This is a genomic window from Streptomyces sp. NPDC058307, assembly GCF_042880295.1.
GTDB lineage: Bacteria > Actinomycetota > Actinomycetes > Streptomycetales > Streptomycetaceae > Streptomyces.
Map to the genome: position 1 here is coordinate 10,672 of NZ_JBHVYZ010000024.1, position 56,829 is coordinate 67,500.

At 70.0% G+C, this 56,829-nt stretch carries 54 protein-coding genes and 2 pseudogenes (1 of these 56 only partly in view); 37 read left to right on the forward strand and 19 right to left on the reverse strand.

Going from position 1 to position 56,829, the window contains the following annotated elements; all coding sequences use genetic code 11:
• Positions 1–1,126 (reverse strand): PucR family transcriptional regulator ligand-binding domain-containing protein (locus tag ACFVYN_RS18880; RefSeq protein WP_389999663.1); only part of this gene is annotated, 1,126 nt, incomplete at its 3' end.
• 93 nt (positions 1,127–1,219) lie between these two features.
• On the opposite strand from ACFVYN_RS18880, the gene ACFVYN_RS18885 reads away from it, so the two are divergent.
• The gene (locus ACFVYN_RS18885) at positions 1,220–1,669 is read left to right on the forward strand and encodes a nucleoside deaminase (protein WP_389999666.1); all 450 of its coding nucleotides are present in this window, start codon (positions 1,220–1,222) and stop codon (positions 1,667–1,669) included.
• Positions 1,662–2,636, forward strand: a complete 975-nt coding sequence (locus tag ACFVYN_RS18890; protein WP_389999668.1) for an isopenicillin N synthase family dioxygenase — start codon at positions 1,662–1,664, stop codon at positions 2,634–2,636. The genes ACFVYN_RS18885 and ACFVYN_RS18890 overlap by 8 nt, the downstream gene beginning before the upstream one ends.
• Here the strand turns inward: ACFVYN_RS18890 and ACFVYN_RS18895 are convergent.
• The gene (locus tag ACFVYN_RS18895; RefSeq protein WP_389999671.1) at positions 2,623–4,020 is read right to left on the reverse strand and encodes a purine-cytosine permease family protein; all 1,398 of its coding nucleotides are present in this window, start codon (positions 4,018–4,020) and stop codon (positions 2,623–2,625) included. The two genes, ACFVYN_RS18890 and ACFVYN_RS18895, sit on opposite strands and share 14 nt — an antisense overlap.
• Positions 4,021–4,101: 81 nt before the next feature.
• Complete coding sequence (locus tag ACFVYN_RS18900) at positions 4,102–4,494, reverse strand: PLD nuclease N-terminal domain-containing protein (RefSeq protein WP_389999673.1); 393 nt, start codon at positions 4,492–4,494, stop codon at positions 4,102–4,104.
• A gap of 87 nt (positions 4,495–4,581) precedes the next feature.
• Between ACFVYN_RS18900 and ACFVYN_RS18905 the strand changes: the two genes are divergently transcribed.
• The 4 genes from ACFVYN_RS18905 (at position 4,582) to ACFVYN_RS18920 (ending at position 8,046) form a co-directional block, all read left to right on the forward strand.
• Entirely contained in the window at positions 4,582–6,039 is a 1,458-nt protein-coding gene (locus ACFVYN_RS18905; protein WP_389999676.1) for a menaquinone biosynthesis decarboxylase, read from the forward strand.
• Complete coding sequence (locus ACFVYN_RS18910; RefSeq protein ID WP_389999679.1) at positions 6,036–6,506, forward strand: hypothetical protein; 471 nt, start codon at positions 6,036–6,038, stop codon at positions 6,504–6,506. Before ACFVYN_RS18905 ends, ACFVYN_RS18910 begins: the two co-directional genes overlap by 4 nt.
• Entirely contained in the window at positions 6,503–7,426 is a 924-nt protein-coding gene (gene mqnP, locus ACFVYN_RS18915; RefSeq protein ID WP_389999681.1) for a menaquinone biosynthesis prenyltransferase MqnP, read from the forward strand. The genes ACFVYN_RS18910 and mqnP overlap by 4 nt, the downstream gene beginning before the upstream one ends.
• Before the next feature lie 101 nt (positions 7,427–7,527).
• Entirely contained in the window at positions 7,528–8,046 is a 519-nt protein-coding gene (locus ACFVYN_RS18920; protein WP_069762903.1) for a Uma2 family endonuclease, read from the forward strand.
• Here the strand turns inward: ACFVYN_RS18920 and ACFVYN_RS18925 are convergent.
• Positions 8,037–8,639, reverse strand: coding sequence for a rhomboid family intramembrane serine protease (locus tag ACFVYN_RS18925; RefSeq protein ID WP_389999684.1), 603 nt, complete (start codon positions 8,637–8,639; stop codon positions 8,037–8,039). The two genes, ACFVYN_RS18920 and ACFVYN_RS18925, sit on opposite strands and share 10 nt — an antisense overlap.
• Before the next feature lie 81 nt (positions 8,640–8,720).
• Between ACFVYN_RS18925 and ACFVYN_RS18930 the strand changes: the two genes are divergently transcribed.
• The 6 genes from ACFVYN_RS18930 (at position 8,721) to ACFVYN_RS18955 (ending at position 13,272) form a co-directional block, all read left to right on the forward strand.
• On the forward strand, positions 8,721–9,404 hold the full coding sequence (locus tag ACFVYN_RS18930) for a UbiX family flavin prenyltransferase (RefSeq protein ID WP_389999686.1): 684 nt from the start codon (positions 8,721–8,723) through the stop codon (positions 9,402–9,404).
• 90 nt (positions 9,405–9,494) lie between these two features.
• A complete protein-coding gene (locus tag ACFVYN_RS18935; RefSeq protein ID WP_007383915.1) occupies positions 9,495–9,950 on the forward strand; it encodes an Lrp/AsnC family transcriptional regulator in 456 nt (151 codons plus the stop codon).
• Between the two features lie 49 nt (positions 9,951–9,999).
• Positions 10,000–11,163: an aminofutalosine synthase MqnE gene (gene mqnE, locus ACFVYN_RS18940; protein WP_389999689.1), complete on the forward strand. Its 1,164-nt coding sequence runs from the start codon at positions 10,000–10,002 to the stop codon at positions 11,161–11,163.
• Between the two features lie 287 nt (positions 11,164–11,450).
• On the forward strand, positions 11,451–12,101 hold the full coding sequence (locus ACFVYN_RS18945; RefSeq protein ID WP_389999692.1) for a UdgX family uracil-DNA binding protein: 651 nt from the start codon (positions 11,451–11,453) through the stop codon (positions 12,099–12,101).
• Positions 12,102–12,209: 108 nt separating this feature from the next.
• Complete coding sequence (locus ACFVYN_RS18950) at positions 12,210–12,548, forward strand: DUF4229 domain-containing protein (RefSeq protein WP_389999695.1); 339 nt, start codon at positions 12,210–12,212, stop codon at positions 12,546–12,548.
• Positions 12,549–12,594: 46 nt separating this feature from the next.
• Positions 12,595–13,272 (forward strand): TetR/AcrR family transcriptional regulator, encoded by a 678-nt coding sequence (locus ACFVYN_RS18955; RefSeq protein ID WP_389999698.1) that lies wholly within the window; start codon positions 12,595–12,597, stop codon positions 13,270–13,272.
• Here the strand turns inward: ACFVYN_RS18955 and ACFVYN_RS18960 are convergent.
• Positions 13,257–14,198, reverse strand: a complete 942-nt coding sequence (locus ACFVYN_RS18960; protein WP_389999700.1) for a MaoC family dehydratase — start codon at positions 14,196–14,198, stop codon at positions 13,257–13,259. The genes ACFVYN_RS18955 and ACFVYN_RS18960 overlap by 16 nt on opposite strands.
• Positions 14,198–15,541: a 3-oxoacyl-ACP reductase gene (locus tag ACFVYN_RS18965; RefSeq protein ID WP_389999702.1), complete on the reverse strand. Its 1,344-nt coding sequence runs from the start codon at positions 15,539–15,541 to the stop codon at positions 14,198–14,200. Before ACFVYN_RS18965 ends, ACFVYN_RS18960 begins: the two co-directional genes overlap by 1 nt.
• 86 nt (positions 15,542–15,627) lie before the next feature.
• Here ACFVYN_RS18965 and ACFVYN_RS18970 point away from each other — a divergent pair, with 86 nt between their 5' ends.
• Together ACFVYN_RS18970 and ACFVYN_RS18975 are read left to right on the forward strand one after the other, a co-directional pair.
• Positions 15,628–16,914 (forward strand): acetyl-CoA C-acetyltransferase, encoded by a 1,287-nt coding sequence (locus tag ACFVYN_RS18970; protein ID WP_389999705.1) that lies wholly within the window; start codon positions 15,628–15,630, stop codon positions 16,912–16,914.
• Positions 16,915–17,135: 221 nt separating this feature from the next.
• Positions 17,136–19,052 (forward strand): AMP-dependent synthetase/ligase, encoded by a 1,917-nt coding sequence (locus ACFVYN_RS18975; RefSeq protein WP_389999708.1) that lies wholly within the window; start codon positions 17,136–17,138, stop codon positions 19,050–19,052.
• A 5-nt stretch (positions 19,053–19,057) separates the two neighbouring features.
• On the opposite strand, the gene ACFVYN_RS18980 is transcribed toward ACFVYN_RS18975, so the two are convergent.
• The 3 genes and pseudogenes from ACFVYN_RS18980 to ACFVYN_RS18990 form a co-directional block, all read right to left on the reverse strand.
• Entirely contained in the window at positions 19,058–20,659 is a 1,602-nt protein-coding gene (locus ACFVYN_RS18980; RefSeq protein ID WP_389999710.1) for a peptide-N4-asparagine amidase, read from the reverse strand.
• 41 nt (positions 20,660–20,700) lie between these two features.
• Positions 20,701–20,970, reverse strand: coding sequence for a DUF397 domain-containing protein (locus ACFVYN_RS18985; RefSeq protein WP_389999712.1), 270 nt, complete (start codon positions 20,968–20,970; stop codon positions 20,701–20,703).
• Positions 20,967–21,820: pseudogene (locus ACFVYN_RS18990) on the reverse strand (helix-turn-helix domain-containing protein). Before ACFVYN_RS18990 ends, ACFVYN_RS18985 begins: the two are co-directional and overlap by 4 nt.
• Positions 21,821–21,937: 117 nt before the next feature.
• Between ACFVYN_RS18990 and ACFVYN_RS18995 the strand changes: the two are divergent.
• The gene (locus ACFVYN_RS18995; RefSeq protein ID WP_389999715.1) at positions 21,938–22,354 is read left to right on the forward strand and encodes an ATP-binding protein; all 417 of its coding nucleotides are present in this window, start codon (positions 21,938–21,940) and stop codon (positions 22,352–22,354) included.
• Between the two features lie 584 nt (positions 22,355–22,938).
• On the forward strand, positions 22,939–23,493 hold the full coding sequence (locus ACFVYN_RS19000) for a hypothetical protein (protein ID WP_389999718.1): 555 nt from the start codon (positions 22,939–22,941) through the stop codon (positions 23,491–23,493).
• Positions 23,494–23,700: 207 nt separating this feature from the next.
• Here ACFVYN_RS19000 and murJ read toward each other — a convergent pair whose 3' ends face one another.
• The gene (gene murJ, locus ACFVYN_RS19005; RefSeq protein ID WP_389999721.1) at positions 23,701–25,287 is read right to left on the reverse strand and encodes a murein biosynthesis integral membrane protein MurJ; all 1,587 of its coding nucleotides are present in this window, start codon (positions 25,285–25,287) and stop codon (positions 23,701–23,703) included.
• A gap of 421 nt (positions 25,288–25,708) precedes the next feature.
• Between murJ and kstD the strand changes: the two genes are divergently transcribed.
• Positions 25,709–27,442, forward strand: a complete 1,734-nt coding sequence (kstD, locus tag ACFVYN_RS19010) for a 3-oxosteroid 1-dehydrogenase (protein WP_389999724.1) — start codon at positions 25,709–25,711, stop codon at positions 27,440–27,442.
• A gap of 148 nt (positions 27,443–27,590) precedes the next feature.
• Positions 27,591–30,863 carry a S8 family serine peptidase gene (locus ACFVYN_RS19015; RefSeq protein ID WP_389999727.1) on the forward strand — a complete coding sequence of 1,091 codons (3,273 nt, stop codon included), beginning with the start codon at positions 27,591–27,593 and terminating at the stop codon, positions 30,861–30,863.
• A 3-nt stretch (positions 30,864–30,866) separates the two neighbouring features.
• On the opposite strand, the gene ACFVYN_RS19020 is transcribed toward ACFVYN_RS19015, so the two are convergent.
• From ACFVYN_RS19020 to ACFVYN_RS19030, 3 genes and pseudogenes are all read right to left on the reverse strand, one after another.
• Positions 30,867–31,505, reverse strand: a complete 639-nt coding sequence (locus ACFVYN_RS19020; protein WP_389999730.1) for a class I SAM-dependent DNA methyltransferase — start codon at positions 31,503–31,505, stop codon at positions 30,867–30,869.
• Between the two features lie 31 nt (positions 31,506–31,536).
• Positions 31,537–31,851, reverse strand: a complete 315-nt coding sequence (locus tag ACFVYN_RS19025) for an AzlD domain-containing protein (protein ID WP_389999732.1) — start codon at positions 31,849–31,851, stop codon at positions 31,537–31,539.
• A pseudogene (locus ACFVYN_RS19030) lies at positions 31,848–32,446 on the reverse strand (AzlC family ABC transporter permease). Before ACFVYN_RS19030 ends, ACFVYN_RS19025 begins: the two are co-directional and overlap by 4 nt.
• Before the next feature lie 68 nt (positions 32,447–32,514).
• On the opposite strand from ACFVYN_RS19030, the gene ACFVYN_RS19035 reads away from it, so the two are divergent.
• Complete coding sequence (locus ACFVYN_RS19035; RefSeq protein WP_389999735.1) at positions 32,515–33,081, forward strand: helix-turn-helix domain-containing protein; 567 nt, start codon at positions 32,515–32,517, stop codon at positions 33,079–33,081.
• A gap of 106 nt (positions 33,082–33,187) precedes the next feature.
• On the opposite strand, the gene ACFVYN_RS19040 is transcribed toward ACFVYN_RS19035, so the two are convergent.
• A complete protein-coding gene (locus tag ACFVYN_RS19040) occupies positions 33,188–33,391 on the reverse strand; it encodes a cold-shock protein (protein ID WP_003998944.1) in 204 nt (67 codons plus the stop codon).
• A 285-nt stretch (positions 33,392–33,676) separates the two neighbouring features.
• On the opposite strand from ACFVYN_RS19040, the gene ACFVYN_RS19045 reads away from it, so the two are divergent.
• From ACFVYN_RS19045 to ACFVYN_RS19070, 6 genes are all read left to right on the forward strand, one after another.
• Positions 33,677–34,525, forward strand: a complete 849-nt coding sequence (locus ACFVYN_RS19045) for a menaquinone biosynthetic enzyme MqnA/MqnD family protein (RefSeq protein WP_389999738.1) — start codon at positions 33,677–33,679, stop codon at positions 34,523–34,525.
• A 38-nt stretch (positions 34,526–34,563) separates the two neighbouring features.
• The gene (locus tag ACFVYN_RS19050; RefSeq protein WP_389999741.1) at positions 34,564–36,369 is read left to right on the forward strand and encodes a serine/threonine-protein kinase; all 1,806 of its coding nucleotides are present in this window, start codon (positions 34,564–34,566) and stop codon (positions 36,367–36,369) included.
• Positions 36,366–37,112 carry a prepilin peptidase gene (locus tag ACFVYN_RS19055; RefSeq protein WP_389999743.1) on the forward strand — a complete coding sequence of 249 codons (747 nt, stop codon included), beginning with the start codon at positions 36,366–36,368 and terminating at the stop codon, positions 37,110–37,112. The genes ACFVYN_RS19050 and ACFVYN_RS19055 overlap by 4 nt, the downstream gene beginning before the upstream one ends.
• A 92-nt stretch (positions 37,113–37,204) precedes the next feature.
• Positions 37,205–38,404 (forward strand): cyclic dehypoxanthinyl futalosine synthase, encoded by a 1,200-nt coding sequence (gene mqnC / locus ACFVYN_RS19060; protein ID WP_389999746.1) that lies wholly within the window; start codon positions 37,205–37,207, stop codon positions 38,402–38,404.
• Between the two features lie 7 nt (positions 38,405–38,411).
• Positions 38,412–38,969 (forward strand): hypothetical protein, encoded by a 558-nt coding sequence (locus tag ACFVYN_RS19065; protein WP_389999749.1) that lies wholly within the window; start codon positions 38,412–38,414, stop codon positions 38,967–38,969.
• A 69-nt stretch (positions 38,970–39,038) separates the two neighbouring features.
• Positions 39,039–39,521 (forward strand): hypothetical protein, encoded by a 483-nt coding sequence (locus ACFVYN_RS19070; protein WP_389999752.1) that lies wholly within the window; start codon positions 39,039–39,041, stop codon positions 39,519–39,521.
• Here the strand turns inward: ACFVYN_RS19070 and ACFVYN_RS19075 are convergent.
• Entirely contained in the window at positions 39,482–40,516 is a 1,035-nt protein-coding gene (locus ACFVYN_RS19075) for a chitinase (protein WP_389999755.1), read from the reverse strand. The genes ACFVYN_RS19070 and ACFVYN_RS19075 overlap by 40 nt on opposite strands.
• A 276-nt stretch (positions 40,517–40,792) precedes the next feature.
• On the opposite strand from ACFVYN_RS19075, the gene ACFVYN_RS19080 reads away from it, so the two are divergent.
• The 4 genes from ACFVYN_RS19080 to ACFVYN_RS19095 are packed head-to-tail and all read left to right on the forward strand — an operon-like array spanning position 40,793 to position 45,484.
• The gene (locus tag ACFVYN_RS19080) at positions 40,793–41,113 is read left to right on the forward strand and encodes a hypothetical protein (protein WP_389999757.1); all 321 of its coding nucleotides are present in this window, start codon (positions 40,793–40,795) and stop codon (positions 41,111–41,113) included.
• Between the two features lie 17 nt (positions 41,114–41,130).
• Positions 41,131–43,434, forward strand: a complete 2,304-nt coding sequence (locus tag ACFVYN_RS19085) for a bifunctional polysaccharide deacetylase/glycosyltransferase family 2 protein (protein ID WP_389999760.1) — start codon at positions 41,131–41,133, stop codon at positions 43,432–43,434.
• Positions 43,434–44,765, forward strand: coding sequence for an acyltransferase (locus tag ACFVYN_RS19090; RefSeq protein WP_389999763.1), 1,332 nt, complete (start codon positions 43,434–43,436; stop codon positions 44,763–44,765). The genes ACFVYN_RS19085 and ACFVYN_RS19090 overlap by 1 nt, the downstream gene beginning before the upstream one ends.
• 23 nt (positions 44,766–44,788) lie before the next feature.
• Positions 44,789–45,484: a demethylmenaquinone methyltransferase gene (locus ACFVYN_RS19095; RefSeq protein WP_389999766.1), complete on the forward strand. Its 696-nt coding sequence runs from the start codon at positions 44,789–44,791 to the stop codon at positions 45,482–45,484.
• A 45-nt stretch (positions 45,485–45,529) separates the two neighbouring features.
• On the opposite strand, the gene ACFVYN_RS19100 is transcribed toward ACFVYN_RS19095, so the two are convergent.
• Positions 45,530–45,847, reverse strand: coding sequence for a PASTA domain-containing protein (locus ACFVYN_RS19100; protein WP_389999885.1), 318 nt, complete (start codon positions 45,845–45,847; stop codon positions 45,530–45,532).
• A gap of 110 nt (positions 45,848–45,957) precedes the next feature.
• Complete coding sequence (locus tag ACFVYN_RS19105; RefSeq protein WP_389999769.1) at positions 45,958–46,482, reverse strand: GNAT family N-acetyltransferase; 525 nt, start codon at positions 46,480–46,482, stop codon at positions 45,958–45,960.
• A gap of 122 nt (positions 46,483–46,604) precedes the next feature.
• Between ACFVYN_RS19105 and ACFVYN_RS19110 the strand changes: the two genes are divergently transcribed.
• Positions 46,605–47,891, forward strand: a complete 1,287-nt coding sequence (locus tag ACFVYN_RS19110) for a geranylgeranyl reductase family protein (protein WP_351990383.1) — start codon at positions 46,605–46,607, stop codon at positions 47,889–47,891.
• Positions 47,892–47,996: 105 nt separating this feature from the next.
• Here the strand turns inward: ACFVYN_RS19110 and def are convergent, their stop codons facing one another.
• Together def and ACFVYN_RS19120 are read right to left on the reverse strand one after the other, a co-directional pair.
• Positions 47,997–48,632: a peptide deformylase gene (gene def / locus ACFVYN_RS19115; protein WP_389999888.1), complete on the reverse strand. Its 636-nt coding sequence runs from the start codon at positions 48,630–48,632 to the stop codon at positions 47,997–47,999.
• Between the two features lie 46 nt (positions 48,633–48,678).
• Positions 48,679–49,485, reverse strand: coding sequence for a C40 family peptidase (locus tag ACFVYN_RS19120; RefSeq protein ID WP_389999772.1), 807 nt, complete (start codon positions 49,483–49,485; stop codon positions 48,679–48,681).
• Between the two features lie 734 nt (positions 49,486–50,219).
• Between ACFVYN_RS19120 and ACFVYN_RS19125 the strand changes: the two genes are divergently transcribed.
• The 7 genes in view from ACFVYN_RS19125 to ACFVYN_RS19155 are tightly spaced (at most 14 nt apart) and all read left to right on the forward strand, a layout consistent with a single transcriptional unit that may run on beyond the window.
• Complete coding sequence (locus tag ACFVYN_RS19125) at positions 50,220–50,579, forward strand: NADH-quinone oxidoreductase subunit A (RefSeq protein WP_007383963.1); 360 nt, start codon at positions 50,220–50,222, stop codon at positions 50,577–50,579.
• A 14-nt stretch (positions 50,580–50,593) separates the two neighbouring features.
• A complete protein-coding gene (locus ACFVYN_RS19130) occupies positions 50,594–51,148 on the forward strand; it encodes an NADH-quinone oxidoreductase subunit B family protein (RefSeq protein WP_007383964.1) in 555 nt (184 codons plus the stop codon).
• Entirely contained in the window at positions 51,145–51,909 is a 765-nt protein-coding gene (locus ACFVYN_RS19135) for an NADH-quinone oxidoreductase subunit C (protein WP_389999775.1), read from the forward strand. Before ACFVYN_RS19130 ends, ACFVYN_RS19135 begins: the two co-directional genes overlap by 4 nt.
• On the forward strand, positions 51,906–53,228 hold the full coding sequence (locus ACFVYN_RS19140) for an NADH-quinone oxidoreductase subunit D (protein WP_389999778.1): 1,323 nt from the start codon (positions 51,906–51,908) through the stop codon (positions 53,226–53,228). The genes ACFVYN_RS19135 and ACFVYN_RS19140 overlap by 4 nt, the downstream gene beginning before the upstream one ends.
• Positions 53,225–54,127 (forward strand): NADH-quinone oxidoreductase subunit NuoE, encoded by a 903-nt coding sequence (nuoE, locus tag ACFVYN_RS19145; RefSeq protein WP_389999781.1) that lies wholly within the window; start codon positions 53,225–53,227, stop codon positions 54,125–54,127. Before ACFVYN_RS19140 ends, nuoE begins: the two co-directional genes overlap by 4 nt.
• On the forward strand, positions 54,127–55,476 hold the full coding sequence (nuoF, locus tag ACFVYN_RS19150) for an NADH-quinone oxidoreductase subunit NuoF (RefSeq protein WP_389999784.1): 1,350 nt from the start codon (positions 54,127–54,129) through the stop codon (positions 55,474–55,476). Before nuoE ends, nuoF begins: the two co-directional genes overlap by 1 nt.
• On the forward strand, positions 55,473–56,829 hold the 5' portion of the coding sequence (locus ACFVYN_RS19155; RefSeq protein ID WP_389999787.1) for an NADH-quinone oxidoreductase subunit G. Its footprint extends 1,172 nt past the window's final position; 1,357 of the gene's 2,529 nt are visible here — the first part of the coding sequence; the start codon lies at positions 55,473–55,475; its stop codon lies off the right edge, out of view. The genes nuoF and ACFVYN_RS19155 overlap by 4 nt, the downstream gene beginning before the upstream one ends.

Consider the following 56,829-nt stretch of genomic DNA (forward strand, 5'->3'; position numbering starts at 1 on the left):
GGTCCAGGCGTTGGTACAGCGACTGGCGGCCGATGTGGAGCAGGGACGCCGTGCGGGTCGGGGAGCAGCCGTTGCGCAGGTGGACCTCCAGGGTGCGGACCAGGTCGCTCGGGTGGGCCGCCTCCCAGGCCAGCAACGGGCCCAGCGCGTGCTGGACCAGGGCCGCCAGGCGCTCGCGGTTGGCGTCCACCCCGCCCCGCGTCAGCTCCCGCTCCAGCGCGAGCGCCCGGGACGAGGTCACCAACGGGCCCTCGGGGGCGCCCGGTTCGGCCGCGGGGACGGTCAGCGCCAGTTCCAGTGTCGTACGGGCCGTCCGCAGCGTGTCGCTCCAGCGCAGCCAGCCGCCGCCCCCGGCGACCGCGTGACCCACTGCCACGGTGAGGCCCGGAGCGGCCGCCGTGCGAAAGGCCTCCTGCACCGCCTTCACCGGGTCACCGGTGCGCGCCTCCGGCAGGGACAGCAGCGCCAGGACGTCCCCCGGGAACGCGGCCCGCATCACCCCCGCCCCGCCCAGCAGCCGTACCGCGCGGTCGACGGTGCCCACCTCCGGGGTGCCGTGCAGCGACACCCCGACCAGCCTGGCCCCCGGGCCCGGATGGAACCCGGCGAGCGCCGCCCGCGCCTCCACCTCCGGCTGGTTCAGCGCCGCCCGGTCGGCCAGGTCGGCGAGCAGGGCCGCCGTATGGTCGTCGCCCCAGGGCCGTACGACCGCACGGCCCGACAGTCCGCGGGCCACGATCGCCCGGTTGGCGGCCTCCGTGATCCGGACGAAGGGCACCACCCGGTGCAACGCCAGCAGCGGCAGCTCACGGCGGCGGGCCTCGTCGACCACCTCGGCGGGCATGACCGGCAGGGACCGCCCGACCTCCACGGCCAGCCCGGCGACGCCCCGGGACGCCAGCTCGCGGACGTAACGGCGGCGGACCTCGTCGTCGGCGTCCATCAGCCCGAAACCGTTGGTGAGCAGCAGCTCGCCGCCGTCCAGGAAGTTCGCGCCCTCGTAGACCTCACTGGAGTGCACCCAGCGCACCGGGCGGTCCAGCGCCAGGTGTCCGGCCAGCAGCTCGGGCTCGGCGGCGCGGACCGGATCGAGGGCGAGGATCTCTCGAAGAGTGAGTGCGGGCATGCGCGCCTCCCGACAGTTCGTCCGGCTGTGGGCTGCCGGGAGAGTACTTTCCGCACGTTGCCCTCGTGTTTCGGCCACAGGAGAGTGAGAGACATGGATCAGGCACAGGCACAGCAGTGGCTCGCCACCGCCGTCGAGGAGGCCCGCGCCGGGCTCGCCGAGGGCGGCATCCCCATCGGGGCCGCGCTCTACGACGCCGACGGCACCCTCCTCGGGCGCGGCCACAACCGGCGCGTCCAGGACGACGACCCCTCCATGCACGCGGAGACGGCCGCCTTCCGGGCGGCGGGACGGCAGCGGTCGTACCGCGGTACGACGATGGTGACCACCCTCTCGCCCTGCTGGTACTGCTCCGGGCTGGTCCGCCAGTTCGGGATCGGGCGGGTCGTCGTCGGGGAGGCCACCACCTTCCACGGCGGCCACGACTGGCTCGCCGAGCACGGTGTGGAGATCGTGCTCATCGACGATCCCGAGTGCGTCCGGCTGATGCGCGACTTCATCGAGAAGAACCCGGCACTGTGGAATGAGGACATCGGTGACTGACACCTCCCAGCCCCGCATCCCGACCGTCGACCTGCGGCCCTGGCTCTCCGGGGACCCCGGCGCCCGCGCCGCCACCGCCCGCACCCTGGACGAGGCCCTGCAGACCGCCGGGTTCTTCCTGGTGACCGGGCACGGTGTCGATCCGGCCCTGCGTTCCGGGATCCGGGAGGCCGCGCGGGCCTTCTTCCGGATGCCCGCGGACGTCAAGCAGCCGTACTCCGCGAAGGTCGGCGGCCGCGGCTGGCTCGGTCCCGGCGCCGAGGCCAACGGCTACTCGGAGGGCACGAAGACCCCGCCCGACCTCAAGGAATCGCTGACCTTCGCCACCCACGAGCCCTTCGAGGACCCGGTCGTCAACGCGGAGTGGTACGCGCCGAACGTCTGGCCCGCCGAGGTACCGGAGCTCCGGACCCTGTGCGAGGAGTACCTGGAGAGGATGGCCGAGCTGGAGAAGCAGCTGCTCTCCCTCCTCGGGGAGGCGCTCGGTCTCGGAGCCGACTTCTTCTCCCGGCACATGGACCATCCGACGTACGGCTTCAACATCAACTGGTATCCGGGCACGGAGGTGATCGGGGAACCGCAGCCCGGCCAGTTCCGCATCGGCCCGCACACCGACTTCGGCACGGTCACGATCCTCGACCGGCAGGCCGGCAAGGGCGGGCTGCAGGTCTTCACGGACGAGGGCGGCTGGGAGGACGCGCCCTTCGATCCGGAAGCCTTCACGATCAACATCGGGGACCTGATGGCCCGTTGGACGGGGGACCGCTGGCGGTCCGGACGGCACCGGGTGCTGCCGCCGCCGGCGGACGCACCCGCCGAGGAGCTGATGTCCCTGGTCTACTTCGGCGAGTGCACCCCGGGCACGACCGTCGAGTCCGTCCCGGCACCGGTGGGACGGGTGGCGCACGAACCCGTCGACTCCCACGTGTACCTGAGGGCCAAGCTGGACTCGATCACGGTCGACTGAGGAGAGGGAGGCGCCGCAGCGCCGCGTACAGCAGCGCGCTCACCGCGAAGCCGACCACGGGGGTGATGTCCCCGAACGACGGCCAGTGCTCCGGCACGTACCCGACGTAGTCCTCCTGGTTGGAGAAGAGGGGGACGGACACCGCTATGCCGATCAGGAGGGCTGCGAGCCCCGGCCAGTTGGTGAAGGAGCGGTCCGTCAGGCGGGCCGCCAGCTGCTCGTGAGGCACCCGCGTCCGCAGCCACCGCTCCACCAGGACCACGCCCAGCCAGGGCGCCACCCAGTACGCGATCACCAGCAGGAACGCCTCGTAGGCCGCCCCCGCGTCGGAGAGCGAGGCCCACGCCGCCGCCGTACCGGCGACCCCGGACACCACGACCAGCACGCTCCGGCTCAGCCAGGCGGGCATGTTCAGGCCGAAGGAGGCGATGGAGATCGCGCCGGAGTACACGTTCAGGGCGTTCGCCGAGATCCCGCCCAGGATGATCGCGAGGAGCACCAGGTCGCCGAGCCAGCCCGGGAGATGGCCGGTGAAGGCCGCCGTCGGGGTCGCGTCCTTGGGGGCCACGATGGTCGCCGAGGCCGCGCCGATCACCGCGACCACGGTGACCGACAGGAACAGGCCGAGCGCCGGGTACAGGACCGTCCTGGCCTTGTTCGCCGTGCGGGGGAGATAGCGCGAGTAGTCCGTGGCGTACGGGTTCCAGCCCGCCGCGTACCCCCAGGCCGCGCTGAACGCGAGCAGGAAGCCGCCGATGCCGCCGCCCGTGCCGCCCCCGCCGAGGTCGGCGTCCTTGAAGGTCCACACCCCGGCGAGCAGGAAGATCACCGCGAGGGCGGGGAAGGCGTACTTCTCGAAGACGTGGACGAAGTTGTGGCCGATGAAGCCGATCAGGATCTCGGCGGCCACCACCAGCAGGAGGGACGGCAGCGGCCGCAGCCCGGTCAGGGTGTTGAGCGCGAAGGCCGCGCTCACGCTGTTCACCGCGAACCAGCCGACGCCCGCCACCAGGCCGTTGGCAGCGGCGGGCAGGATGTTGCCGCGATGGCCGAAGGAGAGGCGGCCGATCACCATCTGCGGCACCCCGAACCGGGGCCCGTCCAGGGACAGCACGCCCTGGGTGAGCGCGCCGAGCGCGGTGCCGAGCACGATGGCGGCCGTGGCCTGCCAGAAGCCCAGGCCGAAGAAGAGGACCGCGATCACCCCGATGAAGACGGTGGCGAACTCGATGTTGGGGGAGGCCCAGGTCCACAGCAGCTGGAGCGGGCTGCCGTGGCGTTCGGACTCGGGGATGGGTTCCGAGCCCGCCGCTTCGACGGCGATGACCTTGTCACCGTATGCGGGAGCGAGGGTGCCGGCGGAGTCGGCGGGAGCTGTCGTCATGCGAGGTAAGTGTCCGGTCCGTACCGGCCTGCGCCCAGGGGCGTATTGCCCGTTTCGGGGAGCCCGCCGACGTACACCTTGTCAGGAGGCGCCCTTGGGGCCCTCGCCCTGTTCCCGGCGCTTGAGCTCCTCCTCGCGGCGGCGCAGGTCCGCCTCCCAGTCCTTCAGGAGGGCCTCGTCCTTCTTGTGGTCGGCCTTGAGGGAGTTCAGGAACTCGGGGTTGTCGTCCGGAGCGACGTACTCCGTGCGGTGGTTGCGGTGCCACTCGGAGGGGGTGCGGCCGTTCGCCGGCGGGGTGCGCAGCTTGCCCGCGGCGAGCCAGGCGATCGGGCCGACGATCCAGAACAGCAGGATGATGAAGACCCAGGCGATCTTGGGAAGGTGCTTCGCCTCGTCCTCGGGGGTGTTGAGGCAGTCGATGAACGCGTAGATCGTCAGCGCCAGCGGAATCAGGTACATCAGCAGCCGGAACATGTGCGTTGGCCCCCCAGGGAACGTGGTGTGGAGCCTGTGACGGGCCCCTGACGGGGTCAGGGTAGCGGCTCGGGGATACTTGACCCCATGGCTTACGACGATCTTCGCTCCCTGCTCAGGGCACTGGACCGCGAGGGAGACCTCAAGCGGATCAAGGCCGAGGTCGACCCCTACCTGGAGGTCGGGGAGATCGTCGACCGGGTGCAGAAGGCCGGCGGCCCCGCGCTGCTCTTCGAGAACGTGCGCGGATCCGCCATGCCGCTCGCCATGAACGTCTTCGGGACCGACCGGCGCCTGTTGAAGGCACTCGGCCTGAAGTCGTACGGCGAGATCTCCGAGAAGATCGGCGGGCTGCTGCGTCCCGAGCTGCCGCACGGGTTCGTGGGCGTGCGCGAGGCGTTCGGGAAGCTCGGCGCGATGGCGCACGTCCCGCCGAAGAAGGTGAAGTCCGACAACGCCCCGGTCCAGGAAGTCGTCCTCACCGGCGACGACGTCGATCTCGACCAGCTCCCCGCCCTGTTCACCTGGCCGCAGGACGGCGGGTCCTTCTTCAACCTCGGGCTCACCCACACCAAGGACCCGGAGTCCGGGATCCGCAACCTCGGTCTGTACCGCCTGCAGCGCCACGACAAGCGCACGATCGGCATGCACTGGCAGATCCACAAGGACAGCCGCAACCACTACCAGGTCGCGGCCCGGCGGGGCGAACGCCTCCCGGTGGCCATCGCCTTCGGCTGCCCGCCCGCCGTCACCTACGCCTCCACGGCCCCCCTCCCCGGAGACATCGACGAGTACCTCTTCGCCGGGTTCATCGCGGGCAAGCGGATCGAGATGGTGGACTGCAAGACGGTCCCGCTGCAGGTCCCGGCGCAGGCCGAAGTGGTCATCGAGGGCTGGCTGGAGCCGGGCGAGATGCTGCCGGAGGGGCCCTTCGGGGACCACACCGGGTTCTACACCCCGCAGGAGCCGTTCCCGGCGCTGAAGATCGACTGCGTGACGATGCGCAAGCGGCCGCTGCTCCAGTCGATCGTCGTGGGCCGCCCCCCGACGGAGGACGGACCGCTGGGCCGGGCGACGGAGCGTTTCTTCCTCCCCCTGCTGAAGATCATCGTCCCGGACATCGTGGACTATCACCTGCCCGAGGCGGGCGGCTTCCACAACTGCGCGATCGTGTCGATCGACAAGAAGTACCCGAAGCACGCGCAGAAGGTGATGCACGCGGTCTGGGGGGCACACATGATGTCCCTGACCAAGCTGATCGTGGTCGTCGACGCGGACTGCGACGTGCACGATCTGCACGAGGTCGCCTGGCGGGCGCTGGGCAACACCGACTACGCCCGTGACCTCTCGGTCGTCGAGGGACCCGTCGATCACCTCGACCATGCCTCCTACCAGCAGTTCTGGGGCGGCAAGGCGGGCATCGACGCGACGAGGAAGTGGCCCGAGGAGGGCTACACACGGGACGGCGGGTGGCCCGAGATGGTCCTGTCCGACCCCGAGACGGCGGCGAAGGTCGACCGCCGGTGGAAGGAGTACGGCCTTTGAGCCCCATCCCCGTGGGCGGTCCTGCCCTGTTCATCGGTACCGACACCGACTACGTGGCGCTCATGCGGCCCGAGCTGGACCCGGCCGACCCGGGCGTCCGGCTGGCCGCCGAGCAGGCGGGCGTCACACCGGAGGAACTCGCCGGCCCCGGTGACACCTGGGCGGTCCTCTTCGAGCACGGCGGCGAGGGCGACGGCTTCGAGCTGCCCGGTGTGCGCGACGCCGAACCCGCCGACTTCGCCGAGCGGCTGCGCGCGGGGCTCGCCGCGGCGGACGGCCCGTTCACGGTCGACGGCGGAGCGGCGCTGCGGCTGGACGCCCGTCCGGTCGGCGCGGACGGCTACGCCTTCACGGCGCACGTCACTCCGCCCGCCGACGTCGCGACACCGCTGACCGTGGAGACGGGCCCGCTGCCCGCCGCCGCACTCCTGACCGACCTCGACGCCTTCCTCGGGAGCCTCGCATGATGACCACCGCCGACGGGGTCGTGGGCCCGGGCCCGGCACCGCAGCCGACCGGGAAGGTGAAGGGTTTCCTGCGGCTGGTGATGATCGAGCACTCGGTCTTCGCGCTGCCCTTCGCCTACATCGCCGCGCTGACCGCGATGTTCGAGTGGGACAAGAACATCCACTGGGGGCGGCTGCTCCTGGTGACGATCTGCATGGTCGGCCTGCGCACCTTCGCGATGGCGGTCAACCGGATCATCGACCGGGAGATCGACGCGCGGAACCCCCGGACGGCACAGCGCGAGCTGGTCACCGGGGCGATGTCGGTGAAGCACGCCTGGACCGGTGCGCTGGTCGCGGTCGTGGTCTTCCTCGGTTCGGCGGCGCTGCTGAACCCGCTCTGCCTGGCCCTCGCCCCCGTCGCGGTGATCCCGATGGTCGTCTATCCGTACGGCAAGCGGTTCACGAACTTCCCGCAGGCCATCCTCGGTCTCGCCCAGGCGATGGGACCGGTGGGCGGATGGCTCGCCATCACCGGGGAGTGGTCCTGGGACGCGGTCGTCCTTGGCCTCGCCGTCGGCATCTGGATCGGCGGGTTCGACCTCATCTACGCCTGCCAGGACGTCGAGACGGACCGCGAGATCGGCGTCATGTCGGTGCCGGCGCGCTTCGGCATCCCGGCGGCGATCCGGGGCGCCCGGGTCTGTCACTTCCTGACGACATCGCTCCTCATCTGGTACGCCGTCGCCACGGAGGCGGGCGGGTTCTTCTGGGTGGGGCTGATGATCGTGGCGGGTGCGTTCGTGTACGAGCACTCGATCGTGCGGCCGCATGACCTGTCCCGGCTGAACCGGGCGTTCTTCAGCGTCAACGGGTTCATCGGGATCGCCCTGTTCGTGTGCGCGCTGCTGGATCTGCTGGTTCGTGGCCTGACCGTGTAAGTACGGTGCGCCTACCATCGAGGGCAGGACCTCAGGAGGCCACCGTGACTGTCATCTCGGACCTTGACCGCCTGCGCTCGCAGCTCAGCAAGCTGGAGGACATGTTCCCCGGCTATCTGACGGAGATTGTCGAGGGCAGCATCGTGATGAACCCGGTCAGGCCGTTCCACGGGAAGACGATCCTCAGGGTGTCAGCCGGCCTTGAGGAGCAACTGTCACCGGAGTGGGCCCTGGTGAGCGATGTGGCGTTCCCCTTCGACGACGCCAACGAGTTCTGCCCGGACATCGCCGTCATCCCAGCAGAGGCGGAGGCCGAGAACCGTAGCTCTTACCCCGCTGATCTGATCGAGTTCGTAGCTGAGGTGGTGTCGCCGGAGAGCGTGCGTCGTGACTACGAGATCAAGCCGCGCTGGTACGCCTCCCGAGGGATCGCCAACTACGTGATCCTCGATCCGCTGCAGGGCCATGCCGTCGCGATGTGGAACCCAGGACCCGACGGGTACCGAGGCCGCGACACCCTCCCGTACGGCCCCGACCTGGCCGTCGACTCCCCGCTCGGCAAGCTGACGATCCCCACCTCCCGACTCCCCGTCGACCCGAAGGCCCGGCCTCAGACCTGAGCGACACTCCGACCGGGCCGCCGCCGGAAGACGAACGCGGCGCCGACGCCCGCCAGCAGGCCCAGCAGGTGCCCCTGCCAGCTGACGCCTGTCTGCGTCGGCGCCAGGCCCACCAGGATCGACGTGCCCCAGACCGCCGCCACCAGGAGGCCGGCCAGCACGCCCAGCGGGCGGCGCTCCACGAACCCGCTCACCAGCAGGTAGCCGAACAGGCCGAAGATCAGGCCCGAGGCGCCCGCCGTGTTGGTGTGCGCCGGGGCTATGAGCCACACACCCAGTCCGTCGGCCACGATGATGACGAGGGACAGCGCGGCGAACCGGCGCAGGCCGCCCAGCGCCGCGAGGAAGCCCATGACCAGCAGTGGGACGCTGTTCGCGGCCACGTGGGCGAAGCCGAAGTGGATGAACGCGGCCGGGACGACGTCGACCAGCTCGGACGGCGTGCGGGGCGTGATGCCGAGGCCGTCCAGGGCGTGGCCGCTCGCCATGTCCACCACTTCGAGCAGCCACAGCAGCGCGACCCAGCCCACCATCAGCTTGGCCGCCGCCTTCGCACGGTCACCGCGCGACCACTCGAGTTCTCCACCAGCCATGGCAACTCCCCTCCCGTTCAGAAGAACGCCCGACCCCCCTTGGCCGGTTCCCACCCTGTGACGCCGGATAGGCTCGGGGGTGTGAACCCAGTCAAGCCAGGAGAGACGCGGCGTACGCCTTGGATCGTAGGGGTGTCCGGCGCCTCCGGCACCCCGTATGCCGCGTCCGTACTGCGCGCGCTGCTCGCCGCCGGTGAAAGCGTCGACCTGGTGGTCTCGCGTGCCTCCCGGCTCACCCTCCTCGACGAGACGGGGATCTCCTTCCGGGACGCACACTGGCGCGAGGACCTGCGGGAATGGCTGGGCCGTGGGGCCGACGGCAAGCCCGGCACCTTCGAGGCGGACCTCGACGCCGTGCGGTACTGGAACGCCGGGGACCTGGCCGCGGGGCCGTCCTCGGGGTCGTATCCGAGCAAGGGGATGCTGATCGTCCCCGCCTCCACCGCCTGCGTCGCCGGCGTCGCCCTCGGCCTCTCCAAGGACCTGCTGCAGCGGGCCGCGAGCGTGACGCTGAAGGAGCGGCGGCCGCTGGTCGTGGCCGTACGGGAGACTCCCCTGAACGGCCAGACGCTCCGGCATCTCGTCGCGCTCGACGACGCCGGCGCGAGCGTGGTCCCTGCCTCGCCGGGGTTCTACGCGGGCGCCACCCACATCCAGGACCTGGTGGACTTCGTCGCCGGGCGGGTGCTGGACGCGGCGGGCGTCGGGCACGACCTGTACCGGCGCTGGCAGGGCGAACTGGGCGGCGGCCCGTCGAGTCAGTAAGGCGAGCGGTCGGCAAGGCAAGCGGTCAGTACGGCACGTGGCAGTACCTCTCATCACTTCAGGCACTTTTCAGCGGAAGGCTTCGATCCCATGGACGCGGTGGACAGGCAGCTCATCCAGGCCCTGAGGGAGAACGGCCGGGCCTCCTACGCGGAGCTGGGGCGCCTCGTCGGTCTGTCGGGACCCAGCGTCACCGACCGCATCAACCGGCTGGAGGCGGCCGGTGTCATCACCGGGTACCGCGCCACCGTCGACTCCGCCTCGCTCGGCCTCGGCGTCACCGCGCTGATCGGTATCTCGCTCGGGGACGCGGTCGACCACGAGGACGTGGCGCGCCGGCTGAGGGACCTCGGCGAGATCGAGGACTGCTGGTTCATCGCGGGCGACGACTCGTACATGCTGAAGGTCCGGGCGCCCGACGTCGACGGCCTGGAGAAGATCATCCGGCGGCTGTCCGGGACCGAGGGGGTCTCCCGGACCCGTACCACGATCGTGCTCTCCACGAAGTGGGAGAACCGGGTCGGAGAGCTGCCCGAAGAGGCGTAGAGGCATGGACGTACGGTTGTCGCAGTCGTCGGAGAAAGGTGTGACCCCCATGGATGTCGGGCTCAAGCGCGAGCTGGAGGAGAAGGTCAGGGCCGGTGAGCGGCTGACCCGTGAGGACGGCATCGCGCTGTACGAGTCGGACGACCTGGCCTGGCTGGGCGGCCTCGCGCACGAGGTGCGGACGCGGAAGAACGGTGACGTCGTCCACTTCAACGTCAACCGCCACCTCAACATGACCAACGTGTGCACGGCGTCGTGCGCGTACTGCTCCTTCCAGCGCAAGCCGGGGGAGAAGGACGCGTACACGATGCGCATCGAGGAGGCGGTGAAGCTCGCCAAGGCGATGGAGGGCGAGAACCTCACCGAGCTGCACATTGTCAACGGGCTGCACCCGAACCTGCCGTGGCGCTACTACCCGCGGTCGCTGCGCGAGCTGAAGGCGGCGCTTCCTGACGTCTCCCTTAAGGCGTTCACCGCGACGGAGATCCACCACTTCGAGACGATCTCGGGTCTCTCGGCCTCCGAGATCCTCGACGAGCTGATCGACGCGGGCCTGGAGTCGCTGACCGGCGGCGGCGCGGAGATCTTCGACTGGGAGGTCCGCCAGCACATCGTGGACCACCGGACCCACTGGGAGGACTGGTCCCGGATCCACCGCCTGGCGCACGAGAAGGGTCTGAAGACCCCGAGCACCATGCTGTACGGCCACATCGAGGAGCACCGGCACCGCGTGGACCACGTCCTGCGTCTGCGCGAGCTCCAGGACGAGACCGGCGGCTTCCAGGTCTTCATCCCGCTGCGCTACCAGCACGACTTCGTGGACGTGAAGGACGGCAAGGTCAGGAACCGCCTTCAGGCCCGCACCCAGATGGCCACGGGCGCCGAGGCCCTGAAGACCTTCGCGGTCTCCCGGCTGCTGTTCGACAACGTCCCGCACGTCAAGGTCTTCTGGGTCATGCACGGCGTCCAGACCGCCCAGCTGGCCCTCCAGCACGGCGCGGACGACATGGACGGCTCGGTGGTCGAGTACAAGATCACCCACGACGCGGACAACTACGGCACGCCGAACAAACTCACCCGCGAGGACCTCCTGGACCTCATCCGCGACGCGGGCTTCCGCCCGGTGGAGCGCAACACCCGCTACGAGATCATCCGCGAGTACGACGGCCCGGACACGGGGCGCCGAGAGGCCCCGCAGTCGATGCGCTTCTGACGGGTCCGGCGGTTCGTCGTCTGCGGCGCCGCTGGGGCTGGTCGCGCAGTTCCCCGCGCCCCTGGGTTGGTACTCGGAGCGCATGGTTTCCAAGGCGCCCGAGGATGCCGACACCGCCGACGCGGACTCCTGGCGGACGGTGCCTGCAACCCCCAGGGGCGCGGGGCCGCATCTATCAGCGGCTCCGCCGCGGGGCGCGACCAGCCCCCACCCGCCCGCAGCCGCGATCCCGCACAAGTCGCCCCCGTCGTTCGCGTTCGTTCCCCCACCTCGGGTACTCGCCCCCCATGGTGAGCACCAAGGCACCCGAGGACGCCTACACCGCTGAGCCCTTCGTGCCCGAGCGGGGCGGTCTCCCCGCTCTGCGCAAGGCCGCCGCCGGCTGCCGGGGCTGTCCGTTGCACCGGGACGCCACCCAGACGGTGTTCGGCACCGGGGACCCGCACGCGCGCGTGATGCTCGTCGGGGAGCAGCCCGGCGATCAGGAGGACCGGCAGGGGAAGCCGTTCGTCGGCCCGGCAGGGAAGCTGCTCGACCGTGCCCTCGCGGAGGCCGGCATCGAGCCCGAGCACACCTACGTCACCAACGCCGTCAAGCACTTCAAGTTCACGCAGGCCGAGCCACGCAAACGCCGTATCCACAAGTCGCCCAGCCTCCGGGAGACGACGGCCTGCGGCCCCTGGCTCGCAAGGGAGCTGGCGCTCGTCGAACCGGAGCTGATCGTCGTCCTCGGCGCCACCGCGGGCAAGGCGCTGCTCGGATCGTCGTTCCGGGTGACGCAGGTGCGCGGGACCGTGCTGGAGGAGGAGATCCACGGCAGGCGGGAGCGGCTCGTGCCGACCGTGCACCCCTCGGCCGTACTGCGGGCCGACGACAGGGAGGCCGCGTACCGGGGCCTGGTGGCGGACCTGGAGGTGGCGGTCCGGGCGCTCGGGTGACCTACGTGACGCCCCCGTTCCAAGATCCGGTGCCCGGCGTGCTTCACTGGAGAGTGCCTCTTTGGGGTGTTCAGGCCGTTCGATACGGATACGGAAGAGTGGATTGACATGCTCCGCTACACGCTGATGCGCCTAGGGATCCTGGTGGGCTGCCTCGTGGTCGTCTGGGGCCTGGTCTACTCCGGTCTCGCCCCGCGCGGCCTCGGCGACTCCAACGGCATGTGGATCGTCCTGCTCTCCCTGCTGCTCTCGGCCCCCATCAGCTTCGTGGTCCTGCGCAAGGAGCGCGACCGGGCCTCCATCCAGGTCGTCCAGCGGGTCGACCGCATGAAGGCCAACCTGGAGGCGAACCGCAGCCAGGAGGACGAGGCCGCCGACGAGGCGAGCCGCGCCCAGGAGCAGGCCCAGCAGACGCCGCAGGCCCAGCAGACCCCGCAGACCTCCTGAGCCCGACGCCTCCGCCGCCGTGCCCGCGTGACCGTAGGCTTTGCGCATGGGTGTCGTGAAGAGCAAGCGGATGCCGCGTGCCGTGCGGGAACAGCAGATGCTGGACGCCGCTGTGGAGATCTTCGGGCAGCGCGGGTACATGACCGCCTCGATGGACGAGATCGCCGAACTCGCCGGTGTGTCCAAGCCGTTGGTCTACCTGTATCTGAACTCCAAGGAAGACCTCTTCACCGCGTGCATCCGCCGGGAGGCCGCCGCGCTCACCGAGGCCGTGCGGACGGGGGTGCGCACCGACCTGGCAGCCGACCGCCAGCTCTGGGACGGTCTGCTGGCGTTCTTCACCCACACCTCGCACCACCCGCACGGCTGGTCCGTGCTGCATCTCCAGGCCCGTATCCACGGTGAGGCGTTCGCCGCCGAGGTCACCGCGATGCGCGAGGAGATCGTGGCGTTCGTGACCCACCTGATCGTGGTCGCGGCCCGCGAGGCCCACCGCGATCCGGACCTGCCCGAGCGCGAGGTGGCCGGCCTCGCCGAGGCGCTCGTCGGCGCCGCCGAGTCCCTCGCCGCCTGGGCCAACGGCACCCCGGGCACGACGGCGCGGCAGTCGGCGGCGACCCTCATGAACTTCGCGTGGGCCGGCCTGGGCAACCTGATGGAGGGTCGGCCGTGGACCCTCCGTGACGCCTCCGCCGGGGACGCCCCGCTTCAGGTCAGCGGGTAGACGCCCCCGCGCACGTGCACGCGGTGCTCGCGGTCCCCGCCGCACAGCTCGAACCGCTCCCCGTCCGCCGCGTACGTCACCGTCCCCGGCAGCAGCACCGGCGCCCTGAACTCGGCCCGTACCAGGACCGCTTGAGGGGTGCCGTGCGCGGCCAGGCAGCGGGCCGCCGTCCACATGCCGTGCGCGATGGCCCTCTTGAAGCCGAAGAGGCGGGCCGTGAGCGGGTACAGATGGATCGGGTTGCGGTCGCCGGACGCGGCGGCGTACCGCCGTCCGATGTCCCCGGCCAGCCGCCACTCGTCGACGCCGGGCAGCGGCCCGTGCGTCTCGCGCTCCCGCTCCGGCTCCCGCTCCCCGCCGGTCTCCCGTGTACGGTGCCGTGCCAGATACGTGCTCACCGACTCCCACACGACGTCCTCGCCGGCCCGCAGCTCGGTGACGACCGCGACCTCCGTACCGCGTCGGTGCGGTGCCAGCCCGTCGGTGTACACGGTGAGTTCGTACTCGCCCGACGCGGGCAGCTCCCGGTACCGGGTGATCTCGATCGACGTGTGCACCAGCCCGAGCAACGGCAGCGGGAAGTCCCGCCCGCTCATCAGGCTCATGGCCAGCGGGAAGCCCAGCACATGCGGATACGTCACCGGCAGCGCGTCCTCCCCGGTCGCGAAGCCGCACACCCGCTCGTAGGCGGCCAGCCGCGCGAGGTCCACCCGCAGCCGGGGCAGCACCAGCCGGGTCCGCGGGAAGTCCGCGGTGGCGGAGGGCCGCTTGAAGGGGGAGCGCAGGGCGCCCAGGGCGAGGCGGGGCAGGAGGGCGGGGGACCGGTCGAGGACCGTGGAAGGAGCCGCGCCGGGGCTGCCCGAGTCCTGAGTCCGTTCCCCCTCCCCGTACGAGTCGGCCTGAGTGTCGTCCGCGTGGGTTCCCACTACGCCCCCAGCAGGCTCTGGCCGCACACCCGCACGACCTGCCCGTTCACCGCGCCGGAGGCCGGGTTCGCCAGCCAGGCCGTCGTCTCGGCCACGTCGACGGGCAGTCCGCCCTGTCCGAGGGAGTTCATCCGCCGGCCTGCCTCCCGGATGAACAGCGGGATCGCCGCCGTCATCTTGGTCTCGATGAAGCCAGGAGCGACCGCGTTCACCGTGACCCCGTGCCCGGCCAGCGCCCGGGGCGCCAGGGAGCGCACCAGTCCGACGACACCGGCCTTGCTCGCGCCGTAGTTCGTCTGTCCGGCGTTCCCGGCGAGCCCCGCGATGGAGGCGGTGGCGACGATCCGCCCGCCGCGCCGCAGCGTGCCCTTCTCCAGCAGCGCGTCCGTCGTGCGCAGCACACTCGCCAGGTTCACGTCGAGCACCGAACTCCAGCGCTCCGCGGGCATGTTGACCAGTCGCCGGTCCCGGGTGATGCCCGCGTTGTGGACCAGTACGTCCAGCCCGTCCGGCAGCGCCTCAGCGATCCGCGCGCCCGCGTCCGCGGCCGTGATGTCCAGCGCGAGGGCGCTGCCCCCGAGGCGCGCGGCCACCTGCTCGGCATCCGCCGCCGCCCCCGGCACGTCGAGTACGACGACCCGCGCCCCGTCCCTGGCCAGCGTCTCGGCGACCGCCGCACCGATGCCCCGCGCCCCGCCGGTGACCAGGGCCGTCCGCCCGGCGAGGGGCTGGGACCAGTCGACGTCGGCCTCCTGCGCCGGTCCGACCTCGATCACCTGACCGCTGATGTACGCCGACTTGGGGGAGAGCAGGAAACGCAGGGTCGACTCCGCGGCCGAGACGTCTGAGGCGGCCGAATCAGCCGAGGCGGCCGAAGCGTCGGAGAGGCGCACGAGGTTCACCGTCCGGCCCCGCCCGATCTCCTTGCCGAGCGAGCGGGTGAACCCCTCCAGCGCCTGCTGGGCGGCGGCCTGGTGATGATCCTCCGCGGAGAGCGGCGCCCCCAGGACGACGATCCGCCCGCTCGCGGCGACCGACCGCACGACCGGGTGCAGCGCCGCGTGGACCTCCGCGAGGCCGTCGACATCCCGCACGCCGGTGGCGTCCAGGAGGACCGCGGCGGGAGCATCCGACGCGGACGGGAACTGCAGCCCGGCCAGTCCGGAGAGCCCGGTCAGTCCGGACAGCTCCGACTTGCCCGCCGTCAGCTGTACGACTCCGCCCTCGAACCCCGGGGACTCCCGGGACCACCGCCGCAGCACCGTGGGCTGCGGCAGCCCGAGGCGGCGGGTGAGGAACCGGCCCGGCGCGGTACCGGTGAAGCTCAGATAGCGGTCGGCCATGTCCATCTCCCGGGTCGGTCGCAGATTCCTTACTCTGGAGTAAGGTTACCGTAGGTAAGTCGATTTTCGAGGTGAGGAGCCGGGAGATGAGCCCCTTGAATCCGCCGGTCGCCCGACGTGTGGCGATCGTCGCCGGTACCCGCATCCCCTTCGCGCGCTCCGACGGCCCGTACGCCACCGCCTCGAACCAGGACATGCTCACCGCCGCCCTCGACGCCCTCGTGGAGCGCCACGGACTCCAGGCGCCGGGTGCCGTGGGGGAGTTCGTCGCCGGTGCCGTCCTCAAGCACAGCCGGGACTTCAACCTCGCCCGCGAGACGGTCCTCGGCTCGAAGCTGGACCCGCGCACCCCGGCGTACGACATCCAGCAGGCGTGCGGGACCGGTCTGCAGGCCGTCATCGCCGCCGCCAACAAGATCACCCTCGGCCAGACGGAGTCCGCGATCGCGGGCGGCGCGGACACCGCGAGCGATGCGCCCCTGGGCGTCAACGACGACCTGCGCCGCATCCTGCTGGAGGTCCGGCGCGCGAAGTCGGCCGGCGCCCGCCTCAAGGCGCTCGCCCGCATCCGCCCGTCCCACCTCGTGCCCGACATCCCGCGCAACGCCGAACCCCGCACCGGCCTGTCCATGGGCGAGCACGCGGCCGTCACGGCCCGGGCCTGGGGCGTGAGCCGCGAGGCCCAGGACGAACTGGCGGCGACGAGTCACCAGCGGCTGGCGGCGGCGTACGAGCGGGGTTTCTTCCAGGACCTCGTGGTCCCCTTCCGGGGCCTGGACCGCGACCAGAACCTCCGCCCCGACTCGACGGCCGCGAAACTCGCCCGGCTCAAGCCGGTGTTCGGCCTCAAGGACCCCGAGCCGACTATGACGGCCGGGAACTCGACCCCGCTCACGGACGGCGCGGCGCTCGTGCTGCTCGCGTCGGAGGAATGGGCGAAGGCGCGCGGCCTGGAGGTGCTGGCGTACCTCACGGCGTACGAGACGGCGGCCGTGGACTTCGTGCGAGGGGATGTCGCACAGGGGGAGGACGGCCTGCTCATGGCCCCCGCCCACGCCGTCCCCCGCATGCTGGAGCGGGCCGGTCTCGGCATGGACGACTTCGACCTGGTCGAGGTCCACGAGGCCTTCGCCTCCCAGGTGCTGGCGACCCTCGCCGCCTGGGAGAAGCAGGGCCTGGCCCCGGTCGACCGGGACCGGCTCAACGTCACCGGATCCTCCCTGGCCACCGGGCACCCCTTCGCCGCGACCGGCGCGAGGATCGTGGCCACGCTCGCGAAACTGCTGGCCGAACGGGAGGGCCCGGGTCGCGGCCTGATCTCGGTGTGCGCGGCGGGCGGACAGGGGGTCACGGCGATCCTGGAGCGGCCGTAGCAGCCGAAAGCTGACAAGATCTCACTTTGCGGTCGAGGTTGCACAGTCCCGGCTCCGGACCATCAACGAACCCGCACAGACTCACCACTCGGGACACTTAGGATCACCGTCCTAACCCCTGGTAACCCTTCCCGGCGCACTCGCGGGTGAACGCCCCGGTACGTCCCCTGCGTACCTCATGCAGCGGAACGCCACCGAGCTGCACGTCCCAGGAGCTGACCATGTCCCTCTCGTACGTGTCCGGCCATGACTACGACGGCGCCCCCGTCCTCGTGGAACCAGAGATCGTGCGGCTGGACGGTGAGGTCCGCGAGGTGTCGGTGCCGCCGCTGGTCCCGCCGGTGACGCACGGCTCGCTCGCCGACCTGCCGTTCGACAACGCCGAGGCGGCGCCGGAGCAGCGGGTGATGAGCCGCCGCACGGACGACGGCCGCTGGGTCGACATCACGGCGGCGGAGTTCGCGCGGCAGGTGCTGGCGGTCGCCAAGGGCCTGATCTCGGAGGGCCTGATGCCGGGCGACCGGGTCGCGATCATGGCCCGTACGACATACGAGTGGACGCTGCTGGACTTCGCCTCATGGGCCGCGGGTCTGGTCACGGTCCCCATCTACCCCACGTCCTCGGTCTTCCAGACCCGGTTCATCCTCCAGGACTCCGGCGCGGTCGCCCTGGTGACGGAGACGGCCGCCCAGGCCGCCGCCCTCGGCCCGGAGCTCAGCCGGCTGCCCGACCTGCGCCACATGTGGATCATGGAGAAGGGGCATGTGGAGCGCCTCGGGGAGCTCGGCCAGGCCGTCCCCGAGCAGGAGATCGGCGTACGGCGGGGCATGCTGGGCCCTGGCACGGTCGCCACCGTCGTCTACACCTCGGGCACCACCGGCCGCCCCAAGGGCTGTGTGCTCAGCCACGGCAACTTCCTCACCGAGGTCGACAACGCGGTCGAGCTCCTCTACCCCGTCTTCAAGTCGAAGTCGGACGAGGACCTCGCGACCCTGCTCTTCCTGCCCATCTCGCACGTCTTCGGCCGCATGGTCGCCATCGCCTGCGTCCGCGCCCGGGTCCGCCTCGGCCACGCGCCGAGCCTGAAGGCCGAGGACCTGATGTCCGACCTGGCCAGTTTCAGACCGACCTTCCTCCTCGTGATCCCGTACATGCTGGAGAAGGTCTTCAACAACGCCCGCGCCAAGGCGGAGAGCGGCGGCCGGGTCTCCGTCTTCGACCGCGCGACCAACGTCGCCGTGCGCTACGGCGAGGCGACGGAGTCCCGCCTCGCCGGGACCGGCTCCGGCCCGGGCGCGGCCCTGAAGACGGCCCGCAGCTTCTACGACTCGCTGGTGTACCGCCGTATCCGCAACGCCATGGGCGGCAGGATCCGGCACATCATCTCCGGCGGCTCCCCGCTCGGCCGCCGCCTCGCAGCCTTCTACGCGGGCGCCGGCATGGAGATCTACGAGGGCTACGGCCTCACCGAGTCGACGGGCGCGGCCACGGTGACACCCCCGCTCAAGTCCCGCCTGGGCACGGTGGGCTGGCCCCTGCCCGGCACGCGGATCCGCATCGCGGCGGACGGCGAGATCCTGCTGAACGGCGGTCAGGTGTTCCGGGGCTACTGGGACCCGTTCGGCGACGGGGTGGCCCCCGCCTCCACCGACGGCTGGTTCGCGACCGGCGACATCGGACAGCTCGACGACGAGGGCTATCTGACGATCACGGGCCGCAAGAAGGAGATCCTGATCACCGCCGGCGGCAAGAACGTCGCCCCGGCCCCGCTGGAGAACTGGCTGCGCTCCCACCCCCTGATCTCGCAGTGCATGGTCCTCGGCGACCGCCGCCCCTACATCTCGGCCCTGATCAGCCTCGACATGGACGGCGTCAACCACTGGCGCCAGATGAACGGCAAGCACCCCGTCCCCGCCGAACTCCTCGTCGACGACGAGGAGTTGCGGCAGGTCCTGCAGCGTGCCGTGGACGAGGCGAACAAGATGGTCTCCCGCCCCGAGTCCATCCGCCGCTTCACCGTCCTGCCGACCGACCTCACCGAGTCGGCCGGCCATCTGACCCCGTCGATGAAACTGCGCCGGGAGGCGGTCATGCGGGACTTCGCGGGGGAGATCGAGGGACTGTACGTGAGGGAGTGACGCCGTCAGCAGCGGCGTGCGTCCTTCGTCAGCACCCCCTGCTCGGTGGCGAGCGAGTGGTCGTAGCACGTGCCGGGCGCGGTCAGCCGGTACCGTTCGCTCGTCGTGGCCACCGCGTGCCGGTCCTCGCGGGCCACGCCGAGCGTGAAGGTGGCGTCGCCGTGGTAGCTGTCGTCGACGCGGGTGGCGCCGATGTGGGCGCGGTCGGTGAGGGACATGACGACCCGCAGACGGTTCGCGCTGTCGACGGTGGCGCGGCCGTCGAGGGTGTACGTGCGGTCGGTGCGGTTCAAGTGGCCGTTGGACGTGACGAGTTGGTGATCGGTCCAGGTGCCGGTCTGGTTGTCCGTGTTCTCGTCGGGTGTCCACTGGTGGTCGATCGCCGTGGTCAGGGTCCGCTCGACGGTCGTGGTGACCCGGCCGTGGGAGGTGTTCAGATACCCGCTGACCTTCAGGTGGTCCTTGCCTGAGGTCACCAGGTGTCGCAACGAGCCGTCGGTGAAGGTGTTGCCCACGGCGGGAGCGTCCTTCTTGTACGACGTCACGGCCCCCGTCACCACCGACTTGTGGGCGTCCTGCCACACCAGGACGTTGGTCGGCGCGCTCCACCCGGTCTGCCCGGCCGGCACGCCGACCACCTTGACGTCCACGGTGTGCGCCTTGCCGTCGTTGAGGAGGCCTGCGAACGGGGTCAGGTCGAAGGTGAGCGGACGTACGTCGAAGGCGGTCGGGGACGGAATCACCGACCACAGATACGGCGACCAGCCGCCGGTCCACACGTTCGGATACGGCGACGCGATCCCCGCGACCTTCCCGTCCACGCTGACCTGCACCTCGCGGTACGGCCCGGCGTCCCCGCCCTGGCAGGAGTACGACGCGTCCGGGGTCGTGGCCGAGTACCAGAACTCCTCGCAGCCGCCGCCCGACCCGGTCGCGTACACCTCGGCGAGGACGCGCTCGGAGTTGCGGGGGACGGTGAGGGAGGCGCCGGTGGTGACGCTGTCCTGGTCGCTGAGGGGGATGACCTGGTCGGGAGCGTCCGCGCCGCGGTTGTGCACCGGGGCGTAGAAGGTGAGCGTCACCTTGACGTCCAGCACGCCCGTGTAGGTGTCGTTGACAACGTTACCGATGAGCATGTCGACGGACTGCGCGCTGCTCAGCGTCTTCTCGTACTCGGTGACGTCCTTCTGGACGGACCAGTTGATCCCGTCCTGCGAGGGCTCGGGCGTCGAGGTCCGGAAGACCTGCACCCCGCCGATGTCCAGATACCCCAGCCGGTCGTACTGCCGCCCCTTCACATTCCCGTCCATCCGCAGCACGACCTTCGACCACCGCCCGGGCGTGCCGCAGCCGGTCGGGGGCGTGTACGTCCCCGTGTACGGCGTGAAGTCCTTGAACTGCGCCTGGGCGACGGTGACCGAACAGGCCTTGGTGTGCGGGGTGCTGATCGGCGGGGCGGCGGTGACGGGGTCGTGGTAGTCGGTGCCGAACTCGACGGGGACCGTGGGGCCGCCGGCGGCCGCCGTGCCCGCCGCGAGGGTCAGCGAGGCGAGCGCGGCGGCGAGGACGGTGGCGGCCCGCCGCAGGGGAGGGTGAGGTCTTCTCATGCGGCGCAGTGAACCCGTGAGTCTCTCCGGTGACCAGGGGGTCAGGAGAGGTCTTGACCAATTCCAGTCTGTTCGCTGACCTTCGCGACGAAGGGAACCCATGCGGTGGGGGAGAGGGTGAGGTGAGGGCCGGTGGGGTGCTTGGAGTCGCGGAGGTGGATGGTGTGGGGGGTTACGGCGACTTCGAGGCATTCGCCGCCCTCGCCACCGCTGTAGCTCGACTTGCGCCAGGTGTAGGCGACTTCGAGGCATTCGCCGCCCTCACCGCTGCTGTAGCTGGACTTGAACCAGGTGAGCTGCTCGACGGTCATAGCGCCTCCAGCTTCTGTTCGATCAACTTCCGGGACTCCAGGGGAGAGAGTGCCATCGCTCGCATGATCCCATAGCGGTCGGCGATCTTCCTGACCTCTTCAGAGTCGGTGATCAGCCGGGGATATCCCTGAGTCTCGGTGTACGCCACCTGCCCGTGTCCCTTGGGAACCAGAAGGTTGAACGCGCTATCCAGGTTGGGGTGTTCTTCCACCCTGGTTGGCATTACCTGGATCTCGACGTTCTGCATGCATCCGACGTGCAGCAGGCGTCGAAGCTGGGCCGCATGCACGCTTCGTCCGCCGATCGGCCGGTCGAGCAGGACCTCTTCGAGGATGTAACTCACGATCGGCGTCGGCCAACGCTCCAGAACCTGTTGCCGGGAGAGCCGGTCCGCGACCCGCTTCTCGATCGTCTCCTCGCTGAGGAACGGCCGTCGTTTCGCGAATACGACCTGAGCGTGATCCTCGGTCTGCAACAGGCCCGGCACCCCGCTGTTGGCGTAGAAGTGCAGCTCGACCGCCTCCGCCTCCAACCCGGCGTAACTCCGGTACCACTCCGGATGCCGCGTCCGCGTCTTCGCCATCGCCTCCTCGACCTCGGGCAGGACCTCCTTCAACAGGCCCCCGGCGTCGAGCAGTTCGTCCGCCTTGATCAGGACCTCCGGCCGAAGTGTCCGCACGCCTCTCTCCATGGAGGGACCGCGTCCGGGCCGTATCCCACCAGCTCCCCGAACTCCTTCTGGGTCAGCCCCTTCCGCTCCCGCAGCAGCTTCACCATCTTGCCCAGCGCGACGAACAACCCCGCCGTACCGTCCGCCTCCGCAGGCGTCTCCGGCCTTCGCTCACCCACGCACCCCACCCCTCCCACGCGACAACCCGTACACCGAACAGACCGCACCCGTACAGCTACTCAGCGTCGCCGAGCCGCACCTGGTCAGCGTAGAGACAACCCAGCACGCTCAGTCACGTGAACGCCGAAATCTCCACCCCCGCCGACGAACTGACCCAGCGTCTGAGCGCGACGCCCCGTGGTGCCCGTCTGGCCCGCAGACTCACGGCCACCCAGCTCGCGGAATGGGGCCACCCCCACGACACCGACGTGAACGACACCGCGCAGCACCTCGTCGCCGAGCTCGCCGCCAACGCGGTGACCCACGGCCGCGTACCGGGAAGGGACTTCGAGCTGCGCCTCCTCCGGCTCCCGGGGAACACGCTCCGTATCGAGGTGAGCGACGCGCGGGGCGACCGCCGGCTCCGGTACGTCAACGACGAGGACGGCGAACACGGCCGCGGTCTGATCCTCGTCACGCTCCTCGCCGACACCTGGGGTGTCACGGAGCGGGACGTCGGCAAGACGGTGTGGGCCGAGATCGGACTCGGGTGACGAGGGGGCTTCGGACCCAGCGTGAGCGGTGGGATGCGGGGAAAGGAGTGGTGACGAGATGAGGAGATCCATGCCTGAGCGGCGGCTTCACGGATGTTTGGGAACGGTGCTTGGGCTTGCTCTCGCGGTGCTCACCGGCATGCTTCTCGGTAGAGCGCTGAGCGCCTGCGACGCCGGCGTCAACGGCGCAGCGAACGGCACCTTCCTCATCGTTCTTTTCATCCCGTCCCTCTGGGGCCTTCTGACCCTTGGTTGGGTGATGGTGGGAGCTCTCCTGGGGAGGCAGGCCCTCCTCCACGCACTCGCCCTCGTGGTGGTGCTCCCCGCTCTGTGCTGGTGTGCTGTCTCCTTCTTCTGGGGCGGCGCCACGTACGAATGCCCCAGCGGCGTACCACCGTGGTGGCCCGGTTTCCTCCCCGCTCCCGGATTCTGAGCTGAGGTCTGTACCGGCCCCGTGGCCGGAACCATGCGCAGCCGTACCGGGGTTGGGACTGGTGGGGTCGCCTATTCAACTGTCGCCAGTTCCCCGTGGGACCCGCCCTGCCGGTGACCGTGTGTGGTCGCCAGGGTGAATAATCCCCCGCATGGACCAGGGACTTGCGGCGTTACTGGGTGCGACGGTAGGCGTTGTCGGCACGGTTGCGGCCTCGGCGATCTCCAGTGGGTCGACTCGGCGGCAGTTGGAGGGGCAAGCCAAGGTCGAGCACGCCCAGTGGCGCAGACAACTGCGGCGAGACGCGTACAGCGCATTCCTAGCCCCGGCCAACGAGTCGCGCAGCGCTCTCAAGATGGCTGCACGAGCGCTGATAGGCGATGCCCCAGATGTCGCGGAGGCTGATCGGCGGCTCCAGATCGCGCAAGATCAGTTGGTTCTGGTACAGGCAGCTTGGGCCGGCCTCGCAGTCGAGGGGCCCGAGTCAGTGGAGCAGGCCGCCCACAGCGTCCACCTAGGGCTCCACTCGATGCATACGACTCTTCTCGCCTGGCGCGACTCCTCGGGTGCCCCGGATCGCAACGTCAACTTCGTTGAGCGTCACGCCGTCGAGGTGACCATGGTCTCCGAGCGCCTCGGCAGCTTCACGTCGGCGGCGCGGGCCGCCTTGGACGACACAGACCTTCCGTCAAGCAGGCGCAGCTGAGGGTTCGGCGCAGACCGCGGCAGTTGGAACAACGGAACGAGAACCGGCGCCAAGCCTCCGTCGGCACCTGCGGTGACGTCATCCGGGCCGTGCATGAAGCGGCAGCGTTGACCGTCCGCGCGGCGGCCGATGCCTTCCCGGCCTGGGTAGATCCGCACCATGGACTATCCAGCACCCTTGCCGCGGGTACTCGGCCAGACCCGGCGCTCACCCCAGGCCCGGCAGGCTCCGCAGCTCACTGATCTTCAAGATTCGTGCGAGCAGCACGAACACCAGGACCATGCTGAGGCCGCCCGCAGCGAGGCCCAGAGCGGGTGCCCAGGCCGTCGAGGTGACGGTGTCGGAGCATGAGCGGGCCACGAACCAGCCCAGTGTTCCCGCCGCGAGGGCAGAGGCCGTCAGTTTGCCGTAGGTGCGGCACAGTCTCCTGCCGTCCAGCCGGCCTTCGAGTCGTCGGCGCAACAGCAGCGCGGTGATGAGCAGGCCGATGGCGTACGAGGCGGCATAGGCGCCGGCCAGGCCGGTGACGGCCCATCGCGGGGGCATCAGCAGATGGCAGGCGGTGGCCAGGGCAATGTCTGCGGTACTGATCCACACGGCCATCCAGAACGGGGTCCGGGTGTCCTCGAAGGCGTAGAAGCCGCGCAGCAGCATGTACTGCGCCGAGAAGGGGACCAGGCCGAGTCCGAACGCCTGGAGCATCTGGCCCAGCGGCACGATGGACGCTGCGTCAGCTGCCCCGTGAGCGAAGATCACCTGCGCCGTTTGCGGGCCGAGTACCACGAAGAAGAAGGCGGCGGGAACGATGACGACGCCGCTGATCCGCAGGGCGCGGGAGAGGTCGTCGCGCATGTCGTCCAGGCGGTGTTCGGCGACGGCCCGGCTCATGCGCGGCAGCAGGGCGGTGACCAGCGAGACAGTGATGACCGACTGTGGCAGCGACCATATGGTCTGCGCGTAGGTGTAGGCGGAAAAGCCCACGCCGCCGTTGGGAAGTGCCGTGTCCGCGGCGGAGGCGTAGCGGGTCACCACCGTGCTGGCCACGAGGTTGGTGAGGACGAACAGCAGGGTCCAGCGGGCCGCGCTGATGCTCTTGCCCAGGCCTGTGCCGCGCCAGTCGAACCGCGGGCGGAAGCGGAAGCCGGCGGCCCTGGCGAAGGGGATCAGGGCCAGAGCCTGGATCGCCAGAGCGCCGGTGGTGCCCACGCCGAGCAGCGTGACCTGGGCCTGGGTGATGTCCTGGACGGAGTCCGGGACGGTCATCATGCCGAGGTATACGCCGAACATGGAGATCAGGACGACGTTGTTGAGGACAGGGGTCCACATCATCGCGCCGAACTTGTTCCGGGCGTTGAGCACCTGGCCCAGGATGCTGAACAGTCCGTAGAAGAAGATCTGCGGGAGCAGGAACCGCGCGAAGACCACCGTCAGCTGAAACGCTTCGTGGTTGGCCGGTGAGTCGCTCTGATAGAGGCTGATGATCTGCGGCGCCGCCCAGACGGCCAGCAGCGTGCCGATTCCCAGCACGGACATCGTGAGGGTGACCAGACGCTGCTCGAAGGCCCGTCCGCCGTCCGGTTGCTCCAACCTGGCCCTCACCAGCTGCGGTACCAGTACGGAGTTCAGCGCACCGCCGATGAGCAGGAAGTACAGGCTCGCCGGCACCACGTTGGCCTGGTTGTACGTCGTAGCGAGCAGTCCCGTTCCGAGTGCCCCGGCCTGGAGGACTGTTCGCAGCAGGCCCGTTGCCCGGGACACCACCGTCCCCGCTGCCATCAGCATGGACGAGCGCATCAGCCCGCCCTTTGCCGCGCCGGACTTCGCAGCGGCGTGCCGCCCTCGCTTCTGCTTCCCCGGTAACCGCGTTCTCGCCGCGCCCTGAGTCCCCTCCACCATGCGCCTAATCTACGGCGCTACGGCGTGGAGATCATCATCATGGGAGGTGCCCCGGGTTCCCAGGTCGGCATGCCAGTACGCAGGTGCCGTCAGGCCGGGTGATGTGCTGCCGTACGAACTCGGCCTCGCCCGCCGGGAACCCCGCCTTCCAGGAGCGGTGGGGGCCCGAACTCCTCCGCCTCCTCACCCGCTTCCGGCCACTTCTCAGCCAACTCGCCTGGCGGGACACCCTTTCCGCCCTGCACGCCCCTTGACTTCTCAAGAGCCCCGCGCGACGTTCCGGACCCTTCGTCCATACCAACCGCAGGGGGACCCGACCATGAGCGTGACCCGAAGACACCTGCTGGCCGCCGGTGCCGGGGCGGCGGCCGTCGCCGCCGGTGTGCAGCAGGGCGCGAGCGCCGCCGACCTGCCGACGACCGGGACGTACGACGTCGTCGTCATCGGCTCCGGCGCCGCCGGAATGACCGCCGCGCTCGCCGCCGCCAAGCAGGGCCTGAGCACTGTGGTGCTCGAGAAGGCGCCCACCTTCGGCGGGTCCGCCGCCCGTTCGGGGGCCGGGATCTGGATCCCCAACAACCCCGTCATCCTCGCCGCCGGTGTCCCGGACACCCCGGCCAAGGCGGCCGCCTACCTCGCCGCCGTCGTAGGACCGGATGTCCCGGCCGCCCGGCAGCAGGCCTTCCTCCGGTACGGGCCCGCCATGATCTCCTTCGTCATGGCCAACAGCCCGCTCCGCTTCCGCTGGATGGAGGGGTACAGCGACTACTACCCCGAGCTCCCGGGCGGTCTGCCGGGCGGCCGCTCCGTCGAGCCCGACCAGCTCGACGGCAAACTCCTCGGCGCCGAACTCGCCCACCTGAACCCGCCGTACCTCGACGTCCCGGCCGGACTCGTCGTGTTCAGCGCCGACTACAAGTGGCTCGCGCTGTCCGCCGTGAGCGCCAAGGGCGCCGCCGTCGCCGCCGAGTGCCTGGCACGCGGCACGAAGGCGGCCGTACTCGGGCAGACGCCGCTCACCATGGGACAGTCGCTTGCGGCCGGGCTGCGGAAGGGACTCCAGGACGCCGGGGTCACCGTCCGGCTCAACACCCCCCTCACCGAGCTCTACGTCGAGAAGGGCGCCGTCGCCGGAGCGGTGACCCCCGCCGGTCTCTTCCGTGCCCGCCGGGGTGTGATCGTCGGCTCGGGCGGCTTCGAGCACAACGCGGCGATGCGGGCCCAGTACCAGCGGCAGCCCGTCGGCACGGAGTGGACGGTCGGCGCGAAGGAGAACACCGGGGACGGCATCCGGGCGGGCCAAGGGGTCGGCGGCGACCTGGCGCTGATGGACGACGCCTGGTGGGGACCGGCCATCCCGCTCCCCGGCGACCCGTACTTCTGCCTCGCCGAGCGCACCCTCCCCGGCGGGCTCATCGTCAACGCGGCCGGTCGGCGGTTCGTCAACGAGGCCGCCCCCTACAGCGACGTCGTCCACACCATGTACGACCGCAACCCGACCGACCCCGACATCCCGGCCTGGCTGGTCGTCGACCAGAACTACCGCAACCGGTACCTCTTCAGGGACATCGCGCCGACCTTTGTCCTCCCCGACGACTGGTACGGCTCGGGCGCCGCCCACAAGGCCTGGACGGTCGACGCCCTGGCCGGCTCCATCGGCGTCCCCGCCGCCGCCCTCCGCGCCACCGTCGACCGCTTCAACTCCCTTGCCCAGAAGGGCGACGACCCGGACTTCGGGCGCGGCGACAGCGCCTACGACCACTACTACACGGACCCGTCCGTCCTCCCGAACTCCTGTCTGGCCCCGCTCTGGCTGCCCCCGTACTACGCCTTCCGGCTCGTCCCGGGAGACCTGGGCACCAAGGGCGGCCTGGTGACCGACGCCCGCGCCCGCGTCCTGCGGCCCGACGGCTCCGTCGTCCCCGGCCTGTACGCCGCCGGGAACGCCAGCGCGGCCGTCATGGGCCACAGTTACGCGGGCGCGGGCTCGACGATCGGACCCGCGATGACCTTCGGGTACATCGCGGCCCGGGACATCGCGGGGGTGCTCTAGAGGTCGTAGACCCCGAAGACGGGTCCCCTTCTTGAAACCTTGAAGATCCCTTGACGCGAAGTATCTGGCGGAGTTCACCAGTTGGGGCGAAAGATCATCGGCGACGGCTGTCTCAGCCGTCCCGCACCCCCCACCAGCGGAGAACTCCATGAACAACAACAGAAGAAGAACGGCGCTCGCGGGCACGGTCCTGCTGAGCGCCTTCTCTCTGAGCGCCCTCTCTCTGGGCGCCACGTCCGTACAGGCGGCGGGCGACAGCGCGAGCGGCTCCCCGCAGCGCGTCATCGTCGTCATGCGCGACCAGCTCACCGACCTCCCGATGCGCACCCAGGCCGCGAAGCGCGGGCAGGCCGCGGCCGACGACCAGGCGCCCGTCGTCGCGCAGTTGAAGAAGAGCGGGGCCACCCGCGTGCACGGGATGAGCCTCATCAACGCCGTCTCCGCCACGCTGGACCCGGCCGCGATAGCGCGGATACGCGACGACCGGCGGGTGGCCGCGGTCGTGCCGGACCTTCCGATACGACGTCCCGGCGCGGACTCCGCCACCACGGCCACCACGGCCTCCGCGGCCACCGCCGGCACCGCACCTGGGACCACCTGCCCCAAGGACCCCGCCAAGCCCCTCCTCGAACCCGAGGCGCTCCGGCTGACGCACACCGACGCGGCGCAGCGCACCGCCACCGGCAAGGGGGTCAAGGTCGCCTTCTTCGCCGAGGGCATGGACGCCGCCAACCCCGAGTTCGTCCGCCCCGACGGCAGCCGTGTCGTCACCGACTCCGAGGACTTCAGCGGGGACGGCGTGAACGCCGACACCACCGGCGGCGAGGCCTTCGGTGACGCCAGTGCCATCGCGGCACAGGGCAGCCGTACGTACGACCTGTCCACCCAACTGCCGTACTCCAAGGTGCCGAAGGGCTGCACCTTCCGGGTGCGCGGCTTCGCGCCCGGCGCGCAGCTGATGGACCTGAAGGTGTACGGCGCGAACGCCTTCACCTCCGGGTTCGTGCGGGCCATCCAGTACGCGGTGGAACACCACGCGGACGTCCTCAGCCAGTCCTTCGGGTCCAACTTCTACCCCGACGCGGCCACCGACCCCGTCCGGCTGGCCGATGACGCCGCCGTCGCCGCGGGGGTGACGGTGGTCGCCTCGAGCGGTGACTCCGGGACGTCCGGCACGGTGGGCTCACCGGCGAGCGACCCGAACGTGATCGGTGTCGGCGCCACCACGTCCTTCCGGCTGGCGGCGCAGGGCTACGGCTACCGCAAGTGGACCAGCGACAACATCACCGCTCTGTCCTCCGGCGGTACCACCCCGGACAACAAGCTGGTCGATCTGGTGGCGCCGGGCATGGTCGGCATGGCCGCCTGCTCCGTCGACCCGCGCTGGAGCGACTGCGCCCTGCCCACCCAGGTGTTCGGCGGCACCAGCCAGGCGGCTCCCTTCGCGGCGGGCGCGGCGGCCGACGTCATCCAGGCGTACAAGGACACGCACGGCGGGGTGCGGCCGTCGCCGGACCTCGTCAAGCGCATCCTGACCGGCACGGCGACCGACCTGCACGTCCCCGCCGACGAGCAGGGCGCGGGACTGCTGGACACCGGCGCGGCCGTCCGGGCGGCCGGGGCCCTGAACACCGTCGACCGGCACGCCGACCAACTGGTTCCGTCCGTCGGCCAGTTGAATGTCGTCGGCCGGCCGGGCGGTGAGCGGCACACCTCCGTCACCCTCACCAACACGGCCGACCGGCCGCAGCGGGTCACGATGACCTCCCGCACGGTCGGCGCCCAAACCTTCCGGACCCAGCGCAAGGTCACCGTCGGCTCCCCGCTCACCGGGAACGACCTGGAGGGCAAGCTCGCCGCCCGGCCGTTCACCGTCGAGGTGCCGAAGGGAACCCCGCTCCTGGACGCCGAGATGGTGTGGCCCGGCACCGCGGACTCCGGCAGCCTCGCGCTGTTCCTGGTCGATCCGGCCGGACGGCTCACGCAGGTCAGCTACAACTACGACGGCTACGGACTGCACAGCAACTACCAGCACGTCGACGTCCACGACCCGCGCCCCGGCGCCTGGACCGTCAAGGTGGTGTGGAACAACGGCCGCATGCACCTTCAGGACAAGCCCCTGAAGCCCGGCAGCTACCGCGGCCCGGTCACCGTCCGGATCACCGGCCACCGCTACACCTCGGCCGGAGTGCCCGCACAGACCCGGACCGTCCCGGCGGGCGGCACCGCCCGGTTCCCGGTGCGGATCCCCTTGCCGCGTACGGCCGGGGACGCGCCCTTCTCCCTGCAGTTCACCTCGGACTCGGGGACCCGGCTCTCCCTCCCGGTGGCCCGCCGCACGGTGATCCCCGTCGACCCGGCCCGTGGACACAGCACCTCCTTCGCCGCCACCATCACCGGCGGCGTCGGACGGGACGTCGGCCAGACGAACGGCTACTACCTGGACGTGCCGCGCGGCAGGCGTGACCTGACCATCGACCTCACGGCCGAGGACCCCGCCACCAACCTGGTGTACTACCTGGTCAGCCCCGACGGCCAGGTTCTCGCCCGGGACACCGACCGGACCGCGGACGAGCACAGCGTGCCCACGAGGTACTCGAGCCTGACCGCCCACCAGCCGGAAGCGGGACGGTGGACGCTGATCGTCGGACTGCCCGACGCCGTCAGCGGCAAGGCGTTCAGCCAGAAGGTCACCGGGAAGGTCCGCCTCGACGCCATCACGGCGGCAGCGCCCGGCCTGCCGGACAGCCCCTCCCGCGTCGTCAAGCGCGGCAGCACGCTCACCGTGCCCGTCCGGGTGCCCAACTCCGGCCCCGCGGAGCGGCATTACTACCTCGACCCCAGGCTCGACACCACGGGTGAGATCGCCCTCGTCGAGAACGGCGACGACAAGTCGGGGACGGCGAAGATCAACGAGGGGGGCCTGGGCTGGTTCGTGCCCTCGCACACCACCAAGCTGGTCGCCACGGCCACCGCCGACCGGCCGGTCGACCTGAACATGTACCCCTGGACCGCTTCGCCCATCGTGTTCGCGGAGGCCGGTACCGGTGACACGACGGTCGCCACCGCCCTCGCCGGCCAGCTGGCCTCCGGGGTGTGGAGCACCGAGGTGACCGATCGGGGTCCCTTCGGCGACAAGCCGGCGGGCAAGGGCACCGCGAAGATCACGCTCACCGCCACGACCCAGTCGTTCGATCCGGCGGCCAAGGCATCCACCGGTGAGTTCTGGGACCTCGACGCCGACTGGAACCCCGTCGCCGCCGCCGCGGGCAGGACGGCGACGATGAAGCTCACCCTGGCTTCGACCGCACCCGTCGGCACGGTCGTCCACGGCACGGTCTACGTCGACTCCGACTCGGCCTTCTCGGGCGTCATGGGCTCCGAGCTGACCGGGATTCCGTACTCCTACACGGTGGGCTGAGCGTCAGTCGCGGCGGGCGATCAGAGCCGCCTGCTGTGACACCTCCTCGGGGCCGGGTTCGCGCACTGTCCGTGAGACGAGCGCGAACCCGGCCGCGCGGAGCAGCTCGATGATCTGCTCCGGCCGGCGCCTCAGGAAGGTCAGCGCGACGGGGCGCCCCCAGGGCCGGTCGTGGTGCCGGTCCTGGTCGCCGGCCTGGAAGGCGACCAGGAGGTGGCCGCCCGGCGCCAGGACGCGGTGGAACTCGGCGAACAGGCGCGGGAGTTCGTCCACAGGGGTGTGGATGGAGGAGTACCAGGAGACCGCACCGGCGAGCGACCCGTCGGGAAGATCCAGTTCCAGCATCGAGCCCCGCTCGAACCGCAGCCCCGGGTTCTCCCGCCGCGCGATCGCCAGCATCGACTCCGACAGGTCGAGCCCGAAGACGGACAGCCCGAGGGAGGCCAGGTGTCCGGTGAGCCGCCCGGGCCCGCAGCCCAGGTCGGCCACTGTCCCGCCCTTGCCCACGAGTTCGGCGAATCCGGCGATCACCGCCCGGTCCAGGGGCGCTTCGGCGAGCCCGTCCCGGAACTGGGCGGCGTAGTCCTCGGCGACGCTGTCGTAGAAGGTGCGGGTGGCGGTCACGAAGTCGGTGTCGGTCATGGCCGCGGACCCTAGCGGCCCCCACTGACACTCACCCCACACCGGCCGCCCGCAGTACGGCAGTTGTGGCCGCCGCCGCCAGCACCACCACCACGAACGGCGCCCTGCGCCACGCCAGCACGGCCCCCACCAGCACCCCGGCCGGCCGCGCCCAGCCCGCGAATCCGCCGCCCTCCGTCAGCGCACCCGTCGCCAGCAACGCCACCAGCAGGACGATCGCCCCGGCCGACAGCAGTTCCTGTACCCGCGGCGGGATGTCGACCCGCCCGTGCAGCACCGGCCCGACCAGCCGGAAGGCGTACGTCCCCATCGCCAGTGCCAGGATCATGACGACCGTCGCGCTCACGCCGGCCTCCTTCCGCCGTGCAGGACAAGACCGGCCAGCGCCACCAGCACCGGCAACCCGGCCGGGACCGCGGGGGTGACCGCCAGGGCCAGGGCGGCGCCGAGCAGCGCGGACCGCCGTACGGCGGCATCCCCGCGCAGGACCGGCAGCACCAGGGCGGCGAGGACGGCGGGGAACGCCGCGTCCAGGCCGTAGGTGCCGGTGTCGCCCAGGGCGCCGCCGGCCAGCGCGCCCAGCAGGACGGTCACGTTCCACACGGCGAACAGACCGAGCCCGGAGATCCAGAACGCCGCCCGGCGCCGCGCCGGATCCGGCTGGGCCAGGGCGAAGGCGACCGTCTCGTCGGTGACCAGGTGCGCGCCGAGGAGGCGGGTGAGTCTGCCCGGGCCGAGGAGGTCGGCGACGGCGAGGCTGAAGGCCGCCGTACGGGTGTTGAGCAGCAGGCCGGTGGCCGCCGCGGCGATCTCACCACCGGCACCCACACCGGCAGGCCGCCGGTGACGGCGATCGCGCCGAAGGAGACGCCCACGACCCCGCTCGCGAGCCAGACGAGCGCGCTGTCACGGACCAAGGCTGTTCGCTCTGCCGTACGCATGTTCACTACACTGGACGGTAGCCGCCCTGTTCGTCAAGGCGAACGATCGTACCGATGGAGCGAACAGCATGTCCGACAGCCCGCCGCCCCGGCTCCCCCTGGACTGGATCGCCGCCTCCCTGCGCCGCGAACGCACCCGCGCCGGGTTCTCCCTCTCCGAGCTGGCCAAGCGGGCCGGCATCGCGAAGTCAACGCTGTCCCAGCTGGAGTCGGCGGGCGGGAACCCGAGCGTGGAGACGCTGTGGGCACTGGGGGTGGCCCTCGGCGTGCCGTTCAGCGCGCTGGTGGAACCGCCGGCGCCGTCCGTGCAGGTGATCAGGGCCGGACAGGGGCCGACCGTGGCCTCGGAGAAGGCCGAGTTCGCGGCCACCCTGCTCTCCGCGAGCCCGCCCGGGGTGCGGCGGGACATCTACCACCTGCGGGCCGAACCCGGGGCGGTGCGGGAGTCGGAGCCGCACATTCCGGGGACCGTGGAGCATCTGATCGTGGGCACGGGGAGGGTGAAGGCCGGACCGGTGGGGGAGGAGGCCGACCTGGAGCCCGGTGACTATATGACGTATCGCGGAGATGTGGCCCATTCGTACGAGGCGCTCGCCCCCGGCACGACCTTCGTGCTGGTCATGCAACACGTGTGAAAAGCAAAGGCAGGAGCCCCGCTGCCGTGCGGCGCGGGGCTCCTTGGGTACTGCGTTCAGGTCCGGATCAGAGGCTGGAGCGCCTGTGAGACGGGATCAGACGGGATCAGACGGGGGTGACGTTCTCCGCCTGCGGGCCCTTCGGCCCCTGGGTCACGTCGAAGGAGACCGCCTGGTTCTCCTCCAGCGAGCGGAAGCCGCTCGCGTTGATCGCGGAGTAGTGGACGAAGACGTCGGGTCCTCCGCCCTCCTGGGCGATGAAGCCAAAGCCCTTTTCGGCGTTGAACCACTTCACGGTTCCCGTAGCCATAAGCCCTCCTTGGGCCCAAAAGGGTTGCCCTGCTCCAGAACCTGCAAGTGTGAAAACAGTGCCGCACAACTGCATTCTTCTGAAAACGACTAGAGCCTGCGGTTACATGCTCCGCAGGCTCTGTACTGCAAGGGAAACCAAACTGCAACTTGCGGCGAGCGTAGCATGCGGGCAGCCGAAAGCAATAGAGGCCAAGATCACGTCACCCGGATGTTTGAAGATCGAGGAGAGGTTGACCTCGGGGTCGAAGTCCGAAGCCTACTCCAAGGGGGCTAGTGTCGCGATGTGGACAATTCTCGCACCCGGCCGCGCGTCGGCCACATCCAGTTCCTGAACTGCCTGCCCCTGTACTGGGGGCTCGCGAGGACGGGCACGCTCCTCGACTTCGAGCTCACGAAGGACACCCCGGAGAAGCTCAGCGAGAAGCTGGTGCAGGGAGAACTCGACATCGCACCCATCACCCTCGTCGAGTTCCTCAAGAACGCGGACGACCTGGTCGCCTTCCCCGACATCGCCGTCGGCTGCGACGGCCCGGTCATGTCCTGCGTCATCGTCTCGCAGGTCCCGCTGGACGAACTGGACGGCGCAAGGGTGGCCCTCGGGTCGACCTCGCGCACCTCCGTCCGCCTCGCCCAGCTCCTCCTCGCCGAGCGCTACGGCGTCCAGCCCGACTACTACACCTGCCCGCCCGACCTGAGCCTGATGATGCAGGAGGCCGAGGCGGCCGTCCTCATCGGCGACGCGGCGCTGCGGGCCAACCTCCTCGACGGCCCGCGCTACGGCCTTCAGGTGCACGACCTCGGTTCGCTCTGGAAGGAGTGGACGGGGCTGCCGTTCGTCTTCGCGGTGTGGGCGGCCCGCCGGGACTATCTCGAACGCGAGCCGGTCATCACCCGCAAGGTCCACCAGGCCTTCCTCGCCTCCCGGAACCTCTCCCTGGAGGAGGTCGGCAAGGTCGCGGAGCAGGCGGCCCGCTGGGAGGCCTTCGACGAACAGGTCCTGGAGAAGTACTTCACGACGCTGGACTTCCGGTTCGGGGACCCGCAGTTGGCGGCGGTCGCCGAGTTCGCGCGAAGGGTGGGGCCGACGACGGGTTTCCCCGCGGACGTGAAGGTGGAACTGCTTCAGCCCTAATGTGCATCTGAACCTTCTGGGGCTATGGGGGAGGCAGCATGCAGCCGCTGGGAGTCGACGAGCCCACCGCGGTGGGTCCCTACCGGCTGCTCGGCCGACTGGGTTCCGGCGGCATGGGCCGGGTCTACCTCGGCCGCAGCGCCGGGGGACGCACGGTCGCGGTCAAGATCGTGCACCCGCACTTCGCGCTCGACGAGGAGTTCCGGGCCCGCTTCCGGCGCGAGGTGGACGCGGCGCGCAGAGTCGGCGGGGCCTGGACCGCGCCGGTCCTCGACGCCGACCCGGAGGCGGCGGTGCCCTGGGTCGCCACCGGGTACGCGGCCGGCCCTTCGCTGGCCGCGGCGGTCACGGACGGCGGCCCGCTGCCCGGGCATTCGGTACGCGTTCTGGGCGCGGGTCTCGCCGAGGCGCTCGCGGCCGTGCACTCCCTGGGGCTCGTCCACCGGGACGTGAAGCCCTCCAACGTCCTGCTCACCGTCGACGGCCCGCTGCTCATCGACTTCGGCATCGCCCGCGCCACCGACGGCACCGCGTCCCTGACGTCGACGGGAGTCTCGATCGGCTCCCCCGGCTACATGTCCCCCGAACAGATCCTGAGCAAGGGGGTGTCGGGCGCGGCGGACGTCTTCTCCCTCGGCGCGGTCCTGGCGTACGCGGCCACGGGGACACCGCCCTTCCCCGGGGACTCCTCGGCCTCCCTCCTCTACAAGGTGGTCCACGAGGAGCCGGAACTCGGATCACTGAGCGGTGAGTTGCGGGACGTCGTGGAGACCTGCCTGGCCAAGTCGGCGCAGGAGCGGCCGACTCCGGGCGAGGTGGCCCGGCGGCTGGCTCCGCAGGGCGCGGCACGGCTGGTGGCGGCGGGGTGGCTGCCGGGTGCGCTGGTGGAGCAGGTGGGGCGTAGTGCCGTACAGCTGCTGAATCTCGAGGCGGTGGGGGAGCAGCAGGCGGGGGAGCAGGCGTCCGGGCCGGTGGGGTTCAGCAGTCCTTCGGTGGGTTCTTCGGGTTCGGTGGGAGCGGTGGGTTCTTCGGGTTCGGTGGGAGCGTTCGGGCCGCCGCCGGTGATGCCGGTGGTGTCCGCGGGGGCTCCTCCGGCTGACGCGGCCGGGCCCCCGGCGTTTCCGCTCACGCCCGAGACGGTGGTGCCCTCCGACCGGCGGCCCGGAGCCGGTCCCGGATCGGGTCCCGGTTCCGGTCCCGGCAAGCTCTCCGTCTCCGTGGCCGCCACCTCGGCCTCCGGCGAGAACGGACGCGGCCGTCGGCTGAGTTGTACCGTGGCGCTCGCCGTCGCGGGAGCGCTGGCCGTGGTGACCGTGGGGTCGGTGTTCGTGTTCGACCTGCTGCCGGGGCGGGGCAATGACGACTCGGCGAGCTCCGGGCCCGGCAACGGCGCGTACTCCTCGGCGCCGAGCTCCGTACCGTCGGCCTCCAAGCCGTCGCCGTCCTCGGTCTCCCCGTCGCCGTCGAGCGAGGCGTCGGGCGGTCCTTCTGAGGTCCCCGCCCGCTATCTCGGCACCTGGGAGGGCGAGGGCACGGGGCTCGGCGGGAGCCTGCCGATGGGGATTTTCCGGATCACCGTCAAGAAGGTGGGCGTAGGCGAGGAGTTGGGCCGGTTGCAGCAGACCGACGCGATCGGCGCGGTCTGCACCGACGTCCTCACCCTGAAGAAGGTCACGGACACGGAGCTCGTCACCACCGCCGTGGGCGCCCAGGACAACCACGCCGGCTGCAACCCCACCGCCCACACGGTCCGCCTCGCCACGGTGGGCGACGACCTGAAGTACACCTCGGAGAGCGAGGCCGAGGGATACCCCGAGGCCCGGATGTCGAAGGTCGGTCGGTGACGCAGCTGCTCGTCGTCCTGGCCGCGCTGTGGGGAGCGGCGACCGGCGCGCTGCTGCCGCGCGCCGCGTACCGCTTCTCCGTCCCGCCCGAGGAACCGTGGCGCGAGACGTGCCCCGGCGGGCACCCGCTGGGCGGCTGGCTCGGACGGGCCAGGTGCGGCACCTGCGGCACCCAGCAGCCGGACGGCCCCCAGCAGCCGTACGGCCCCGGCACCCCTGTCCTTGTCGCCCTCACCGCACTCCTGTGCGCCGCCCTCGCCGCCGCCACCGGCACCCGCCCGGAGCTCGCCGTCTGGCTGCTGCTCGCGCCCGTGGGCGTACTGCTCGCCGTCGTCGACCTGCGCGTACGGCGACTGCCCGACCCGCTCACCCTCCCCCTCGCGGCCGCCGCGCTCGCCCTGCTCGGAGCGGTCTCGCTGGTGCCCGAGCACACCGGGAACTGGCTTGATTCCCTCTTCGGCGCCCTCGCTCTCGGCGCCGGCTACTGGGTGCTGTGGCGGATCAACCCCGGCGGCATGGGCTTCGGCGACGTGAAGCTGGCGCTCGGGGCGGGGGCGGTCCTGGGCTGGTACGGCTGGGACACCGTGCTGCTCGGCACCTTCGCGGGCTTCCTGCTCGGCGCGCTCTACGGCGGTGTCCTGGTCCTGGCGGGCAGGGCGGGGCGCAAGACGGCGATCCCGTTCGGGCCGTTCCTGATCACCGGGGCGTACGCGGGGCTGCTGATCGGCGCGTACGCGGTGTGACATCGGCGTGAGATCGGCCTGACATCCGGCATGTCGGAGGGCTGGCGTAGGCTGGCCGGGACCGCTCGAACCTTGACGAAAGGCACGCCCCGGTGACCGAGAAGGCCGACCTTCAGTCCGTCCTCGACCGTGCCGCCGAGGGTGGGCGCATCACTCCGGAGGAGGCGCTCGACCTCTACCGGGACGCCCCGCTGCACGCGCTGGGCTCCGCCGCGGACGCCGTGCGCCGCCGTAGGTACGCGGGCACGGAGCACATCGCGACGTACATCATCGAGCGGAACATCAACTACACCAACGTGTGCGTCACGGCGTGCAAGTTCTGCGCGTTCTACGCCCCGCCCACGGCCAAGGACAAGGGCTGGACCCGCGACCTGGACGACATCCTGCGCCGGTGCGCGGAGACCGTCGAACTCGGCGGCACCCAGATCATGTTCCAGGGCGGCCACCACCCGGACTACGGCGTCGAGTACTACGAGAAGCACTTCGCCGCCATCAAGAAGGAGTTCCCCCAGCTGGTGATCCACTCGCTGGGCGCCTCCGAGGTCGAGCACATGGCCCGGATCTCCAAGGTGAGCGTCGAGGAGGCGATCCAGCGCATCCACGCGGCCGGTCTTGACTCCTTCGCGGGCGCCGGCGCGGAGCTGCTCCCCGAGCGCCCCCGCAAGGCCATCGCGCCCCTCAAGGAGTCCGGCGAGCGCTGGCTGGAGATCATGGAGACGGCGCACAACCTGGGCGTGGAGTCCACCTCCACGATGCTCATGGGCACCGGCGAGACCAACGCCGAGCGCATCGAGCACCTGCGGATGATCCGTGACGTACAGGACCGCACGGGCGGCTTCCGCGCGTTCATCCCGTATCTCTACCAGCCGATGAACAACCACCTGAAGGGCCGCACCCAGGCCACGATCTTCGAGTACCTGCGGATGATCGCGATCGCCCGGCTCTTCATGGACAACATCGCCCACATCCAGGGCTCCTGGCTGACCACCGGCCAGGACGCGGGCCAGCTGACGCTGCACTACGGCGCGGACGACCTCGGCTCGATCATGCTGGAGGAGAACGTCGTATCGGCGGCCGGTGCCAAGCACCGCTCCAACCTCCAGGAAATGATCGACATGATCCGCACGGCGGGCCGGGTCCCGGCCCAGCGCTCCACGACGTACGAACACCTCGTCGTCCACGACGACCCGGCGAACGACCCGGTCGACGCGCGCGTGGTGTCCCACATCTCCTCCACGGCGATCGAGGGCGGCACGGCACATCCCGAGCTGAAGATCCTCGCCTCCAACTAGGCCCGCCTTGCTGACGATCCACACCGCCGACGTTCTGATCCCGGGCGGCGGACGGCCGTCGCTGCCCGGCGGAGCGGTACTGGTCGAGGGGCGGCAGCTCGCGGCCGTGGACACCTACGAGCAGCTGGCCGCCGCACACCCGACGGCAAGGCTGCGCCGCTGGCCGGGAGTCCTGGCCCCGGGCCTGGTGAACCCGCACGGCCCCGAGCTCCTTGAGCAGGCCTACCACCCGGACCCGCGCGAGGACTTGGGCAGCGAGCCGATCTCGGGCGAGGCGCTGTCGGCCCTCGTCATGACCGACGCGAGGTGGGGCGCGAGCGCGAGGCGGGGCGTACAGCGAATGCTGGCCCAGGGGACGGTGGCGGTGGTGGGTCCGCTGCGACGCCCCGCCGTGATCGACGCCGTCCACAGGTCGGGACTGACGATCGAGGCCAGCTTCACAGAGGGGCCCCTGACTCCGTTGCTCCCCGGCATGGAGGCGACCTTCGCCGCCTTCGAAACCCCGGACCTGACAACCTGCGTGGCAACGGTGATCAAGGGCCGCTTGCTGCACCGGCGCAGGTAAGGGCCATCGGTGCTCCCGCAGTGGCTCGTGACCATGGATGCGGAGGCCTCCGGTCGATAGCCTGCCGAAGTGGCCCAGACCTGGAAAGAGCAGCAGCTGATCGCAGACGGCTTCGAGCGTGCGTACACCGTCTCGGACTGGTACGACGGGCCACGCGAAGGACTCGCGGTCATCAACGGCGTCCCGCACTACTTCGAAGGGTGGGACTTCGACCCGCGAGACCCTGCTGACGAGTACTTCGTCTGGCCTGCGAGCGAGGCGGCGGTGGCCATGGAGCGTGAGCAGTGGGCCATCTACGTCGAGTACGAGGTCTCTGACGGCGAGAGTGAGACGCATCCGGCGAACGGAGGGGTCGATGCCCGCTTCGACGAACTGAACGTGCTCCTCGCGCCGCACCGTCAGCGGCCGGACGGTGCTCAACGGTTCGTGGGCGAGGTGCGGTTCGACGACGGTGAGCGCTACCGGCCCGACGGGGGAGATCTGTGGTTCCGGTGGCGTCCGAGCCGGCGCGCTCAACCGCCCAACGCCTCCCCGAACGCGCCCGCCGACTGAGAAACCCCACTGCAATCGGTCAACGCGTCATCCTGATCCGCGTTCCCCGACTGACACTCCTGATCCCGAAACGTCGACCACATGGACACCCACGCCACCTCCTTCGACGAGGCGAACTCCCGCACCTGCGCCGCGTCGGACAACGTGAACGTCTCCCCGGCCACATCATTCGTCCCGATCATCGACGTGAGTGCCATGGCCCGCCACGCAGTGGAGTCGGACGTACCGAAAACCTCCTTCAACTGCGCCTGCGCCGCCTTCGCCGAAGTGATCGCGTAATCCCCCATGTCCCCGTCGTACGACTCCCCGTAGTTCATCGTCATGATGTTGACCGTCGACACCTGAACCGACTTGTCGTTCGCGGACTGCAGCAAGGCCACACTGTCGTCGTCGAGCCCGGACGGCATCACGGGAAGCGTGAACGACACGGCGAGATCGCTCCGTTCCTCCTGCAGCAACGCGATCGCCTCGGACCGCAGGTCCACCGAGTCCGAGTCGGTCAGTGCGTCCCCCTCGATGTCGAAGTCGGCGAGCGAGGAACCGGCCGCGTCCAGCGCGGTGCCGTACGCCGCCGCCAGTTTCGCCGCACTGGAGCAGGTCTCGGCCAACTCCTTGCCGGACGCGCCCCCGAAGGAGACCCGCACCTTCGCCCCGTCCCCCTTCAGCGCGCTGATCCGGGACTTGACGGAGGAGTCGCCGACAGCCGACGTGCCGTTCCAGGACGGCGTGCAGTCACTGCCGTCGGCGATCACGAACGAGAGGTTGTACACCGAGGGCGAGCCCGCGGAGTCGTTGTCGGCGGCCTCGGTCGCGCTGACGTACGGCGCGTACGAGGTGACCGACGACGTGGACTCCGTGGCCGACGCCGACGGTGACGCACTGCTCTGCCGCGGAGGCTCCGCGTCCGAGGTGCCGTCCGATCCGGCGGAGCACCCCGCCGTGGCCAGGGCGAGCAGACACATGGCCCCGGCCATCGGTTTCAGGAAACTCCGCATTCACATGCACCTGCTTTCGTGAGGTCGCTTTCTGGAGAGCGAATGTCTCACACCCGCCTGAGCGTCATGAGGAGGAATCGGTCACGCAAGGCGGACACTCTCAGGAAACAGACAGCATAAGGGGTTTCTCATATGCGCCTCACAAGAACATCAAATGTGGACACATAAAGACTGTCTAATGTCCGGGGAATGCATTCCGAGCCTGCCACCGAAAGCCGTGCCGACATGCGCGGTCACCGCCGCAAACGCGGTAGTAACGGGTCCGCCGAGGGTCCCGTGTTCGTTGACAACTCCGGGCGCCGCTCCAAGATGCTGCGCCGGATCGGCCTTCTCCTCGGTGTCCTGTCCCTCGGCTACGCCGTCGTGCTGGGCCTGGCCTTCATGGGCATCGGTGTCTCCAGCACGACGCTGCTGCCCTTCGCGGGCGGCGGCCCCGGCGGTTCCTCCAACTCCGGCCCGGGTGGTCTCCAGCCGCAGGGCGGTCTCGGCACCCCGCCGGCCCAGCCCACCGGCGCTCCGCCCGCCGGTGCCGCCACGGGCGCTCCGCCGAGCGCCGTCCCGACCGCGACCGCGACCGCCTCCGCGGCCTCCAACTGACCGGAACGGCCCACCACATGACCACGACGACGCCCTCACGCGGCCGCCGGCGTGCCCCCTCCCGCATCGAGCGGGCGGCGGGCAAGGCCGCGGCGCTGCAGAAACCGAGGGTCATCCTCGCCCTGCTGCTCCTGCTCGGCCTGACCAGTGTGATGCTGCTCGACGGCTATCTGCGCGCCGAGGTCGGCGGCGACGAACGGGTGCGCGACGGCGCCAGCTCCAGCAAGGTCCCCGACAAGATCCTCAACGGCGGGCCGATCATCAGCTTCCGGGGCGGCCAGGCCATCACGACCTCCGTGCCGACCAAGACGATCGCGCTCACCTTCGACGACGGCCCGAACCCGACGTACACCCCCGACGTCCTGAAGATCCTGAAGAAGTACAACGCCCCGGCGACCTTCTTCCTGGTCGGTTCGATGGTCTCGCGCTACCCGGGGATCGTGAAGGACATGGTCGGCCAGGGCAACGAGGTGGGCATCCACACCTTCACCCACGTCGACCTCTCCTACCAGAGCGACGCCCGCATCCGGCGGGAGATGACCCAGACGCAGCTCGCCCTCGCGGGTGCGGCCGGCATCACGACCACGCTGTTCCGGGCGCCGTACTCCTCCGAGACGGACGCGATCGACAACTACAGCTGGCCCGTCTACGAGAAGCTCGGCGAGGAGGGCTACACCAGCGTCTTCGTCGACACCGACAGCGACGACTGGAAGAAGCCGGGCGTCTCGAAGATCGTCAAGTGGGCCACGCCGTCCGGGACCTCGGGCGCCGCGGTGCTGATGCACGACGCCGGCGGCGACCGTGAGCAGACGGTCAAGGCGCTGCCGGCGTACATCAAGAAGATGCGGGCGAAGGGCTACACCTTCACCACCATCAGCGGGGTCATCGAGGCGCAGAACACCGCTGCCCGCGCGGGACAGCAGGCGAACGCGCCGGCCGGCACCGCGGGCGGACAGCTCCAGGGCCGGAATCAGAACGGGAACCAGAACGGGAACCGGAACGCCACCGACCGCCTCCAGGCCGCGCACCGCGAGGCCACCGGCACGACCCTCTACGAGGGCAGGGCGCTCGTCGTGGCCGTCGCCGTCGCCGAGTACACCGTGCCCACGCTGTCGGTCGGACTCGTGATCGTGGGTGTGGCCGTCATGGGCCGGTTCGGGATGATGCTGATCCTCGCCCGCCGCCACTACAGACTCCGCAACAAACGCCGCTTCAGCTGGGGGCCCACCGTCACCCGGCCGGTGACCGTGATCGTCCCCGCGTACAACGAGAAGGAGTGCATCGCCAACACCCTGGAGTCGTTGTCGAAGAGCACCCACCCAATCGAGATCATCGTCGTCGACGACGGCTCGTCGGACGGCACCTCCGAGATCTCGCGCGAGGCGGCCCGGACCCTCGGCATGACCAACGTCCGGGTCATCCGCCAGGAGAACGCGGGCAAGCCGGCCGCACTCAACAACGGTGTCCGCAACGCCAGTCACGACATCGTCATCATGATGGACGGCGACACGGTCTTCGAACCGGACGCCGTGCACCAGTTGGTGCAGCCCTTCGCCGACCCCGAGGTCGGCGCGGTCGCCGGCAACGCCAAGGTCGGCAACCGCAACACCGTCATCGGCGCCTGGCAGCACATCGAGTACGTGATGGGCTTCAACCTCGACCGCCGGATGTACGACCTGCTGCGCTGCATGCCCACCATCCCCGGCGCGATCGGCGCGTTCCGGCGCGAGGCGGTCCTCCAGGTCGGCGGCATGAGCGAGGACACCCTCGCCGAGGACACCGACATCACCATCGCGATGCACCGCGCGGGCCGGCGGGTCGTCTACCAGGAGCACGCACGCGCGTGGACCGAGGCACCGGGCTCCCTGAAACAGCTGTGGTCGCAACGCTACCGGTGGTCGTACGGCACCATGCAGGCGCTGTGGAAGCACCGCAAGTCCCTCACCGACAAGGGGCCCTCGGGCCGCTTCGGGCGGGTCGGCATGCCGCTGGTAGTGCTCTTCCAGATCGTCACGCCGGTCTTCGCCCCACTGATCGACGTGTTTACCGCCTACTCGATGATCTTCATCGACTTCCGGGCGGCGCTGTACGCGTGGCTCGCGGTCCTCGGCGTCCAGCTCGTGTGCGCGGCGTACGCCTTCAGGCTGGACAAGGAGCAGTACCGCTATCTGCTGATGATGCCGCTCCAGCAACTGGCCTACCGCCAGATGATGTACCTCGTCCTCATCCACTCCTGCATCACCGCGCTCACCGGCGGCCGCCTGCGCTGGCAGAAACTGAAGCGGACCGGCGAGGTCGGCACCCCGGCGGGGGTGGGCTGATGAGCTGGGAGCAGCAGGGATATCAGGAGCAGGGACACCAACCGCAGGGACACCAACCGCAGGGACACCAGCCGCAGGGGTACGGCTACGAGTACGGGTACTCGGGGTACGTAGAGCAGCCACAGCCGTATGCGCAGCAGCCCCAGCAGCCGTATCCGCAGGAGTACGTCGACCACGGCCCCTACGGACAGGGCGTGGAGCCCGAGCTGCCGGAGCCACCGGCTCCCGGGGCCCCCGCGGACGCCGGGGCGGAGGAGGAGAAGCCTCCGTCCCGGCCCCCCGGCCGCGACCGCTACTTCGACACGCTCCGGGCCGTCGCCCTGATCCGGGTCGTCACCTACCACACCTTCGGCTGGGCCTGGGCCGGCATGGTCTTCCCCTCCATGGGGATCATGTTCGGCCTGGCCGGCACGCTGATGGCGAAGTCCCTGGAGCGGCCCGCGCTCACGGTGGTCAGGAGCCGGATGCGCCGCCTGCTGCCGCCGTTCTGGTTCTGGGGCGTCTTCGTGGTCCTCGCGATGCTGGTCCACGACTGGATGCCGGGCTGGCAGATCGTCTACTGGATCGTGCCGCTCGGCGATCCGCCGGGCAACGCGTGGGGCCAGCAGGCCTGGGAGATCCTGTGGTACCTGCGGACGTACCTCTGGTTCGTGCTGCTGTCCCCGGTGCTGCTGAAGGTGTTCCGCCTGGCCCCGGTGCCGGTCCTGCTGCTGTCCCTGGCCCCGATCGTGGTCTTCCAGTTCCTGTGGGAACCGCCCGACAACCGCCTCGGCAGCGCGCTGACCGACCTCGCGACCTTCCTGTTCTGCTGGGTCCTCGGCTTCGCCCACCGGGACGGGGTCCTGGAGAGGCTGAAACCGGCGGCCGTCGTCGTGCTCTCGCTCGCCGCGATCGGGTTCGGCGGCTGGTACGCCTTCACCCACCAGGCCGAGACGGGGTCGTACGACCTCGACGACATCCCCCTCGCGCAGGCCTTCTGGTCCGCCGGGTACGTGACGCTGCTGATGTGGGCCAAGTCGTACTTCGGGATCGACTTCGCGTGGCTGGCCCGTTTCCGGCGGACCGACCGGGTCGTCACGGTCTTCAACTCCCGCGCGGTGACGATCTACCTGTGGCACGAGATCGCGCTGGTCCTCGCCGTGCCGCTGATCGACCAGTTCTGGAACGTGCCCGCCTTCGAGAAGTGGCTGCCGCTGGAGAGCCAGTGGTTCATGTTCGGCATCGGATGGATCCTGATCGCGGTGTTCGTGCTGCTGTGCGGATGGGTGGAGGACGTGGCCGGGAGGAAGAAGCCGCAGCTGCTGCCGGGAGGGCGTCGGGCCTCTTCGTGAGGGCGGCTGCAAGAATGGGGAGCGTGACCCGCGCCTCCCTGAACAAGCAGCCGCACGAAGTCGCCTCGATGTTCGACGACGTGGCGGAACGGTACGACCTGACGAACGACGTGCTGTCGCTCGGCCAGGACCGGGTGTGGCGCAAGGAGGTCGCCAGGGCCGTCGACGCCCGCCCCGCCCAGAAGATCCTGGACCTGGCGGCGGGCACGGCGACCTCGTCGCTGCCCTTCGCCCGCACCGGCGCCTATGTCGTGCCCTGCGACTTCTCGCTCGGGATGCTCCAGGTCGGCAAGCGCAAGCACACCTGGCTGCCGTTCACCGCGGGCGACGCGACACGGCTGCCCTTCAAGGACGACACCTTCGACGCCGTCACCATCTCCTTCGGGCTGCGCAACGTCCAGGACACGGACGCCGCGCTGCGCGAGATGTACCGGGTCACCAGGCCCGGCGGGCGGGTCGTGATCTGCGAGTTCTCCCACCCCACCTGGGCGCCCTTCCGCACGGTCTACACCGAGTACCTGATGCGCGCCCTGCCGCCGGTCGCCCGCGCGGTCTCCTCCAACCCCGACGCCTACGTCTACCTCGCCGAGTCCATCCGCGCCTGGCCGAACCAGCCGGCCCTCGCGGAGCGACTCCAGAAGGCGGGCTGGTCGAAGGTGGCGTGGCGGAACCTGACGGGCGGCATCGTGGCCCTGCACCGGGGCGTCAAGGAGAGCTGAGGTCCGGGCGCGCTCGGCGCCCGGCGTGCTGCACCCCGCCCTTCGTCAGAGTCCCGTCACACACCGGACCACGTACGGGTCTCCCGGCTCGTCCAGTTCGCGTTGGAGGCCGCCCCGGGGAGGCCTCGGGACGCGGGGTTCGTGGACGCCTCCGCCGCCCTCACCCGGGCCGCGGTCGCACCACACATACACCACCGAGTCCCGCGGCACCTCCGCACCGGGCTGCGGGTACTGGCGTACGACATAGTCGACGACGGCCAGATGGAAGTCCTTCCGGTCCGGCGCGTTGACGAACAGGCCCTGCGCCTGGGCCGTCTCGCGCGCGTCGACGGCCATGAGACCGACCAGACGCGGTACGCGCACTTCGGGCGTCTTGGGTGGTATGCGCACAGATGTCACCCCCAGCGGTACTGGAAGGGTAACTCCGGCCCGGCGGCGGCCGGAAGTGCCAGGTGTCTTTCTGTAGCAGACGGTTACTCTCTGTGTCCGTTCCGGAGGGAGAGCCGGAAGCAGAGTGCCTCTTCCTGGAGGCGGGGATGCGGGAAGGTCTCCGCGAGTTCCATCCCGAGGCGCTTGGCGACCGCGATCGACCGTTCGTTGCCGGGTCTGACCATCGCCACCACGTCCGGGACGCCCGCCGCCCTGAGCCGCTCCAGCGTCATCTGCGCGGCCGCCGTGGCGTACCCCTGGCCCCAGTACGCCCGCCCGAGCCGCCACCCGATCTCGATCTCGCCGGTCGGTCCCCAGTCCCGCGGCCACGGCTGGGCGCCCGTGAAGCCGACGACCTGCCCGCTCTCGTCGACCATGGTCCACAGACAGAATCCCCGCTCGGCGTCATGCCGGCGCTGGCGCGCGGTGAGCTCCTCGTAGACGTACAGCTCCGCGGACCTGCCGCCGTGGAACTCCATGACGTCCGGGTCGTCGAAGACCCGGTGCCAGGCGACGGCGTCCTCGTCGGTGGGGACACGCAGCCGTACAACAGGCAGAGCTCGGTTCACTGGGGCAGCCCTTCAGCCGGGTGATCAATTCTGCTGAATAGACTGCCCATGTCCAGTGCCGGTCGGCACGCGGATTCAGAACTTGATTCCGAACTAGATTCCGAGCCTGGGGAGATCCCGCCGTGACCGAGCCCCTGTCCGAGAACACCGCCGATGTCATCGTCGTCGGCGCGGGGCCGGCAGGCTCCACGACCGCCTACCACCTCGCCAAGTCCGGACTCGACGTGCTCCTGCTGGAGAAGACCGAGTTCCCGCGCGAGAAGGTCTGCGGCGACGGCCTGACCCCGCGTGCCACCAAACAGCTCGTGGCCATGGGCATCGACATCTCCGAAGAGGCCGGCTGGCTGCGGAACAAGGGACTTCGGATCATCGGCGGCGGCGTACGCCTCCAGCTCGACTGGCCGGAACTGGCCTCCTTCCCCGACTACGGCCTCGTCCGCAAGCGCGACGACTTCGACGAGCAGCTCGCCCGCCAGGCCCAGAAAGCCGGGGCGCGGCTCTACGAACGCTGCAACGTCGGTGCCCCGATCGTCGACGACCGCACGGGCCGCATCACCGGCGTCCACGCGAAGCTCGGCGAGGAGAAGCGCGAAGTCACCTTCCACGCCCCCCTCGTGGTCGCCGCCGACGGCAACTCCACCCGGCTCTCCCTCGCGATGGGCCTGCACCGCCGTGAGGACCGCCCGATGGGCGTCGCCGTACGGACGTACTTCGAGAGCCCCCGCCACGAGGACGACTACCTGGAGTCCTGGCTGGAGCTGTGGGACCGCCGCGGTCCCGGCGAGGACCGGCTGCTGCCCGGCTACGGCTGGATCTTCGGCATGGGCGACGGCACCTCCAACGTCGGCCTCGGCGTCCTGAACACCTCCGACTCCTTCAAGGAGCTCGACTGGCGCGAGGTGCTGAAGGCCTGGTGCGCCTCGATGCCGGAGGACTGGGGCTACACGCCGGAGAACATGACCGGGCCCATCCGCGGTGCCGCCCTGCCGATGGCCTTCAACCGCCAGCCGCACTACACCAAGGGCCTGCTCCTGGTCGGCGACGCCGGCGGCATGGTGAACCCCTTCAACGGCGAGGGCATCGCCTACGCCATGGAGTCCGGCCAGATCGCCGCCGACGTCATCGTCCAGGCCCACGCCCGCGCGACCCCCGCCCAGCGGGAGATCGCCCTGCAGCGCTACCCGAGGGTCCTCAAGGACACCTATGGCGGCTACTACACGCTGGGCCGCGCCTTCGTGAAGCTCATCGGCAACCCGAAGGTCATGAAGATCGCGGCCCAGCGCGGCCTGACCCACCCGCTGCTCATGAAGTTCACCCTCAAGATGCTCGCCAACCTCACCGACCCCACGGGCGGCGACGCGATGGACCGGATCATCAACGGGCTGAGCAAGGTGGCGCCGAAGGCGTGACGGGAACCCCTTGAGCGGAGCACCGTGGCGGGATGGACGTAGGGATCGCGTTACCCGTGTTCGTCATCCTCATCGCGGTGTCGGTGTGGGCGCTGGTCCACTCCCTCAGGCGCTGAGCGTGCCCTGAGCGCCGTTCAGCGCCTCGACGTTGGCCGCCCGGCGGGCGAACACCTCGTCCCGCCGGTCCGCCATCTGCCGCAGCGCCTCCTTGCGCTCCCGCTTGGACAGCCGGTCCAGATACACGTGCCCGTTCACATGGTCGGTCTCGTGCGCGAGGCAGCGCGCGAAATAGCCGGTCCCCTCGATCACGAGCGGCTCGCCGTCCCGGTCGAACCCGCGCACCACGGCCCGGTCCGGACGCGGTACGTCCATGACGGCGCCCGGCACCGACAGGCACCCCTCGCTGTCGTCGAGGAGCCTGCGCGCGGCGGGGTCCAACTGGTCGGGCACCGGGTTGACGATGTGTCCGACATGCCGGACACCGTCGTCGTCGGGGCAGTCGTACACGAAGAGCCGCAGATCGACGCCGACTTGGTTCGCCGCGAGTCCCGCCCTCTCGGCGATGTACATCGTCAGGAACATGTCGTCGATCAGCGCGGCGAGACCGGGACCGAACTCGGTCAGGTCCCGGCACGGCCTGCGCAACACCTCCTCGCCGACCGGCCACAGCCGCATACGGTTCCGGCGGGGTTGGAGACGGGGGTTCGCGTCAGGGACCGTGGGGGTCACGGAAACCAGCAGGGCCGCAGCCCCCGAGCGGCTGCGGCCCTGCCAAGCTTTTACGGGGTCAGAGAACCCGCACCGCTCCGGTCGGCGGGTCGTAGGACAGCGGCTTCTCGGCGACACCCGTCGAGGGGTTCTGCGCGCCGACGAACATGCCGTCACCGACGTACACGGCCACGTGGTACGCGCTGCCCGCGCCGCCCCAGTACAGGATGTCGCCCGGCTGGAGGTTGCTCAGCGAGACCTGGGTGCCCGCGGTCGACTGGTCCTGCGAGACGCGCGGCAGGTCGATGCCGACCTGGCTGAACGCCGCCTGCACGAGGCCGGAGCAGTCCCAGGAGTTGGGGCCGGTGCCGCCGGAGACGTAGGCGTCACCGACCTGAGCCTTCACGAAGGCGATGACGGCCGCGGCCGAACCGGTGGCCGTGGACGAGCTCGTGGAGACACTGGTGCTCGCCGAGGCGGACAGGGTGGCCCGCTGGGAGCTGCGCGAGGCGGCCTCCTCGGCGGCGGCCCTGCGAGCCTCCTCGGCCTTCTTCTTGGCCTCCGCCTTCTTCTTGGCCTCCGCGAGGTCCGCCTTGGCCTGCTTCGCGGCCTTTGCGGCGGCCGCGTCACGCTCGGCCTGCAGCTGGTAGTTGGCGGCGGCCTGCTGCATCGCGTCGGCGGACTCGGCGACCTGGCTGCCCAGGTCGGCCGACAGGGTGGGCAGTTCGAGGGTCTGCGTCGTCGACTCGGCGGCGAACGCCGAAGCCGACGCGCCCGCCGCTGCCATGCTGAGCACACCACCGGCGACTCCGGCGCGCACGGCGATCGAAGTCGTCGCGCTGCGGCGGGGTTTCCGGTGGCTGCGTATGTGAGCGGTGTGGGACATGAGACCAACTGGTATCAGGGGCTCCTCCATACCTTCAAGAAACGTGTGGTGCGCCACAGTTGTTCAATCGGCGGCCCGAATACCTGGTGTCTCCTTCTTTATTGACGCCGTAACGGACATTGCGGACGCACGCGATCAAGCCTGTGATCATGGGCTTTCGCTGTTACGCCCGAATTGCCCCGCAGCTACCATCGGTTGGGGCGGATGGCCAAGCCCCCTTCTTGTGGATCTCTCATGCATGTGGCGGAGGTCACGCAACGGTTACGGCGACGGCTGCGTCCGGAGCCGGTCGGCGCTCGTGAATGTGTGCACGCGTCCACACTCGTCCCCGCGCCTCCCTCTGATGTGTGAACGCGGCCCTCTACCAAGCGCTCGCGTCCAGCACCAATTTGCATGCAGGAGAACTCTCTTGATATGGAGACGCCTCTCCCGACCTGCGCCGACGAGCGGAAATGTCACCTCTGGTGATCACTTGGAAGCTTCCCGTGTGAAGATCACCGCTGATCCGACTTCATGATCCTTCGTCTGGTGGTGGAGATCACAAAGCTTGTGCAATACCCCGTGTCGCAGATCACAGACCGGCGGGCATAAGATGCGGGTCAGTTGGGCTTGTGACCTGCTTCACATGTTCGCGATCTTCGTCGGGACGGACGGAGGTCAGAGGGGCGTATGAAGCGGGTGTGAGTCCGATGCCATCGCCAGCAGTCAGTGCCGACTGAGAGGAGCGAGGAGCGGTGAACGCTTATGCGCCCATCCTCGTACTGGGAGCCCTCGGGGCAGGCTTTGCGATCTTCTCCGTGGTCATGGCCACGTTGATCGGACCAAAGCGGTACAACCGGGCCAAGCTCGAGGCCTACGAGTGCGGTATCGAGCCGACCCCCACGCCGGCCGGCGGCGGGCGCTTCCCCATCAAGTACTACCTGACGGCGATGCTCTTCATCGTCTTCGACATCGAGATCGTCTTCCTCTACCCCTGGGCCGTCACCTTCGACGCCCTGGGTGTTTTCGGGCTCGTGGAGATGCTGCTCTTCGTGCTCACCGTCTTCGTCGCGTACGCGTACGTATGGCGGCGCGGCGGCCTGGAATGGGACTGAGGGGCCTTTAACTCATGGGACTCGAAGAAAAACTGCCGAGCGGCTTCCTGCTGACCACCGTCGAGCAGGCCGCGGGCTGGGTGCGCAAAGCGTCCGTCTTCCCGGCCACCTTCGGCCTGGCCTGCTGTGCCATCGAGATGATGACCACCGGCGCCGGACGCTACGACCTGGCCCGCTTCGGCATGGAGGTCTTCCGCGGCTCACCCCGCCAGGCGGACCTCATGATCGTCGCCGGCCGGGTCAGCCAGAAGATGGCGCCGGTGCTCAGGCAGGTCTACGACCAGATGCCGAACCCCAAGTGGGTCATCTCCATGGGGGTCTGCGCCTCCTCGGGCGGCATGTTCAACAACTACGCGATCGTGCAGGGCGTCGACCACATCGTCCCGGTCGACATCTATCTGCCCGGCTGCCCGCCACGGCCGGAGATGCTGATGGACGCCATTCTCAAGCTGCACCAGAAGATCCAGAGCTCCAAGCTCGGCGTGAACGCCGAGGAGGCGGCCCGCGAGGCGGAGGAGGCGGCGCTCAAGGCCCTGCCCACGATCGAGATGAAGGGGCTGCTGCGGTGAGCGACGCGAACGGCGCCAACGGCGTCAACAGGGCCGGGGAAGGGGTGAACCCGGAGAAGGACCTCACCGCCTCCAACCTCCCCGGCCAGCGCGGTGACGGCGGTGAGGAGATCCGCGTCCAGCGCGGCATGTTCGGCGCCGACAACGGCGGTGACACCTCCGGCTACGGCGGACTGGTCCGCTCGATCCGGCTGCCCGGACCGGCGGCCCGCCCCTACGGCGGCTGGTTCGACGAGGTCGCCGACGAACTCGAAGGCGCCCTGGAGGAGCAGGGACTGCTCCCCGGCAACGCGATCGAGAAGACGGTCGTCGACCGCGGCGAGATCACCTTCCACATCGAGCGCGAGCACCTGCTGCGCGTCGCCCGCACCCTGCGCGACGACCCGGCCCTGCGCTTCGAGCTCTGCACCGGCGTCAGCGGGGTCCACTACCTCCACGACAAGGGCCGCGAGCTGCACGCCGTCTACCACCTGCGCTCGATCACCCACAACCGGCTGATCCGCCTGGAGGTCAGCGCGCCGGACGCCGACCCGCACATCCCGTCCCTGGTCTCGGTGTATCCGACCAACGACTGGCACGAGCGCGAGACCTACGACTTCTTCGGGATCGTCTTCGACGGTCACCCGGCCCTGACGCGGATCATGATGCCGGACGACTGGCAGGGCCACCCGCAGCGCAAGGACTACCCCCTCGGCGGCATCCCCGTCGAGTACAAGGGCGCCCAGATCCCGGCTCCGGACCAGCGGAGGTCGTACTCATGAGCACGCAGCACGCAACTCCGCGCGAGACCACCGAAGGCACCGTCTACACCGTCACCGGTGGCGACTGGGACGAGGTCGTCCAGAGCGCGGCCAAGGCCGACGACGAGCGCATCGTCGTCAACATGGGCCCCCAGCACCCCTCCACCCACGGCGTGCTCCGGCTGATCCTGGAGATCGACGGCGAGACGGTCACCGAGGCCCGCTGCGGCATCGGCTACCTCCACACCGGCATCGAGAAGAACCTCGAGTTCCGCACGTGGACGCAGGGCACCACGTTCGTGACGCGCATGGACTACCTGACGTCCTTCTTCAACGAGACCGCCTACTGCCTCGCCGTCGAGAAGCTCCTCGGCATCGAGGACCAGATCACCGACCGGGCCACGATCATCCGGGTGCTCCTGATGGAGCTGAACCGGCTCTCCTCGCACCTGGTCTGCATCGCCACCGGCGGCATGGAACTCGGCGCCACCACGATCATGATCTACGGATTCCGTGATCGTGAAATGATTCTCGACATCTACGAGCTCATCACGGGCCTTCGGATGAACCATGCGTACATCCGCCCCGGCGGACTCGCGCAGGACCTGCCGCCCGGCGCGGTGGACCACATCCGCGAGTTCGTGAAGAAGATGAGGAAGAACCTCCCGGAGTACGACAAGCTCGCCACCGGGAACCCCATCTTCAAGGCCCGTATGCAGGACGTCGGCTATCTGGACCTGGCGGGCTGCATGGCCCTCGGCGCCACCGGCCCCATCCTGCGCTCCACCGGCCTGCCGCACGACCTGCGCAAGGCACAGCCCTACTGCGGATACGAGACCTACGAGTTCGACATCCCGACCGCCGACACCTGTGACTCCTACGGCCGCTTCCTGATCCGGCTCGAGGAGATGCGCCAGTCGCTCGGGATCATCGAGCAGTGCCTGGACCGGCTCCAGCCCGGCCCGGTCATGGTCGCCGACAAGAAGATCGCCTGGCCCGCCCAGCTCGCCCTGGGCCCCGACGGGCTCGGCAACTCCCTCGACCACATCAAGAAGATCATGGGCACCTCCATGGAGGCCCTGATCCACCACTTCAAGCTGGTCACCGAGGGCTTCCGCGTCCCGCCGGGACAGGCGTACGTGGCCGTCGAGTCGCCCAAGGGCGAGCTCGGGGTGCACGCCGTGTCCGACGGCGGCACCCGCCCCTTCCGGGTCCACTACCGCGACCCGTCCTTCACCAACCTTCAGGCCATGGCGGCGATGTGCGAGGGCGGCCAGGTCGCCGACGTCATCGTCGCTGTCGCGTCCATCGACCCCGTGATGGGAGGCGTCGACCGGTGACCACCAGTTCTTCCGAGCGGGGCGTCAGCCTGGGCATGCCCGAACTGCCCGCACCCGCTTACCCGGACGACGTCCGAGCCCGGCTGGAGACGGACGCGCGCGAGATCATCGCCCGCTACCCGGACTCCCGCTCGGCGCTCCTGCCGTTGCTGCATCTCGTACAGGCGGAGGAGGGGCATGTCACGCGCACCGGGATGCAGTTCTGCGCGGACGTGCTGGAGCTGACCACGGCCGAGGTCACCGCGGTGGCCACCTTCTACACCATGTACCGGCGCAAGCCCTCGGGCGACTACCAGGTGGGGGTCTGCACCAACACTCTCTGCGCGGTGATGGGCGGCGACGAGATCTTCTCGGAGCTCCAGGAGCACCTGGGCGTCGGCAACGGCGAGACCACCGACGACGGCAAGGTCACCCTGGAGCACATCGAGTGCAACGCGGCCTGCGACTTCGCGCCGGTCGTGATGGTGAACTGGGAGTTCTTCGACAACCAGACCCCGGCCACCGCGAAGCGGCTCGTCGACGACCTGCGCGCGGGGCGTCCGGTCGAGCCCACGCGCGGGGCGCCGCTGTGCACCTTCAAGGAGACCGCGCGGATCCTCGCCGGCTTCCCCGACGAGCGGCCAGGGGCCGTCGAGGCAAGCGGCGGGGCCGGACCCGCGTCGCTGGTGGGCCTCCGCCTGGCCAGGGGAGAGGCCGCACCCGGGCGCGTGGTCCATCCGCGCGAAGGAGCATCGCAGGACCGCGAAGGAGCATCGCAGGACCGCGACGGCGCACCGCAGGGCCGGGGCGCCCACGAGCCGTCCCCGTCGGAGCACCTGAGCTCACATGACGCGCCACAGGACACGTCGGCCTCCGACCCGGCCCATCCGGCCGGGCCCGCCGCCGAGGAGGGGGAGTGATGACCTTGGCACCCGAACTGAAGGACACCAGCCCCGAGAAGCTGCTCGCACCCGTGTTGTCGGCCTTCTGGGACGAGGACAAGTCCTGGACGCTGGACGTCTACAAGAGGCACGAGGGGTACGAGGGGCTCCGCAAGGCGCTCGCGATGTCACCGGACGACCTGATCGCGTACGTCAAGGACTCCGGGCTGCGTGGCCGCGGCGGCGCCGGCTTCCCCACCGGAATGAAATGGCAGTTCATTCCGCAGGGAGATGGAAAGCCGCACTATCTAGTTGTCAACGCCGACGAGTCGGAGCCCGGGACGTGCAAGGACATCCCGCTCCTCTTCGCGAACCCACATAGCCTCATCGAGGGCATTGTCATCGCGTGTTATGCCATCAGGTCGTCGCATGCCTTCATCTATCTGCGCGGTGAGGTCGTCCCAGTACTGCGGCGGCTGCACGCGGCCGTGAGCGAGGCCTATGCGGCCGGCTACCTCGGACAGAACATCCTGGGCAGCGGCCTCGATCTCGAACTCACCGTGCACGCGGGCGCAGGCGCGTACATCTGCGGTGAGGAGACCGCACTGCTCGACTCGCTCGAAGGCCGCCGTGGTCAACCGCGGCTCCGTCCCCCCTTTCCTGCGGTCGCAGGCCTCTACGCCTGCCCGACTGTTGTGAACAACGTGGAGTCGATCGCGTCGGTTCCCGCGATCCTGACCCGGGGCAAAGAATGGTTCCGGTCGATGGGCAGCGAGAAGTCCCCCGGCTTCACGCTCTACTCGCTCAGCGGCCACGTCGCCAACCCCGGCCAGTTCGAGGCCCCGCTCGGCATCACGCTGCGCCAGCTGCTTGAGATGAGCGGCGGGATCCGGCCCGGGCACCGCCTGAAGTTCTGGACGCCGGGCGGCTCCTCGACGCCGATGTTCACCGACGAACACCTCGACGTCCCCCTCGACTACGAGGGCGTCGGCGCCGCCGGCTCCATGCTCGGCACCAAGGCCCTGCAGTGCTTCGACGAGACGACCTGCGTCGTCCGCGCCGTCACCCGCTGGACCGAGTTCTACGCCCACGAGTCCTGCGGCAAGTGCACCCCGTGCCGTGAAGGGACGTACTGGCTCGTGCAGTTGCTGCGCGACATCGAGGCCGGCAAGGGCGTGATGTCCGACCTCGACAAGCTCAACGACATCGCCGACAACATCAACGGCAAGTCGTTCTGCGCCCTCGGCGACGGCGCCGCCTCGCCGATCTTCTCCTCGCTCAAGTACTTCCGCGAGGAGTACGAGCAGCACATCACGGGCCGCGGCTGCCCCTTCGACCCGGCCAAGTCCACGGTCTGGGCCGACTCCCGCACGGAGGTGAACGCATGACCGTACGCCAGCCTGATAGCGGCTTCGCCGCGGGCCAACGCTCCTCGGGCGGGGGAGAGGCGGCGGTCCCGCCGGAGGATCTCGTCTCGCTGACCATCGACGGCGTGGAGATCAGCGTGCCCAAGGGCACCCTGGTCATCCGGGCCGCCGAACAGCTCGGCATCGAGATCCCCCGGTTCTGCGACCACCCCCTCCTTGACCCGGCCGGCGCCTGCCGCCAGTGCATCGTCGAGGTCGAGGGCCAGCGCAAGCCGATGGCCTCCTGCACCATCACCTGCACCGACGGGATGGTGGTGAAGACCCACCTCACCTCGCCGGTCGCCGAGAAGGCCCAGCACGGGGTGATGGAGCTCCTCCTCATCAACCACCCGTTGGACTGCCCGGTCTGCGACAAGGGCGGCGAGTGCCCCCTGCAGAACCAGGCGATGTCCCACGGCCAGGCAGAGTCCCGCTTCGAGGGCAAGAAGCGGACCTACGAGAAGCCCGTCCCCATCTCCACCCAGGTGCTGCTCGACCGCGAGCGGTGCGTACTGTGCGCCCGCTGCACCCGCTTCTCCAACCAGGTCGCGGGCGACCCCATGATCGAACTGATCGAGCGGGGCGCACTCCAGCAGGTCGGCACCGGCGAGGGCGACCCCTTCGAGTCGTACTTCTCCGGCAACACCATCCAGATCTGCCCGGTCGGCGCGCTGACTTCGGCGGCGTACCGATTCCGCTCCCGCCCCTTCGACCTCGTCTCGTCCCCGAGCGTGTGCGAGCACTGCTCCGGCGGCTGTGCCACCCGCACCGACCACCGGCGCGGCAAGATCATGCGCAAGCTCGCGGCCAACGACCCCGAGGTCAACGAGGAGTGGATCTGCGACAAGGGGCGCTTCGCCTTCCGGTACACGCAGCAGCGGGACCGGCTGGAGCACCCGCTGGTCCGCAACCCCGAGGGCGAGCTGGTGCCGGCGTCCTGGCCGGAGGCGCTCCAGATCGCGGCCCAGGGACTGCTAGCCTCGCGCGGCCGGGCCGGTGTCCTCACCGGCGGCCGCCTCACCATCGAGGACGCCTACGCGTACAGCAAGTTCGCGCGCGTGGCGCTCGACACCAACGACATCGACTTCCGCGCACGCGTGCACAGCAGCGAGGAGGCCGACTTCCTGGCCGCGCGGGTCGCGGGCCGCGGCCGTGACCTCGACGGTACGGGCGTCACGTACTCCGCTCTGGAGAAGGCACCGGCGGTCCTGCTGGTCGGGTTCGAGGCCGAGGAGGAGGCGCCCGGCGTCTTCCTGAGGCTGCGCAAGGCCTGGCGCAAGCACGGCCAGAAGGTCTTCTCCCTCGCCACGTACGCCACCCGCGGTCTGGAGAAGG

Coding starts and splice junctions, on each gene's coding strand:
- ACFVYN_RS18885 (WP_389999666.1), top strand. CDS start 1,220: ATGGATCAGGCACAGGCACAGCAGTGGCTCGCCACCGCCGTCGAGGAG.
- ACFVYN_RS18895 (WP_389999671.1), bottom strand. CDS start 4,020: ATGACGACAGCTCCCGCCGACTCCGCCGGCACCCTCGCTCCCGCATAC.
- ACFVYN_RS18900 (WP_389999673.1), bottom strand. CDS start 4,494: ATGTTCCGGCTGCTGATGTACCTGATTCCGCTGGCGCTGACGATCTAC.
- ACFVYN_RS18905 (WP_389999676.1), top strand. CDS start 4,582: ATGGCTTACGACGATCTTCGCTCCCTGCTCAGGGCACTGGACCGCGAG.
- mqnP (WP_389999681.1), top strand. CDS start 6,503: ATGATGACCACCGCCGACGGGGTCGTGGGCCCGGGCCCGGCACCGCAG.
- ACFVYN_RS18920 (WP_069762903.1), top strand. CDS start 7,528: ATGTTCCCCGGCTATCTGACGGAGATTGTCGAGGGCAGCATCGTGATG.
- ACFVYN_RS18925 (WP_389999684.1), bottom strand. CDS start 8,639: ATGGCTGGTGGAGAACTCGAGTGGTCGCGCGGTGACCGTGCGAAGGCG.
- ACFVYN_RS18935 (WP_007383915.1), top strand. CDS start 9,495: ATGGACGCGGTGGACAGGCAGCTCATCCAGGCCCTGAGGGAGAACGGC.
- mqnE (WP_389999689.1), top strand. CDS start 10,000: ATGGATGTCGGGCTCAAGCGCGAGCTGGAGGAGAAGGTCAGGGCCGGT.
- ACFVYN_RS18945 (WP_389999692.1), top strand. CDS start 11,451: ATGGTGAGCACCAAGGCACCCGAGGACGCCTACACCGCTGAGCCCTTC.
- ACFVYN_RS18950 (WP_389999695.1), top strand. CDS start 12,210: ATGCTCCGCTACACGCTGATGCGCCTAGGGATCCTGGTGGGCTGCCTC.
- ACFVYN_RS18955 (WP_389999698.1), top strand. CDS start 12,595: ATGGGTGTCGTGAAGAGCAAGCGGATGCCGCGTGCCGTGCGGGAACAG.
- ACFVYN_RS18965 (WP_389999702.1), bottom strand. CDS start 15,541: ATGGCCGACCGCTATCTGAGCTTCACCGGTACCGCGCCGGGCCGGTTC.
- ACFVYN_RS18970 (WP_389999705.1), top strand. CDS start 15,628: ATGAGCCCCTTGAATCCGCCGGTCGCCCGACGTGTGGCGATCGTCGCC.
- ACFVYN_RS18975 (WP_389999708.1), top strand. CDS start 17,136: ATGTCCCTCTCGTACGTGTCCGGCCATGACTACGACGGCGCCCCCGTC.
- ACFVYN_RS18980 (WP_389999710.1), bottom strand. CDS start 20,659: ATGAGAAGACCTCACCCTCCCCTGCGGCGGGCCGCCACCGTCCTCGCC.
- ACFVYN_RS18985 (WP_389999712.1), bottom strand. CDS start 20,970: ATGACCGTCGAGCAGCTCACCTGGTTCAAGTCCAGCTACAGCAGCGGT.
- ACFVYN_RS19000 (WP_389999718.1), top strand. CDS start 22,939: ATGGACCAGGGACTTGCGGCGTTACTGGGTGCGACGGTAGGCGTTGTC.
- murJ (WP_389999721.1), bottom strand. CDS start 25,287: ATGCGCTCGTCCATGCTGATGGCAGCGGGGACGGTGGTGTCCCGGGCA.
- kstD (WP_389999724.1), top strand. CDS start 25,709: ATGAGCGTGACCCGAAGACACCTGCTGGCCGCCGGTGCCGGGGCGGCG.
- ACFVYN_RS19015 (WP_389999727.1), top strand. CDS start 27,591: ATGAACAACAACAGAAGAAGAACGGCGCTCGCGGGCACGGTCCTGCTG.
- ACFVYN_RS19020 (WP_389999730.1), bottom strand. CDS start 31,505: ATGACCGACACCGACTTCGTGACCGCCACCCGCACCTTCTACGACAGC.
- ACFVYN_RS19035 (WP_389999735.1), top strand. CDS start 32,515: ATGTCCGACAGCCCGCCGCCCCGGCTCCCCCTGGACTGGATCGCCGCC.
- ACFVYN_RS19040 (WP_003998944.1), bottom strand. CDS start 33,391: ATGGCTACGGGAACCGTGAAGTGGTTCAACGCCGAAAAGGGCTTTGGC.
- ACFVYN_RS19050 (WP_389999741.1), top strand. CDS start 34,564: ATGCAGCCGCTGGGAGTCGACGAGCCCACCGCGGTGGGTCCCTACCGG.
- ACFVYN_RS19075 (WP_389999755.1), bottom strand. CDS start 40,516: ATGCGGAGTTTCCTGAAACCGATGGCCGGGGCCATGTGTCTGCTCGCC.
- ACFVYN_RS19085 (WP_389999760.1), top strand. CDS start 41,131: ATGACCACGACGACGCCCTCACGCGGCCGCCGGCGTGCCCCCTCCCGC.
- ACFVYN_RS19090 (WP_389999763.1), top strand. CDS start 43,434: ATGAGCTGGGAGCAGCAGGGATATCAGGAGCAGGGACACCAACCGCAG.
- ACFVYN_RS19120 (WP_389999772.1), bottom strand. CDS start 49,485: ATGTCCCACACCGCTCACATACGCAGCCACCGGAAACCCCGCCGCAGC.
- ACFVYN_RS19130 (WP_007383964.1), top strand. CDS start 50,594: ATGGGACTCGAAGAAAAACTGCCGAGCGGCTTCCTGCTGACCACCGTC.
- ACFVYN_RS19140 (WP_389999778.1), top strand. CDS start 51,906: ATGAGCACGCAGCACGCAACTCCGCGCGAGACCACCGAAGGCACCGTC.
- nuoF (WP_389999784.1), top strand. CDS start 54,127: ATGACCTTGGCACCCGAACTGAAGGACACCAGCCCCGAGAAGCTGCTC.